Source organism: Variovorax boronicumulans, from assembly GCF_029892485.1.
In the GTDB taxonomy this organism is placed as follows: Bacteria; Pseudomonadota; Gammaproteobacteria; order Burkholderiales; family Burkholderiaceae_C; genus Variovorax; species Variovorax boronicumulans_B.
In genome coordinates this window covers 57672-113893 of sequence record NZ_JARXVG010000001.1, presented here as the reverse complement: position 1 = coordinate 113893, position 56222 = coordinate 57672, and the positions used below count along the sequence as shown (strand labels likewise).

Genomic DNA, 56222 nt, shown 5'->3' with positions numbered 1-56222 from the left:
GTCAACACCAGCCCGCTGGCCGGCCGCGAAGGCAAGTACATCACCAGCCGCCAGATCTGGGACCGCCTGCAAAAGGAGCTGCAGCACAACGTGGCCCTGCGCGTGAAGGAAACCGACGAAGAAGGCATCTTCGAAGTCATGGGCCGCGGCGAACTGCACCTGACCATCCTCCTGGAAAACATGCGTCGCGAAGGCTATGAACTGGCCGTGTCGAAGCCGCGCGTGGTGTTCCGCACGGTTAACGGCGAGAAGCACGAGCCCATCGAACTGGTGACGGCCGACATCGAAGACCAGCACCAGGGCGGCGTGATGCAGGCCCTGGGCGAGCGCAAGGGCGAACTGGTCAACATGGAACCGGACGGCCGCGGCCGCGTGCGCCTGGAATACCGCATTCCGGCGCGGGGCCTCATCGGCTTCACCAACGAATTCCTGAACCTGACGCGCGGCTCCGGCCTCATCAGCAACATCTTCGACAGCTACGAAGCGCACAAGGGCGACATCGGCAGCCGCAAGAATGGCGTGCTGATCTCGATGGACGACGGTGAAATCTTCACCTACGCCCTGGGCAAGCTGGACGACCGCGGCCGCATGTTCGTCAAGGCGAACGACCCGGTGTACGAAGGCATGATCGTCGGCATCCACAGCCGCGACAACGACCTGGTGGTGAACGCCACGCGCACCAAGCAGCTGACCAACTTCCGCGTCTCGGGCAAGGAAGATGCGATCAAGATCACGCCGCCGATCGACCTCACGCTCGAATACGGCGTGGAGTTCATCGAGGACGACGAGCTCGTCGAAATCACGCCCAAGAGCGTGCGCCTTCGCAAGCGCCACCTCAAGGAACACGAGCGCAAGCGCGCCGGCCGCGACACGCAAGCCGCCTGACCCCCTGAGGGTTCCATGCGCCTGACGCACGGCGGGGCAGTGTGGCTGATGGTCGTCGTGACCCTGATGTGGGGCACGGCGGGCGTCGTCACACGCCACCTTGCACAGGCGCACAGTTTCGAGATCACCTTCTGGCGCAGCCTCTTCACGATGCTGGCGCTGCTGGTGATCTTGCCGCTTTGGCGAGGGCGCGCGGTGTTCTCGCAACTGCGCAGTGGCGGCCGCGAACTCTGGATATCGGGCGTCTGCTGGGCCGTGATGTTCACGGCCTTCATGGTGGCGCTCACGATGGCCTCGACGGCGAGCGTGCTGGTCACGATGTCGCTCGGGCCGCTGCTCACCGCGCTCGCCGCGCGCATCTTCATCGGTCACCGCCTGCCTGCGCGCACCTGGGTGGCCATCGTGGTCGCCGGGCTGGGCATCGGCTGGATGTACGGCACGCAGCTGATGCAGGGCGGGGCGGGCGGTTCGCTGCTCGGAACGCTCGTTGCGCTGTGCGTGCCGATTGCCGGGGCCACCAACTGGACCGTCGTGCAGCACGCCCATGCCAAGGGGCATGACATCGACCTCGTGCCCGCCGTGCTCATCGGCGCGGTGCTCACTGCCTTGTTCACCTTGCCGTTCGCGCTGCCATTCCAGGCGAGTGCGCGCGACCTGGGTTTGCTGGCCTTCCTGGGCGTGTTCCAGCTCGCGATTCCGTGCGTGCTGTCGGTGCTTTGCGCCCAGGTGCTGAAAGCGCCCGAGGTCGCCTTGCTGGCGCTGCTCGAAGTGATCTTCGGCATCGCGCTGGCCTGGATCGGGGCGGGCGAGGAGCCCGCCGCCAGCGTGCTGACCGGCGGGGCGCTGGTGATCGGCGCGCTGGTGTTCAACGAACTGCTGGCGCTGCGTGGGCGCCGCACGGCGGTGGCCGACAACGCATTGCCGGGCGCGCACTAGGTACCGAAGACCTACTCGGGCGCCGCAACGGCGTCTGTCACGCCCAGGCCGATCAGCCGGGCTTCCGTCACTGCCCGGGTAAAGCGCTTCGCAAAGTCGTCGCTCATGCGCCAGTTGCCGTTGTCCTGCACGAACGTGAATTCGCCGGTCAGCGGCAGCGACTGCGTGCGGCCGATGGTGGCTAGCAGGCTGTCGTTGTATTCGACGACCAGCGGACAGACGCGGCTCGCGCCGTCTTCATGCACGCGGCAGGGGCCGGTGGGCTCGAAGTCGGCAATCTCGCGCTCGCGGTCGGCGTCGGTGACCACGAGGCCGGTGGTGGACCGCTGGCGCGCGCGTTGACGTTCGAGCTGGCGTTGGAGCATTGCCGCGGCGGGCGAGCTCGACTGCAGGGCGGTCACGCCGTCGCGGAAGGCCTTCTCCGCCGCCGCACGCCCGATGGGCTCGGCGTTGTAGAGCGGCTTGCCTTTGGTATCCAGATTGCCGAAGCGAGCCTCCACGATGACCGGGTCGGCGCCACGCACCGTCATCTCGTCGCCATCGTTGTCGTTCTTGGCGGAGGCCGGGCCGATCGTGTATGCGATCGACCTGGTCTCGTCGCCCCGGGTCATCGTCGCCATGCAGCCGCGAATGCGCTCGTCCTTGCGGTAGCCGACTTCGCGCAGTCCGCTCAGCGTCGGGATGCCGACCTCGCGCAGGCCCTGGGTGCGCGCGTCGATCGATACGCGGAGCATCAGCCCCTGCAACGTCTTGCGCGTGGCGTCGGTGTTGCAGGCCGGCACGCCTGCAGGCGTGAAGAGGTACCAGCCCAGTCCACCGACGATCGCCAGCGTGACCAACCCGGAGGTCCATGCACCCCGGCGGCGCTTGCCTTGGGCGGTGGCCCGCCACGCGCCGACTGCCTTTTCGTCGGCCGCGATCTCTTCTTGCGCCTCGGCCACGATGCGGGCCCGGTCCGCCGCCATGGCAAAGGCCGGCTCGGCCGCGACCTCGGCGCGCGTGGCCTCGAACAATTCTTTATCGAGGGGGCCCTCGATCACCATCCAGGCCAGCGTGGCGGCCGGTGCGGCGGGCACGCTGCCAACCAGCGGCGTTTCCTCGAGCGCCATGTCACGCGTCTCGGCATCGACGAGGCCGTTGTTGAAGAGCGCATTCACCGCCTCGTGCGTGATGCCGCGGTCGCCGAGCTCCACGAATTCCTCGGCGTCGTAGGCGACCTCGGCCGCATCGTCGGCGGTTGCGAGGGGCGGCGAAGCCTCCTCCAGCCTTTCGACAGCAGCGTCGATTTCTTCCTGGGTGACCAGGCCCTTCACGCACATCCAGGCCAGTGCATGTGCGGGGCCGGGAATCGGCGGGAGCGTGGCGGTCTCGGGATGGGCGAGCACCGCGTCGTGCTGTGCGTCGGTGATCAGGCCGCAGGAGAGAAGGGCGAGGAACGCATCCGGATTCGCAGCTGCAGTATTCATGCGGCGATTCTGCCGTGGCGCACGCGCCAACAAAAAAGGCCCCGGCGTGAGCCGGAGCCTTTGCGATCAGGTGACCACCGCGCCGATCAGGGGCGGGCGATCTTCCAGTTGCCGCCCACGCCGTCACCGGTCTTGTCGCCAGCCTTCACGTCCTTGGCCCAGTAGTACAGCGGCCAGCCCTTGTAGGCCCATTGGCGCTTGCCGTCTTCGCGAATGATGATGGTGTAGCCACCGATGGGCTTGGCGGTTTCGGCCACGGGGAGCGGCGGCCAGTTGGTCGCGCACTGGGCGTTGCAGGCGGAGGTGCCGGCGCCGGCCGTGTCCTTGGTGAAGGTATAGAGCGTCATGCCGTTCGGTCCGACCAGCACGCCGTCGGCAGTGCGGGTGGGGGTGTCGGGCGCGCTGGCGGTCTTGTTGGACATGCCGCCGCAGCCGGCGAGCAGGGCCGCCGCGAGGATCGAGGCGCTGAGCAATTTCATGCAGTTTCTCCTTCAGTTGAAAAATCGCGAAAACAGGCAGGTGGTTGCGCGAGCCGGCAGTTTATGCCGGGCTCACGACAAATCGCGGTAGGCAAGGGTCGCGAGTTTCAGCAAAACGTCACGCGGCAGCCCGCCGACGGGCAAAAAAGAACTAGCGGCTGCGGCTCTTCATCGCCCGCTCGACCTCGCGCTTGCCTTCGCGGTCCTTGATGGTGTCGCGCTTGTCGTGCTCGGCCTTGCCCTTGGCCAGCGCAATGTCGCATTTGACCTTGCCGGCCTTCCAGTGCAGGTTGAGCGGCACCAGCGTGTAGCCCTTTTGCTCGACCTTGCCGACCAGCCGGCGGATCTCTTCCTTGTGCAGCAGCAGCTTCTTGGTGCGGATGGAATCGGGGTTGACGTGCGTCGAAGCGCTCTTGAGCGGGTTGATCTGCAGGCCCACGACGTACAGCTCGCCGTCGCGGATCACCACGTAGCCGTCGGTGAGCTGCACCTTGCCTTCGCGCAGCGACTTGACTTCCCAGCCTTCGAGCACCATGCCGGCCTCGAAGCGTTCTTCGAAGAAATAGTTGTACGCGGCCTTCTTGTTGTCGGCGATGCGGGAAGAGGTATCTTGTTTCTTTGTGGCCATGGCTCGGAAAGGTGGGGGCGCATGGCTTCAATACAATCCGTCGCGCACGCTGCACCGATTCTATGAAAACAGTCAACAAGTCCGTCCTCATCTGGTACAGCGCCGAAGAGATGTACGCGCTCGTCACCGATGTGGCGAAGTATCCGCAGTTCCTTCCGTGGTGCGACCAGGCCCGGATCCTCGAAGAGGACGAAGCCGGCATGACTGCCGAAGTCGGCCTCGCTTTCGCCGGTCTGCGCCAGAGCTTTACCACTCGCAACACCCATGTGCCGGGCCGTGAAGTGCAACTGAAACTGGTCGACGGCCCCTTCTCCAACCTCGACGGCAGCTGGAAGTTCGTGCCCGTGGGCGAACAGGGCGAACGCGCCTGCCGCGTCGAGCTGCACATGAGCTACGGCTTCAGCAACTTCGCCTTGCAGGCGCTTGTCGGGCCCGTGTTCGACACCATCGCATCGAGCCTGGTCGAAGCCTTCGTCAAGCGCGCCGAGCAGGTCTACGGCAGCCCTTGATGATCGAGGTCACGCTGAGCTGCTCGCCCGCGGCGCGCGAGGTGTTCGAGCAGGTCTTGCGCGTTGAACCCGAGACCACCGTGCTCGGTGCGGTGCTGGCCAGCGATCTGGCGAAGTCTTTTCCAGACCTGGACTGGCGGCATGCCATGACCCCGGGGATCTGGGGCAGGGCGGTCGAATGGGAGCAGGCGCTGAAGGACGGCGATCGCGTCGAACTCTGTCGCCCACTCACGGTGGACCCGAAGGTGGCGCGCCGCGAGCGTTTCCAGCGCCAGGGCGCGCGGGGCACGGGCCTCTTCGCCAACCGCCGCAAGGGCGGCAAGGCCGGCTACTGACGCCGCTGGTTTACTTGCAGTCGCTGTCGATGACCGACTGAACGCGCTTCTGCTCGGCGGCCCGGGCGGTGTCGTCCATGATCTCGCGCTCGCCCTTTGAATTCACCTTTGCAATGCGGATACCGCTGTCGAACGTGGCCTTGCCTTCGCGGGCGCGGGCGCAGTTGTCGGCCTTGGCCTTGGCGACCTTTGCCTCTTCGGCAGCGCGCTTGGCCTTCTCCTCGGCCTCGGCCTTCTTGGTTTTCTCCTCGAGTTCCTTGTCGACGCCGCTCGGCTTGGGCGCGGCGGCGGTATCGCGCGCCTTGGGCGCTGCCGCTTCGGTGCCGTCGGCTGCGGGAGCGTCCGTCATGCCGGTGGCCGACCGCGGCGGCGGCGTGCCCGAACGGCGCAGGATGTTCTTCTCGGGAACATCGGGCGGCGGCGCCTGGTCGCTGAAGACCTTCTTGCCGTTCTTGTCGATCCATTGCCATTGCGCGTTCGCAGAAAGCGGCAGCGCCACGACACATCCAACCAGCAGCCAGTGCATGAATTTCATCCCCGAAGTTTAGCCTCGCCTTACTTCTTGCAACATCCTCATTCGATGCTTTTGCAACGATCCGCTAAAGCCCGGGCCGGCGAACGGTTCAGGAGCCTCGTTACAATCCGTCTTTTGGAGCTTCACCCATGCGCCTTCTCGGCAAAGCGCTCACCTTCGACGACGTGTTGTTGGTGCCAGCGTTCTCCCAGGTCCTGCCCAAGGACACCTCCCTCGCCACTAAACTTTCCCGCAACATCACGCTGAACCTGCCGCTCGTCTCGGCGGCCATGGACACCGTGACTGAAGCCCGCCTTGCGATCGCCATCGCGCAGGAGGGCGGCATGGGGATCGTGCACAAGAACCTCACCGCGCAACAGCAGGCCGCCGAAGTGGCCCGCGTGAAGCGCTACGAATCGGGCGTGTTGCGCGACCCCGTGGTGATCACGCCGACGCATTCGGTGCGCCAGGTGATGGCGCTCTCCGACCAGCTCGGCATCTCCGGCTTTCCGGTGATCGACGGCGGCAAGGTGGTCGGCATCGTGACGGGGCGCGACCTGCGCTTCGAAACCCGCTACGACGTGCCCGTCAGCGAAATCATGACGCAGCGCGACAAGCTCATCACCGTGCCCGACGGCACCACGCTGGCCGATGCCAAGGCGTTGCTCAACAAGTACAAGCTCGAGCGGCTCCTGGTCATCAACGGCGACTGGGAGCTCAAGGGCCTGATCACCGTCAAGGACATCACCAAGCAGACCAGCTTCCCCAACGCCGCTCGCGACGCCAATGGCCGCCTGCGCGTGGGTGCGGCGGTCGGCGTGGGCGACGGCACCGAAGAGCGTGTCGAAGCCCTGGTGAAGGCCGGCGTCGATGCCATCGTGGTCGACACCGCCCACGGCCACAGCGCCGGCGTGATCGAGCGCGTGCGCTGGGTCAAGCGCAACTATCCGCAGGTCGATGTCATCGGCGGCAACATCGCCACCGGCGATGCGGCGCGTGCGCTGGCCGATGTCGGCGCCGATGCGGTCAAGGTCGGCATCGGTCCGGGCTCCATCTGCACCACCCGCATCGTGGCGGGCGTGGGCGTGCCGCAGATCATGGCGGTCGACAGCGTCGCCACCGCGCTGCAAGGGACGGGCATTCCGCTGATCTCCGATGGCGGCGTGCGCTACTCGGGCGACATCGCCAAGGCCATTGCCGCCGGTGCCAGCACCGTGATGATGGGCAGCATGTTCGCCGGCACCGAAGAAGCACCCGGCGAAATCGTGCTGTACCAGGGCCGCAGCTACAAGAGCTACCGCGGCATGGGCTCCATCGGTGCGATGCAGCAGGGCAGTGCCGACCGGTACTTCCAGGAATCGACCACCGGCAACCCCAACACCGACAAGCTGGTGCCCGAAGGCATCGAGGGCCGCGTGCCCTACAAGGGGTCGATCGTCTCCATCGTCTACCAGATGGCTGGCGGCGTGCGTGCCAGCATGGGCTACTGCGGCTGCGCCACCATCGCGGACATGCAGAACAAGGCCGAGTTCGTCGAGATCACCACGGCCGGCATCCGTGAGAGCCACGTGCACGACGTGCAGATCACGAAGGAAGCCCCGAACTACCGGGCTGAGTAAGGCCAATCTGGCCAGACCTTGAAAGTCAGGCCAGACTGGGTTTAAAATTTGGGCCAGATTCAATTTTTCTGGCCCAAATGCAATCCATCGGCATCGCTGAAGCCAAGAACAACTTCTCGGCCCTGATCGACTCGGTCGAAAAGGGCGAGGAGGTTCGCATCACCCGCCACGGCAAGGAAGTCGTGCGCATGCTGCCGGTGCGCCGCAAGCCCGTCATTACCGACGAGCAGATCCAGCGCGAACTCGGCCAGATCGACGCGCTGCACGCCACCATCCAGCCGGGCCTTTCCCTTCGCGCACTGCTCGACGAAGGACGCCAATCGTGACAGCCTTCGTCATGGACGCCTCCGTCACCGCCGCCTGGCTCCTGCCCGACCAGGCCAGCGACCACACCCGCAAGCTCTACGCCGCCATACGCCGCGACGAGGTCGAGCCGCAGGCGCCCAACGCATGGCAATGGGAGTGCGCCAACATCCTCGCAAACGGCGTGCGCAGCGGGCGCATTCCCACGTCCGCGGTCGAAGGGCTGTGGAGCGTGCTCGATGCCATCCGCCATCGCGTCGAACTGCATGAACTCGCACCCGCGCAGCACAAGGCCGTGCTCGCGGTGGCCATCGACGCCGGCCTCTCGATTTATGACGCGGGCTATCTCTGGCTCGCCAAGTCGCTCAATCTCCCGCTCGCCACTTTCGACGAGCACCTCATCCAGGCAGCGCCCCAGGCGGGCGTGAAGCTGTTCGACATTTCAACGCTCTGAGTCCTCTCGCCATGCAACACGACAAGATCCTCATCCTCGATTTCGGCTCGCAAGTCACGCAGCTCATCGCACGCCGCGTGCGCGAGGCGCATGTGCTGAGCGAAGTGCATCCCTGCGACGTCACCGACGAATGGGTGCGCGAATACGCCGCCGACGGCCACCTGAAGGGCGTGATCCTCTCGGGCAGCCACGCCAGCGTCTACGAAGAAACCACCGACAAGGCCCCGCAGGCCGTGTTCGACCTCGGCGTGCCGGTGCTCGGCATCTGCTACGGCATGCAGACCATGGCGCACCAGTTGGGCGGCAAGGTCGAAGGCGGCCACAAGCGCGAGTTCGGTTTCGCAGCCGTGCGCGCCCATGGCCACACCGCACTGCTCAAGGACATCGCCGACTTCACCACGCCCGAAGGCCACGGCATGCTCAACGTGTGGATGAGCCACGGCGACAAGGTCACCGAGCTGCCACCAGGCTTCAAGCTCATGGCGAGCACCGACAGCTGCCCCATCGCCGGCATGGCCGACGAGGCGCGCCGCTACTACGCGCTGCAGTTCCACCCCGAAGTCACGCACACGGTACAGGGCAAGGCCATCATCGAGCGCTTCGTGCTCGGCATCTGCGAAGCGAAGCCCGATTGGGTCATGCGCGATCACATCGCCGAAGCCGTGCAGAAGATCCGCGAGCAGGTGGGCGATGAAGAAGTCATCCTCGGCCTCTCGGGCGGTGTGGATTCGAGCGTGGCGGCAGCGCTCATCCACCGCGCCATCGGCGACCAGCTGACCTGCGTGTTCGTCGACCACGGCCTCTTGCGCCTGAACGAAGGCGACATGGTCATGGAGATGTTCGAAGGCAAGCTGCACGCGAAGGTGATTCGCGTGGATGCGAGCGATCTGTTCCTCGGCAAGCTCGCCGGCGTGAGCGAACCCGAAGCCAAGCGCAAGATCATCGGTGGCGAGTTCGTCACGGTGTTCAAACAAGAGGCCGCCAAGCTCAAGGCCGGCGACGGCGGCCACAAGGGCGCGACCTTCCTGGCGCAAGGCACGATCTATCCCGACGTCATCGAGTCGGGCGGCGCCAAGAGCAAGAAGGCCGTCACCATCAAGAGCCACCACAACGTCGGCGGCCTGCCCGAGCAACTGGGCCTGAAGCTGCTCGAACCGCTGCGCGATCTCTTCAAGGACGAAGTGCGAGAACTCGGCGTGGCGCTCGGCCTGCCGCCCGAGATGGTGTACCGCCATCCGTTCCCCGGCCCGGGCCTGGGCGTGCGCATCCTGGGCGAAGTGAAGAAGGAATACGCCGACCTGCTGCGCCGCGCCGACGCGATCTTCATCGAGGAACTGCGCAACTTCAAGGACGAGAATGGCAAGACCTGGTACGACCTCACAAGCCAGGCCTTCACCGTGTTCCTGCCCGTCAAGAGCGTGGGCGTGATGGGCGACGGCCGCACCTACGACTACGTCGTCGCGCTGCGCGCCGTGCAGACCAGCGACTTCATGACGGCCGACTGGGCGGAGCTGCCTTATGCGCTGCTCAAGAAGGTGTCGGGGCGGATCATCAATGAAGTGCGCGGCATCAACCGCGTGACCTACGACGTGTCGAGCAAGCCGCCGGCGACGATCGAGTGGGAATGATCCAGGATCGTGTCACAGGGTTGCACTCGGTATCTGAATTGCGAAAAAAATCGAGTTCCGACAAGGGTTTAGTTGTTCCTTGTCGTATCAGGTGATATCTCTAGATTGTGGTGTTGTTGTCGGTGTGGGTGACGGTATAGTTTGGAGCCGAGAAAATCGCGGCTGGCTGTACCGTCAAGCAGGTTGACGGTATCGAACGTCGAATCCAACCTGGAGGCTGCTTTGCCTGGTCTCACCGACAAAACGCTGGGGGCGCTGAAGCCCAAGGACAAGCCCTACAAGGTGAGCGACCGCGACGGCATGTATGCCGCCGTCCTGCCCACTGGGACGATTTCCTTCCGCTACGACTACCGCATTAACGGCAGGCGCGAGACGCTGGCGATCGGTGGCTATGAAAGTTCGCCTGGGCGCAGCAGGCAGACACGCGAGCCCGAGGCGCTGGAATTCGGCATGGACGTCTCGCTGCGCGAGGCACGCACGCTGCTCGATCGCGCCAGGCGTGACGTGGGGCGGGGCGAATCGCCGTCACGCGCAAAGGTGGAGAAACGTACCCAAACGGCCGAGGCGCTGAGTTTTGCGGGCTGGGCAGAGCGCTACTTCCAGCACAAGGCTGACCCGAAGAGCGGAGCCGAGCAACTCGCGGACAGCACGCTGGCGTTTCGCCGCTCCACGTACCGCCGCGTCATCGAGCCGGAGCTGGGCCGCCTCAAGCTGGAGGAAGTGACGCCGCAACGCCTGATGAGGCTGTGCGACGACGCCAAGGCCAAGCGCGGCCCGGCCGTGGCCGTCCACGTCCGCGACGTGGTACTGGCCGTTTTCAGGCACGCGCAGGGAAGGGGGCAGGCGGTCAGCAACCCAGCCGAAGCATTGCGAGCGAGTGCCATCGCCACGTTTAAACCTCGCGACCGGGCCTTGACGCCGACCGAGATTCGCAAATTTCTTGCTGCACTGGAGCAGGTTGCCACCACACCCACGCTGCGCCTGGCGTTGAAGTTCATTTTGTTGACCGGCGTTCGCAAAAGCGAGTTCATCGACGCAACCTGGGGAGAGGTCGATTTCGACACCGAGCGTTGGACGATTCCAGCCGCAAGAATGAAAGTCGCGAACGCGCACGTGGTGCCGTTGAGCGAGCAATCACTGGACATCCTGACGGCATTGCGTTCGTGTTTCGGGTCGAGCCTCTATCTGCACCCGGGCAGATACGACAGCGAGAAGCCGATCTCCGATGCAACATTGAACCGGCGTGATCGATGCTGCCGTGGAGCGAATCAAAAGAGACGACCCCGATTTTCAGAATTTCGGGGTGCACGATCTGCGCCGCACATTTTCGACTGGCCTAAATCGAGCGAAATTCGATGAACGTTGGATTGAAATGTCATTGGCGCACGCACCGCGGAATCGAATTGCAGCTGTGTACAACGTCAATCGGTATCTAACGGAACGAAAAATCATGCTCCAGTGCTGGGCAGACATGGTCGACGCTTGGGTACGCGGGGAATCAGCGCGCGAGCTGATCGCCGACGCCAAACGGCGCGCAGCCGAGGTTCATGAAGACGACCTGGACGATGACTTGTAAAGGCGTGCACATGGCTCGGACACCACAGGCCAGATCACGCACCGACTTTCGCGTTTTGGTTCATCACCTTGAACACTAGACCTGATTTCTCTACGGACTTTTAATCCGTTGGTCACTGGTTCGAATCCAGTACGTCCTACCAACAACTTCGAGGGTTAGCCGGTAAATGCCCGCTAACCCTTTTTCTTTGCCCTACGCCCTTGTCACGATTTATGTCACGATCCGTGGTTGGGTGAGGAATTTGGCCCAACCTTCCATCGCAACCCGCATGCTGGGTTGTTGTCGCACGGCGACGCACCTCTGCTTCAGTACTAGCCGGGTAGGGCATGCGGTCAACTGCCGTCAGGTGACCGCCCAGGGCTTTGTCCCCGGAGAGGATCGAATCTTCTGTTGGCAGGCGCATGAACACTTGGTTTCCCACGCTTGTCTCTGGAAATGCCGACAGAAATTCCGGCGAATGGGGGTGCGGATAAGAACTTGGACTGGTTTTATGCCGCAAGTCCAAGGCTCATCCGGTATTCGATAGGGCTGAGAGCCTAGAGAGATTTTGATCCGCTTCTCGTTGTACCAGCGGATGTTCGAGTCGACCGCGATGAATTGCTCAATGGTGGTGTTCTTCCAGTCTCGAGGATAGAACAGCTCGTTCTTCAGCCGACCGAAGAAGCCTTTGCAATGCGTAGGACTGACCGTCAGACCCGTTCGAACACCGCCGCGATGCCTTGGCCGCCACCGATGCACATGGTCACCAGCGCATAGCGCCCGCCGGTCCGGTGCAGCTCGGCGATGGCCTTTGTCGTGATAATTGCGCCGGTCGCGCCCACTGGATGGCCCAGCGAGATGCCCGATCCGTTTGGATTGACCTTCTCCGGGTCGAGGCCCAGTTCCTGCATCACCGCGCAGGCCTGCGCCGCAAAGGCTTCGTTCGACTCAACGACGTCGAAGCTGGCGGCCTTGAGCCCGGTGCGTTCCATCACCTTGCGCGTCGCCGGCACCGGGCCGATCCCCATGTAGGCTGGCTCTACGCCCGCATGCGCGTAGCCCACCAGGCGTGCGAGCGGCCGCAGACCCAGGGCGCGCACGCGATCGGCGTCGGCCAGCACTACTGCGGCTGCTCCGTCGTTGATGCCCGAGGCGTTACCGGCGGTCACCAGGCCATCCTTCTTGAACGCCGGCTTCATCTTCGCAAGCATCTCGACGGTGGTGTCGGCGCGCACGTGCTCGTCGGTATCGAATGCGGTCGTGCCCTTGCGCGTCTTGATCTCCACCGGAACGATCTGCTCCTTGAACCGGCCCGCGGCGATGGCAGCCGATGCGCGCCGCTGGCTGCTCGCGGCGAGTGCGTCCATGCGCTCGCGGGAGATGTTGTAGCGCACGGCCACGTTCTCAGCCGTGATGCCCATATGGATCTTCTCCCAGGGGTCGTGCAGGATGCCCAGCATGTAGTCGAGCAAACCGCGTCGCCCATGCGCGCGCCGTAGCGCGCCGACGTGTCGAAGTACGGCCCCCGGCTCATCGATTCGGACCCGCCGCCGATGGCAATGCCGCAGTCCCCCATCGTGATCGCCTGCGCCGCCGAAACGATCGCCTGCAAGCCCGAGCCACACAAACGGTTGACGTTAAAGGCCGGCGTCTCGACGCCGCAGCCGGCATCGATGGCAGCCACGCGGCTGAGGTAGGCATCCTTGACGTCCGTGGAAATCACGTTGCCCATCACGACATGGCCGATGGCATCGAACGGCACGCCGCTGCGCTCGATGGCTGCCTTCACGGCGGTGGTGGCGAGCTGCGTATTCGGCACGTCCTTGAGTGCACCGCCGAAGGTGCCAATGGCGGTGCGGGCGGTGCCGACCACAAAGATGTCGCGAGAGGTCATGGGTTCGGGCTTCCTAGGTCGGAAAGGTCAAGAAGAGACAAGGAGCAAAACTCAGCGCCCGGTGAAGGACGGCGTCTTGCGGCTTCGGAAGGCGTCAACACCGATGCGGAAGTCGGAGGTGGCAGCGCAGGCTTGAAAGGCAGCCGACTCGGCGTCGAGCTGACCCGCCAAGTCGCGGTGGTAGGAACTGCGCATCAGCCGGCGCAGGTGGCCCAATGCCTGTGTTGGGCCGCCGGCCAACCGGTGCGCCAGTGCCAATGCCTCGGCCTCCAGCTCAGCGGCTGGCACCACACGGTTGATCAAGCCCATGCGCTCAGCGGCGTCAGCGTCGTGCGTGTCACTGAGCAGCGCGATCTCCAATGCGCGCCTCAGCCCCACCCGGCGCGGCAGAGCCCACGATGCGCCGACGTCGCAACTGGCGCCGATGTTCGCATATGCGAGGTTAAAGCGCGTGCCGACGGCAGCCAGTACGAAGTCGGCTTGCAGCATCAGGCTCAGTCCCGCGCCGGCCGCCACGCCATGGACCTGCGCGAGAAGCGGGGCATCCATGGTCTCCAGCAAACGCACGGCCTCGTGCAGGGGCACGATCAGCTCGGCTGCGCCGCCCTGCGGGTCGGCGCTGAGCACGGCAAGATCCCCGCCGGCCATGAAGCCGTTTCCGCTGCCACGCATGATCACGGCGCGCACGCTCTTGTCGACGACCAACTCGCGCACAACGGAGAGAAACGCGCGCGCCATAGGCGGGTCAATGGCGTTGAGGGCCGACGGCCGGTTGAAGCAGATTGTTGCCACCGCGCCGTCGCGCTCGAGCATCAGGGGAATATCAGTGGTCATGTGCTCTCGGTTCTATGGATGCGCCGAACTCGTGGAAAAACACGTTTAGCAGTACCGTGCGACCAGGCACCCGATTGAATAGCCAAGCCTTGGTTGATGGTTTTCATGCCGCGTCGCGGCGCACCGTCGGCTCAAAAAACGGCGACGCATCTGGGCCGGACAACTCCTGCCGGGCCCGCATGCTGGGCACCACCGTCTTCTCCAGCACGATGGGATTGCGGATGCCAAATCCGTCACCCAAGGCTTGGATGGCGCCAACCTCCTGTGTCAGCTTGTCCACCGTCACCGCCGCATAGTCCTTCACAAGCCCCGCGAGCAGGCCGTGGGCCTGCAAGAGCGTGGCCCATTCCGTGGCACTTCGCGCAGCCAATTTGTTCTCGATGGCGCCTGTCAACGCGGCGCGATTGACAACCTTCAGCGGGCCCGTCAAGAAACGAGGATCTTCAAGCAACTCCGGCGCTTCGATCAAGGCAACGAACTTCTTCCAGTGGGCATCGATATAGGCGGAGATCACGATCACTCCATCAGCGCACCGAAATGAATCCGCCGGTGCGGACAGCGGCGCACTGTTACCGCTTCGTTCAGATTGGATTCCTGTCATCAAGTATTCGACGATCGGACCCGTCTGCAGGTGCAGCGCCACGTCGTACAGGCTGACGCGCACCACCTCACCACGGCCGGTCCGCTCGCGACGCAACAACGCAGCCAGAATCCCATGGCACAGCGCATGCCCGCATGCGGCATCCACCACCGTGAAGCCGACCTTCGTAGCGGGCTGCCCGGCAAATCCTGTAGTCGACATCATGCCGCTCTCTGCTTGCACGATCATGTCGACACCGCCGAGTTTCGCTCCGATGTCGCCGCGACCGAAACCGGAAACGGATGCATAGACGAGCTTCGGATTTCTGGCCAGCAGCGTCTCAGCTGCCAAACCCAGCCGCTCCATGACGCCTGGGCGTGCGGACTCGATAAAAACGTCGGCCTGCTCAATGAGCCGAAGCACCTGCTCGCGGCCAGTTTCGCTTCTAATGTCGAGCTGTGCGATACGCTTGCCGCGGTTGTAGCCGACAAAGACAGGTGATTCGGCCAACGAGACCGCAGCCGCGGAACGCAGTTTTCGGCACATGTCGCCAGAAGGTGGCTCCAGCTTGAGGACATCGGCCCCATAGTCGGCGAGCAACAAGCCTGCGGACGGCCCAGCAATCATCTGTGCAAGCTCCACCACTCGGAATCCCTCGAGTGGCCGTTGCTCGCCCGAATCCTGCCGTCCCGCATGGTTCGCTGACGTTGGAGAAGTTGAATCGCTCATCGCATCGGTCGCCCCGTCGTGTCGATCAAATAGTTTGCGGACCTCAACCAGCGCAGGTCGCAAGTGTTCCGGAAGGTCATTCGATGATGGCTCCGGATTGCTTGAGGATCGGAGCCCATTTATCGATTTCCGCTTTCACAAACCGACGGAAATCGTCAGCATTCAGTTTGTTGGAGACGCCTCCGAGCCTCACGATCTGGGCGATGACACTCGGATCAGCCGACATCTCGAAGACTGTCAAGGACAGCCTCTGGACCACCGCATCAGGCGTCCCTTTCGGTGCCATCAGGCCCTGCCAGGAATAGGCTTCGAAACCGGGAAATCCGAGCTCGGCTACTGTTGGAATGCCAGGAAGCGCCGGCGCGCGTGTTGGGCTCGTCACCGCCAACGCCCTGAGCTTCCCGCCCGCAATATGCGGCAAGGCTGACGGCAAGTTGTCGAAGATTGAATCCACTTGCCCGCCCATGACGTCGGTGATGGCGGGCGCACTACCGGCGTAAGGCACATGCAGCATGTCGACTTTTGCCATCGTCTTGAACAGTTCACCGGCCAAGTGCGTGGAAGAGCCACTACTTGCAGATGCAAAAGTCAAGTTGCCGGGATTCTTGCGAGCGTAGTTCAGATAGTCGTCAAATGTCTTGAACTGAGAAGATGTCGAGACCACCAACACATTCGGAACAATTGAAATTGCGGCAACTGGCACGAAATCTTTCTGGATATCAAACGAAAGATTTCGGTAGGCGGTGACATTCGTCGCATTGGATGCGGTTGCCAGCAGCAATGTGTAGCCATCGGGAGCCGCACGCGCCACTGATGCGGTGGCGATATTGCTGCTGGCTCCAGGGCGGTTTTCAACAACGAATGGTTGTCCCAGGCGAGCAGATAGCTCTTTCGCTGTGAGTCGACCGACCATGTCCGTGGTCCCGCCGGCCGGATATCCCACGACAAGACGCACGGCTCGGTTTGGATAGCCATCTTGCGCAAATGAAGGCAGAACATGCCAGGCAGCGACGCCACCGGTAGCAAAGAGAAGTTTTCTTCTGGCAATCATCAATGTCTCCATCAAGCTCAGATACAGATCGATGAGTATTCCGAAGGACAGCAGCTCTGCACATCTGCTTGTCCACACTGTGATAATTTGTACTGCCTGCTGACCCCCACCCTGGAATGGGCAACGGATTGAGTGCCGAACAGCACGTCCTGATCGTGGGCGTCCGGCCATCCCTTATTCACCGCTGTCGCGCCAGCGGCGCAGATGAAGTCGGTCACGCGGCCGGAGCAGTCACCATCCGCCCCGCATCCGCGCGTTCATCGGGTGCAGGTCAGGTCCGTTCAATGCCCGCAAAGATGCGCAGCACCTCGACCGCATGGGCGGTAGGGTCGTCGGGTGGGTTGCCGATGCCGAGCGAGGCGGGCTCCGTGGTCACGACGTTCCAAAGCCGGTCGTGGTTGCCCGCGGCGAAGTTGAGGAGCGCGTCGCGCACAAAGATATCCCGATTGGCCTGCTCCGTGCTTTGCCCGGGGCGTTGCTTGCCGACGATGCCGTACATCTCTGTGCCGTGTACCGCGTGCGCACCTTCGACAGGACCCACGGTCAGCAGGTAGGCGTTGCCGCCCGCGGCGGCGTGCGCGAGTGCCGCACGTGCAGCCGGCAAGGTGAAGAAGTAGTCGGTGAAAAGCGCCCCGCGCACCTCGACCGGAGTGCGTCCGTTGACGTCGTACGCCGCGACGATGCGCCGGGCACGGCTGCGGGGGATCCGCGACTTCTTGACGAGCTCGTCGACGAGATTGTCGATGCTGCCCGGGTCGAATTTCTCGGTCGCGTTGATGACCCACCAGTCCGCCTCGTTTGTCGCGGTGCTGAAGAGGATGTCGACGTCGCGGAGACGCCCGGCTTCCAGAACGCGCAGCGGGGTGTCGGCGAGAACGGCCCCGGTTTGAGCATGGTCGTTCACGATGCCGATCGTCGTGTTATCGATGCCGTGTCTATCGCCGATATCGCGCGGGCTGACCTTGATGAGTGTCTCGGCCAGGAGCTTCGCATCCAGAGTGAGCAGTTGTTCGGGGTCGTCCGCGATGCCGAGTTCGGTGAGGAACGTGATCGCGAGTTCTTCGGCCCACCAAGCTGGAACGATCCGGGATGCGCCGCCGGAGAAAGCAGCGAGGCGGTGGTAAAGGCCGTCCGCGGCCGGTGCGGCGAGGAGCCCGATCGTCGAGTACGCGCCGGCGCTGTGACCGGTGACGGTGACGTTCCGAGGGTCGCCGCCGAACCGGGCGATGTTCTCTCGCACCCATTTGAGTGCGGTAATGATGTCCTGCAGGCCCAGGTTGGTGGCATCGGCGAACACGCCGCCGTACTGGGAGAGCGACAACCACCCGAACGGGCCGAGCCGATAGTTCAGCGATACCCCGATGGCACGACCCGTCGCGGCGAGGCCAGAGGCATTCGAGGTGGTCTGGGTGTTGGCGCCAATCTCGAAGCCGCCACCGAAAATGTAGACGATCACGGGGAGCGGTTCATCCCCAGCGTCCTCGGGTGCCCAAACGTTGAGATTCAGGCAGTCCTCGCTCAGGCCGTTGTCGGCCTCGAGCCAGCTCGTGTCGCCGGCTTGCATCGGCGCAGGTCCCTTCTGGTCATAGGGCAGGTCCGGGTTGAACGGCAGCAGGGTTGGTCGGCGGAAGCGCTCTGCGGTGGCGTAAGGGATGCCCAGCCAGGAGCGGATCGATTGTGTAGTGGTATCGCTATGAGTCATCTTCGGCCGCCGCAGTCTCTGTGCACGCCAACGCGGTGATCTTCGAGCGCAAAAGCGTCGCCAAGACCACGTCGAACTGCAAGAAGCGCTTTCATTTTCTTGGTTGAATGTAAGAAGGGGTGCAATCAAAATGGCGGTGCGTCGCCGAGCCGGAATTCCCGCGTGATCGTGTCCAGCTCTTGCAAGACTTGGTTGTCGAGCTTTGTGTCGACCGCCCGTAGCACTTCGGGCAACTGCGAAGCGCGGCTCGCCCCGAGGACCGTGCAGGTGACGCCAGGTTGCGCAAGTACCCATGCCCCCGCGAGTCGCTCGGGCGCCAGGCCAGCAAGCAAAGCCACATCCATGATGCGGTTCACTGCCTGCAGCTCCCTGTCGTGCCAGTACCGCTGCTTGTACGCGGCTGCGGTGCTACCGGCGCCGAAGCGGGTCGACGCGTCGGGCTGTGCCTTGTCGCGATACTTGCCCGTCAGCAAGCCACCGGCCAGCGGGTTGTAGCAGAGCGTGGCGAGGTTCTCGGCCATGCACATGGGGAACAGGTCCCGCTCGAACTGTCGGAACAGAAGGTTGTACCGAGGCTGGACGGTGACGGCCTTCACCAGCCGCAGTGCCTCGCTTCGCCCGAGTGCGAGCGCGATGCGCCATGCGCCCCAGTTCGAGACGCCCACATAGCGCGCACGACCGCTGCGCACAATGGTATCTAGTGCTTCGAGCGTCTCGTCGAGCGGGGTCGTGGGATCGTCCCGATGCAGCTGGAAGAGGTCGACGTAGTCGGTGCCGAGCCGCTCCAGCGATGCGTCAACGGCACTCAGGAGGTGTTTGCGCGACGTGCCGGCATCCCATGGCATCGGCCCCATCGGGCCCCCCGCCTTCGTCGTGAGGATGAAACGTTCGCGGCGGCCCTTCAGCCATTTACCGATGATTCGCTCGGTGGTCCCCTTGCGCTCGTCCGACGCGTCGCTCGGGTATCGATTCGCCGTGTCGATGAAATTGACGCCCGCATCAGTGGCGGCATCCAGGATCGACACAGACTCGGTTTCGTTGGCACTGGATCCGAAGGTCATCGTGCCAAGGCACAGGCGCGAGACCTGCAGCCCCGTGTTGCCGAGACGGATCAGGTGGCTGTTGCTCATGTGTTCTCCATTGCTGAACGCTGATCCTGGAGCGCGCGGGCGAGCTCGTAGTCGCGAACCAGCCGCGTGAAATCGACCGCTTCCCAAGTCATGCACGTACCTCGGTGTTTGATAGAAGGCTCGGCTAGATCGACGTCCCTGGCTTCTCGCGCTGCAGGTGCGGCGACAGTCGGACCACGACCTCGCGTTCAGCCGCGAACGCGTAGCAGCTGTCCACACGAAATCGGCGCTGCCCATCCTCTTCAGGATCGCCATTTGAGACGATGCGTAGCGGCGCGATGCCTTGCAGCACGGTCGTGGCCATGGGCCCCAACAGTTCCACGATGTGCGTGCAGGACGCCACGCCCCCAAGCAGTTCGCGTACGCGCTTGTTCCAGCCCGCCCCGATGCTGAGACCCACCAGCGCCTGGAGCGCAGCGGCTGCCCCCGGGCAGATGTTGAAAGGCGTCGCCGACATCCTTGCGTCTGCAGCGTGAACCAGGAGGTCAGCGTCAAGAACGAGGCGAACTGTGATGTCGTGCAGGTGGTGCCCTGGCGGACATCCTCTTCTGCCAGCAAGCGCCGAAACGGGTGCGTCTTGGTGTCGATCAGGTGGCCTTCGACTTCGAACAGGCCGTCACTGCGACGGTAGAAGCGTAGATCTACGTCGCGGTGGTGCATCTCCTCGCGCGTCACTGAATCTGTGTCCATGAAAGTCTCCGACCTTGTCACTGCTTCAGCCCACCGCAGCACGAAAGATGCGCATGTAGTTGCCACCTGCGATCTTCCCCGCCTCTTCGGAACTGAAGCCGCCGCGCAGCATCGCCGCAATCAGGTGGACCCACTGCGCATAGTCTTGCAGCGCACCAGGGGCAACCTGTTGATCGGTCCCCACGCAGACATGGTCCACGCCGACGATATCGGCCATTTCCTTCAGCCCCTCGACGTATTTATCGAGGTCAGGAAAGATGGCCCAGATCCCGATGACGCCGCCGGTCTCCGCAATCACCCTCGCATGGTCCGGGCTCACGCAACGGGCGGCCAACCGGGTCGATGCCATTGCCCGGGAACCGGCAAGCGCTGTATGTGACAGCAGCAGCGGTTTGGTAGACACCTTCGCCGCAGCCTTGACCGTCTGTTCGGTGGCGTGTGCGACATCGATGATCATGCCCAAGCGATGGCAGCCACGGATCACCTCGGCGCCCAATGCGGTCAACCCGTCGTGCTTCACCACGCCCATCTGGAAGTCACCGATATCGTTTGGGGTGTAGTGGACAAGCTGAGCGGAGCGGATGCCGCGTTGGTGGGCTTCCTCCAATCGCTCCAGCTTTCCCTCCATGAAGTCCAAGCCCTCGACGCCCCCGATCACCGACGGCTGGCCTGCGGCGTGGGCCGATGCCAGATCGGCTGCCGTCAGTGCGCGCTGCAAGCCATGGTGAGCCACCATCTCGTCAGCCCAGGCGAGTCGCTCGAGGTGGTGGCTGTAAAGCTCACCCGGCATCGGCCACCGGGTGATGCCGGTGACCCCTGCTGCATTCCTGCCAAGAAGGGGTTCGTCCGGGATTTCCGACAAGCACACTGCAGCAAGCGACCCGGCCCGCATACCGGCGGCCAGCATGCCGTTAGGCGGTGCAGGAGAGTAGATGCCCTGCGGTCCGCCGTGCGTGTGGACGTCTACGGAGATGGACTTGCGCAGAACCTCCAGTGCCTTCGCGCCGACCTCGGCAACCTGGGCGGCTTCTGTCGAACCCTGTGGTCCGGCATCGCCGCCGAGCATGGCCTGGACCGACGCCATCGGCGTGTTCCAGATCGAATGGCGGCAGGAGGTGCCGATCGCGTGGAAGTGACCGCAGCACATATCTTGTCAGACGATGATCGTCACGCCAGTCCCTGAATCACGGGTGCCGGAGCAGACCGAACGCCGTGGGCTACGGTGCACAAGACCGTCGTGCATATGCATCCTTACTCCGGAACGATCCCCAGCGTCGCGAACGTGTTCTTCCACCCGTTCGCTTCCTCCGCGTACTCCTTGGCGAACTGTGCCGGCGACGACTGGAGCAAGGTGCCTGAGAGGCGAGCCTCCAACGACTTGCGGTACGCTTCATCCGCATACAAGGTGCTGAAGGCGCGCGCGATGGCGTTGACCGCATCCGCAGGCATGCCCTTGGGCACGAAGATCCCGCCCCACGATACGGGCAGGAAGCCCTTGTAGCCCACGGCTTCTTCGAGCGTAGGTACATCCGGCAGGGCGGCGAGCCGATGGCTGTCGATCACCGCGAGCGCATGCAACTCCTTCGACTCAAGTTGGCCCTTCACCGAGATATGCCCGCTGATGGCCAGTTGCGTGTCGTCGCGCATGAGTGCCATGGTCAGTGGGCCCATGCCTGTGAAGTCGACCGCCGTGTAGCGCAGTCCCATCGGTTTCGCCACAACCGCCATCGCAAGGTTGAAGAACGACGCGCGTCCGGCGCCGGCAAAAAATATTCCTTGCGGCGAGGACTTGCTCAACGCCACCAACTCGGCCATCGTCTTCGCGCGCTGCGCCGTTTTCGCATTGGTGATGAACACAACCGGTGTGTTGAAGACACGGTAGACCGGGATCAGGGCCGTCAGAGGGTCGAAGCGGAGGCTGCGGGTCGTGTACTTCGCCAAGAGCATGCTCGGGCTGGCCATCAGAAGCGTGTGGCCATCATTTGCGGCCAGCGTGTACTCGGTGCCGATGATGCCGCCCGCGCCTGCCTTGTTTTCCACGATGACGGGCTGCTTCCAGATCGCTTCCAGTCTCGGCGCGAGAAGGCGCGTGATCGTGTCGGTCCCGGAGCCGGGGCCGGTGCCCACCACGATCTTCACCGCTCGGGTAGGCCAAGCCTGCGCCTGGGCGAAGGAGGAATGGGGCGAAAGGGAAACGGCTGCAGCGCCCAGGAGAAAGTTGCGGCGGCTCGAAAAAGTGTTCTGGAATTTCATTTGTCTCACTTTCGTTGTTGTATCCGGGACCATCGTCGAATGACGTGGAGTGGCGCTCAGGTCACGGCAGTTAGCCCGAAACCGAGTTGGCGAATCGTAATTTCGGCGGCACTATTTGAAAGTGGAGTGTCCATAATGTGGCTGTTTTCAAAGGGAATCGGCGGCTCTCTCGACGACAACAGATGCCAATACCAAGCAGCGAACTCTCTCTATAGGCAGGCCATGTCGCTAGAACACGAGACAACCCCTCGACGTCAGTGCCGTCGAGCACTTTCATCTCCTTCCACCTATCCATACGAGCCTCGATGCAAGAAGATCACCTTCATGATCAGCATCGAAACCGTGCTTGTCGGCATCGCGCCCTGCGATCAGGCGTCCACAATGTGGCGGTCGACCCTACGTCTTCAGCAGCTGTTTTGCGATCATGTTTCGCTGGATTTCGTTCGCGCCCTCGAAGATCCCCATGACCCTCAGCTCGCGGCAGACCCGCTCGACCACCATGCCCTTGATATAGCCCGCACCGCCGAAAATCTGCAGGGCTTTGCAACCTCAGTGCAGAACACTTTGGCGTAAGAGGACTTCAGGCGCACGTCAACGCCGCTTTCCAGGCCCCATGCCGCTTCCAGCAGCAGCATCCGCGCGGCATTGAAGTCCACAACTTTCCTTGGTGCGTTCGTTGAACGGGTTGACGACCTAGACAGGCGGACGGCTCAGATCCATCGGGTGAAACTCTCGACCGCCTCGCGCGGCGTCCTATAGGTGTTCACGGGCGCGGACTCATCGGCATAGCCGAGTGCCATGCCGCACACCAGCATCTCGTTGGCCTCCGCGCCGATGTATGGCAGGACGATCTTTGCGCAGTTGTTCCACGCCGCCTGGGGGCAGGTGTGCAGGCCGAGTGCGCGCGCCGCCAGCATCAGCGTCTGCAGAAACATGCCGTAGTCGATCAGCGAGCCGCGGCCCATGACGCGGTCGATGGTGAACATGAGGCCGACCGGCGCGTCGAAAAAGCGGTAGTTGCGTTGTCCTTGCGCATGCATCCTGTCCTTGTCACCTTTTCCGATGCCGAGGTGACCGTACAAGGTCCAGCCGTTGTGACGTCGCCGGTCGATGTAAGGCGAGACCCACTCTGAAGGGTAGTAGCCATCTACCTCGCCGTACTCGGCGGTCAGGGAGGAATCGGCACGGGTCGCATCGTGCGCAGCACAGACCTGTGCCACGAGCGCGTCCCGACGTTCGCCCTGCAGCACATACACCTTCCAAGGTTGGGTGTTCGTGCTGGACGCCGCGCAACTCGCGGTCCTCAGAATGTCCTCGACCTGCTGGCGCGAGACCGGCCTGTCGGGCGAGAACGCGCGGCATGAGAAGCGGCTTTCGATGGCCGCTACCACGCTCGCCGGATCCTGAACGACTGCGTCGACCTGGGAGATGGTCATGGGGGTCTCCATGGCGTTCGGCACCTCAGACTGTGCCCGCCTGGCGCAGCTCCGCAATCTGCCCGGCCGACAGCCCTGCCAGTTCGCGCAGGATCGCGTCGGTGTCCGCGCCCAGTGCGGGCGCTGGCCTGATCTGCGGGGACGGTGTCCCGCTGAACCGCGGTTGCACTGCAGGCATCTTCAACTCGCCGATCTGCGGGTGCTCGACGCTGGCGATGGTGCCTCGGGCCTCGTAGTGCGGGTCTGCAACGATGTCCTTGATCGAGTAGATCAACGAATAGGCGAGGCCCTTCTCTTCGAGGGTCCGGCAGACCTCCAGCACCGGCAGCGACTTGATCCAAGCGGCGACGATGACGTTGAGCTCTTCGACGCACGCCGTGCGTTTCGCGTGGGTCGAATAGCGCTCTTCATCGCCCAGGGCCGGGATCACTTCGCACAAGCGACCGAACATGCGGTCATTGGACACGGTCAGGACGATGTAGCGTCCATCGCAGGTTTCGAAATGGTCGCCCGGGGCCGCCGCGAAGTGGAGGTTGCCAGTGCGCTCGCGCGGCAGTCCCATCTTGTCGAACGCCGTGACCATCACGTCGGTGAAGCGGAACACCGTTTCGTACAACGACAGATCGATCTGCTGGCCTTCGCCGCCGTGCATATCCCGGTGATAGAGCGCCACCATGATTCCGTACGCGCCAAATAAGGCGGTCGAGTAGTCGGCCATCGCAGTGCCCAGCTTGACCGGCGCGCGGTCCGGGTAGCCCGTGGCATTCAGCGTGCCGCCCATCGCCAGCGCGATGCGGTCGTAGCCCGCGCGGTTCGCGTACGGGCCGGTCTGGCCATAGCCGGACACACTCAACATCACGAGTCTTGGGTTCACCTTCTTCAGGTGTTCCCAGGACAGGTTCCATTTCGCCAGGATGCCAGGGCGGAAGTTCTCCACCAGCACGTCGGCGTGCTTCAGCATCTCCTTCAGGATCCGCTGGCCTTCAGGATGGTGCAGATCGAGCGTCACGGACTTCTTGTTGCGCCCTTCGACGTTCCACCAAAGGCTCTCGCCTTCCACCGCCGGCCCGATGTGACGCAGGGAGTCACCGCGGCCCGGCTGTTCGATCTTGATCACGTCCGCACCGAGGTCTGCCATCAGCGTTGCAGCGACGGGGCCCGCAACCATCGTACCGATGTCGATCACGCGGATGCCGGCCAGGGGGCCTTTGTCTTTCGCTTCCATACTTTGCCTCTTTTGTTTGCGATGGCTGGGACTACTTGCCGGTGAACCGGGGAGCGCGCTTTTCCTTGAAGGCCGCCAGCCCTTCGACCCGGTCGGCCGAGAAGTGGTGCAAGTTGCTCAGTGCGCGCTCGTAGCGCAGCCCGATCGACGCCGGTTGATCCAGCGCGTCGTTCAGCGCCTGCTTCATGCGGGCAAGCACCAGCGGGCTCTTCGCCGCCAGCTTCTTGGCCAAAGCGGTCACGGCGTCGATGAAGCTGTCATCGGCGACCACTTGGTTGACGAGGCCCAGCGCCTTCCATTCGCTGGCCGGATGCATGTCGCCGGTGAACATCAGGAGCTTCGCATTGTTCAGACCCACCTTCCTCGGCAAGCGCACGGTGGCACCTGCCCCTGGAAACAGGGCGTAGTTCGAGTGGGCATCGCCGATCCGGGCGGACTCGGCGGCGATGACGATGTCGCAGGCGAGCACCAGCTCCAAGCCACCGGCGACCGTGATGCCGTTGAGCGCGGCGATGACGGGTTTGGCGGACGCTTCGATCAGCTCGGTGAGGCCACCGATCGCCTTCACGAACTCGGCGCCGCTTTCGGGGCGGCTGCGGGCCGGGTCCTTGAGATCGGCGCCCGCGCAGAAGGCCCGGCCTTCGCCTGTCAGAACGATGACGCGGACCTCCGGGTCATCCTGGGCGTCTGCGATCGCCTGCGTCAGGGCGTTCACGAGCGACAGCGTCAGCGAGTTCAACGCCTGTGGCCGGTTTAGCTTCAACCACAGCACCGCGTCGCGCCGTTGTTGATCGAGTTCTTCAGTGTTCAGTGCGGTTTCCATGTGCAGCCTTAGAGGGTAGGGTGGTGAGAGTTGGGCCGTACCTGCTCAACGCAGTCCAAGGGACTTGGCGACGATGCCGCGCAGCACTTCCTTTGTGCCGCCGCGAATCGTGCAGGACGGCGCGTGCAGGATCACGTTGGCCAGCGCGGCGCTGTACCCGTCGGCGCCGGCATCAGGCTCGGTCGGCAGAGCCAGTCGAAGGGTTTCAGGAATCTCCTGCTCGAAACAGGAGCCGAGGTCCTTGACCAGGGCCGCATGCAGCGGGGCATCCTGCTCGTCGGCGAGCATCGTGGCGATCGAACGCGACATTCGCCGAAGCGTCGAGAGGTGGGCGACCAGGCGCCCTATCGTCCGCGCGCCTTCGGCCGACGGCTGCTGCTTGAGCGCGGCAACGAATTCCTCGACCGCACCCATGTGGGACATGAACCGGTCAGGACCGCTGCGCTCGAACGTCAGCTCGCTCGTGACCTGTTGCCAGCCCTGGCCTTCGACGCCGATAAGAGCATCGTCAGAGAGGAACACGTCCTGGAAGTGGACCTCGTTGAAGTCGGCGTCTCCAGCGATGTTGACGATCGGCCGGCAGGTGATGCCAGGCGTCTTCATGTCGACCAGGAACTGGCTCAAACCGGCCTGCCGCACCTCACCTGCGGGCGCCGTGCGGCACAGCAGGATCATGTAGTGCGCGCGGTGCGCGCTCGAGGTCCAGATCTTGGCGCCATTGACCCGCCAGCCACCGTCCACCTTGGTGGCACGCGTGCGCACAGATGCGAGGTCCGACCCGGAGTCCGGCTCGCTCAGGCCGATGCAGAAGTAGCACGTGCCAGCAGCAATCCGTGGAATGACCTCCTTGCGCTGGCGCTCGCTGCCGAAGCGCAGCAGCAGCGGACCGCTCTGGCGCTCGGCCACCGCATGCGCAAAGATCGGTGCGCGCACGGCGAGCAGTTCCTCCAGAACGACCAGGCGCTCCATCAAGCCGTAGCCGCCGCCGCCATAGTGCTTTGGAAAGCCCATGCCGATCCAGCCGCGGCGGCCAAGCGCCTCGCTGAACTCGGGATCGAAGCCGCCGAAGGAAGCGGCTCCGTGACGGTTGCCGTGCCAGCCGTCGACGAACTCTCGAACTTCGGCACGCAGTGCCTCACCGATGTCGGAATGCCTCGGGCGCGGAAAGGAAAGCTTGTTCATCGTGCGGCTCCTGCCTGTGCTGCTGCGCCACCCGCAGCCGCCGCCATGGGCACCATGGCGCGCCACAGCGACTGCTCCGCGTCACCGGACAGGATGCGCTCGCCCAGTGCGCGAGACCAGAACGCCTCGTTGCCGTATTCGTCTCTCCAGGACCAGAGCCGCTTGGTGAAATGATGCAGTTCGTGCTCCTCAGTGAAGCCGATGGCACCGAAGGTCTGGTGCGCGATCGCACAGGCATGGCCTGCTGCCTCACCGGTCCGGATCTTTGCGCTGACAGCCGCAATGCTGTGCGTCAGGGGCTCGCCCACCCCACCGAGCCATTCATCGATGGCTTCGCTGCCGGCTTCGGCGGCTGCACGCGCGGCTGCCGCCTGCGTCGCGAGCAGTGCGATGTTCTGCTGCACCGCCTGGAACTTGCCGATCGGTCGGCCGAACTGCACGCGCAGGTTGGCGTACTCGACGGCAAGCGCAAGGGATCGCTCGATCGCTCCGGCCATGAGCGCACTGCGCAAGATGGCTGACAGGGAGAGCAGCTCACGCGCATCAAGAGGTGCGGCGACCACAGCCTTCGGCACAACGCTCTCAAGCACCAGCGTATCGCGCGGCTCGCCGGCGAGATTGCGGCCTGAAGTCAAGGAGATGCCGGCTGCATCCCGCGCCAGGACGATCAGTTGAGCCGCTGTGCCGGAGCCCACGACGAACGCGACATGCGTGCAAGCGCTGCCCCATGGCACACGAGGGAGCGTGCCATCGACGCGCCAGCCCTCGCGGGTGCGAACCAGCCTGATCTGCTCGGAATTCGCCGACGACGCAATGGTCGGCAAGGATGCGTCGTTGACGCCGGCATGGTCCAAAAGCCAGTGGCCAACCATCGCCTCTGCCAGCAGTGCGTCCGAGGCGTGCTCACCGGCGAGCATCAGAAGCCCGCATGCATCCGCCCAGCTCACGCCCGCGCCGCCCTTGCTCTCGGGCAGTAAGGTCTTGTCGAATCCGGACTCCTGCAGAACTGCCCATAGGTCGTCGGGCTTATCCGCGAATATCCGGAGGGCTGCTTCATGCAGCATGTCACGCGTCTCTTCACTCATCGCTTACTCCTGGTGGTTGGCTCTGTCGCCTTAGACGGGATCCCAAGTAAAGACGTCGCGCGATTTGTCCAGCGGAAAGAACGAGGGCTTCATCATGGGCAGCGCCACTTCCAGGCAGGTATCGACAGTCCAGCCCTCGCTGCGGTGTGCGGTGCGGATCGGCCTCGGCTGGGAGAACAGGTAGATCTCGTTGCTGCGAACGCCGAAGATCTGGCCGGTCACGCCACTGGCTTCGTCGGTCAGCAGCGCGCAGGTGAACGGCGCGATCTTGGCCACCTCCATGCGCTGGTTGACCAACGTGCGGGCCATGCCCTCGGGGGTGTCGGTCGGGATCGAGCTGACCATGCGCGTGAACGCGAAGGGGGCAATACAGTTGGACCGCACCTTGAAACGCTCCATGTCCAGCGCAATCGATTTCGACAGGCCGACGACACCCATCTTTGCAGCGGCGTAGTTGGCCTGCGCGACGTTACCGATCAGGCCTGAGGTCGACGTCATGTGCACGATGGCGCCCGACTCCTGGCTCTTGAAGTGCGGCGCCACGGCGCGGGCCATGTTGAAACAGCCCTTCAGGTGCACCTTCACCACCGCGTCGAAGTCCTCCTCCGACATCTTGTGGAAGATCCCATCGCGCAGGTTGCCCGCGTTGTTCACCAGCCCGTCGACGCGTCCGTACAGGTCGAGCGCGTGCTTAACGATCTGTTGCGCCGAATTCCACTCGGCCACGCTGTCGGTGTTGGCGCTGGCCTCGCCACCTGCGGCGCGAATCTGTTCGACCGTCTGCTGGGCCGGTCCTGCACTGCCACCTGCGCCGTCCATGGTCACACCCAGGTCGTTGACTACCACGCGTGCGCCCTGGCGCGCCGCCTCGAGTGCGATCTCCTTGCCCACACCGGCGCCCGCGCCGGTCACCACAATCACTTTGCCTTGGAGTCGTTGCGTCATGACAGCCTCCTTCAAGCCGTGAGGATGGAGACAACCGCCACAGCGGACTCGTGACCGACCTGGCCACCCGAGTTTTGCGCCAGGGCAACCTTGGCGGACTTGCGCTGCCGCTCCCCAGCTTCGCCGCGCAGCTGCTGGACGAGCTCGGCGATCTGAGCCGCGCCGGTTGCGCCGATCGGATGGCCCCGGCTGAGCAGACCGCCGCTCGGGTTGACGGAGATCCGGCCGCCGATGTCCGTAGCACCGCTTCGCAGCAGCTCGACGCCCTGTCCCTCGGGACAGAATTGCACGACCTCGTAGTTGATGAGTTCGCCGGGAGCCGATGCGTCGTGCACCTCGGCGACATGGACCTCGTCCGGCCCGATGGACGCTTCCTTGTAGGCGGCCTTCGCGGCGCTGACCGAAGCGCTCGGCTTGGTGGGGTCCGCCATCCCGGACAGCAGGACGGAGCTTGCAACCCACACCGGCCGGCACCCCGTCAGCTGTGCCGCGACACGGCTCGAGACGAGAACGATCGCGGCGGCGCCGTCCCCGATCGACGAGCACATGGGCAGCGTCAGCGGCTCGCTGATCATGCGGGCGGCCAGGACCTCCTCGACCGTCGTTTCCTTGCGGAACTGTGCGTACGGGTTCAGAGCGCCAGCACGCCGGCTCTTGACGGTGATCCGGGCGAAGTCCTCCGGCGTCGTTCCGGTCGCCTTCATGTAGCGCCGCGTGCGTTCCGCGTAGATGTCCATGAAGATGGATCCGCTGCCGGAACCGATGTGCGCCGGCATGACATCTTCCTTGTCCACCGCGCCGCCGAACGCGCCGAACGACACGGCCTTGTCGGGGTGGCTCAGCTTTTCCGCACCGACGGCCATGGCCACATCCGACTGGCCGCTGGCCACGGAGTGCCAGGCGAGGTGGAAAGCCGTGCTGCCGGTGGCGCAGGCGTTCTCGACGCTGACCATCGGTTTGCCGAGCAGGCCGGTGTGCCGCAGGGCGGCTTGGGCTCGCACCATCTCCTGGCCCGTGATGAGGCCAGCTGCCGCGTTCCCGAAAAAGACGCGGTCGACGCGCTCGGCGCCGATGCCGGCATCAGCCAGGGCGTTTCGAACCGCCTCTTCCGCAGAAGTCCTGACCGAACGGTCCATGAACTTTCCGAACGAGGTCATGCCAATGCCGACGATTGCGACGCGGGTGGTCATAGTCTTTCCAATCCAGGTGATGAAGATGTCAAAAAAAGGGGCCGACGACTGCGGCGGCTGTCGAAGCGGGCTCGATCAGATGGCGCTGGGGTTTTCGTTCTTGCGGCGGGCAGGGCCGTCGTACTCGACCTGGTCCAGAGTGATCTGGCGCCAGCCGGGCTCGCGTACGGACTCTTCGAACGCGTGGGCGAACAAGCCGGCAGTGCGGGGAACGACGATGAAGGCGCGAGCCAACCGCCAGTCGAAGCCCATGTCCGAAATGATGGCGCCCACGGCCGCGTCGATGTTGGCCAGCAGCGGGCGGTTCTTCTTCTTGATGAGCGCCTTTTCCAGCTCGCGCGTCATGCGGACGTGGTCGCCTGCGATCCCGTACTCTTCGGCCAGCGCGAACAGCACCTTGCCGCGCGGGTCGCCTTCGGGATGCTGCGGATGGCCGAAGCCATCCAGGCGCTTATGGTTGGCCACGTACTCGGTCGCCACGTCCTCGTAGTTGCGTCCGCTGGACGCTGCATCGGACACCAACTCCTGGATGTAGCGTGCGAACTCTTCGCCAGCGCCGCCGTGTACATCGCCAAACATCATGGCGCCGGCAGCCACCGAGCACTGGATTGGCACGCCGGCCGCTTGTACAAAGCGGGTGACTGTCGACGACGGCGAGATGCCATGATCGGCCACCGAGATGAACATCGCATTGATGATCTTGGACTCGTTGCCCTTGGGCAGTTCGCCCTTGTAGAGCAGGTACACCATGGCGCCGAAGTCGATCTTGCCCACCAGATCCGTGAGGACGTCGTAACCTCTGACTACAGTGCCTTCATGGGGGGTGGGGTCAGCGATGGCGGTGCGCCAGTATTTGCGATCAGCGGTCGTAGCCGTGGTGGTCATGCATTGCTCCATTGCAGGGGGGAGGGCGATCGAGATGGATCTCGAACTTGTGAGGGTGAATCGTAGGTTCGACGGCGCAGACGTTAAACCTTGGCGTCCACCATATGGATGTTTTCGGCCCGAAATTCACCAGCTAAATGATCTGCAGTGGCCCGTTTCAATGCCCCGCGCCGTCCACGTTATGATCGAATCATGAGCAGTTCTGAAGCACGCGGGACCCAGAGCATCGATCGCACATTTGGTGTTTTGAAGCAGGTGGTTGCACACGGATCGCACGGTTTGACGGTGGCCGAACTCGTGACGATCTGCGAGCTTGAGCGTCCGACGGTGCACCGCATCGTCCAGGCCTTGGAACGACAGGGCATGTTGAAGCGACCCACTGGCTCGAAGCGATATGTGCTGGGCGACTACTGCCGTCAGATGGCAGCCGCCTTCGCTGACCGGGCGGACCTGAGGACAGTCTGTGAACCAGTCCTGAGGGCTGTTTCGGAGGAGACGGGAAACAGCGCGTTCCTCATTGGTCGCGTGGGGTATGAATCGATCTGCCTGGCGCGGGTGGTTGGTTCATACCCGGTGCAGGTGTTGACGGTCAACGTCGGCACCAGGAACCCTTTGGGCGTTGGCGCAGGCGGTCTTGCCATCCTGTCGACTTTGCCGCTGGCCGAGCAAGGCGAGTGCATCCGCGCGAATGCGAAGCGGTTATCAGGGTATGGTTCGCTGACCGAGTCGACGCTGCGCGCGCTCATTCGTGCAACCCAACGCCGCGGACATTCCGTCATCGGTCACTACAGCGCGCCGGGCGTCGTCGGGATCGGGATGGCGATGCGCAACGCCAGCGGCGACGTCTTAGGCGCGATCACCACGTCTTCAATCGACAGTCGGATGTCCAGGGACGATCAAGCATTTGCCGCCATGTCGATGACGAAGCACATCGTGCAAGTGCAGTCCTCGCTAGACGTCCTTTGAGCATCGACACTGCCCGGAGACTAGTAGACCAGTCAGTCCCGAGTCGGATTCGCATTTGAGTGTCGCCGAGGCCATGGAATCCCAATCGATACTCATTGCCGATGATGACCGTAACGGCTGCTTGGCCTTCTCCGTTGCGTAAGATCGCACCCACATAGATGCGCGGGAGCATACAAGCATGAAGATTGCGGCCCATTGACGCAATCGTTGCCTTCGAAGCAAGGTAACTAGTCTCCTTGCAAGGTGCACCTACTTTCTTACCGGGGGCGCGTTGAGCACGTGTGGCATTGACGCCGGTTAGGTGAACTGCGTACGCCCCCAGTGCCGCAGGCAAGCTCGTCCCTTCTAGCGCAGCCAAAGCGTCGGCAACGACGGGTGACCGACTTCCTATGGGCTCCTTCCCCCTGTCAGGCGCCACCGCCCGCAATCCTCTGTTCCATATTCAGTCCACGTCGGAGTACGGGGGGTGTTGAATGCTTTGTCATGCATACCAGGCTAGACCTTTTGGCGCGCTGGAGAACCCGATAGCGCGGATCGCCGCGCAAAGTGGGCTCTTGTAAGTCGATTGGTTGTCCACTCGCTCCAAGGTGAAAGCCGCATGCCTTTCCCTTTTCAATGCAGTTGCCAGTGAGGTGAGGCCTGCGGCAAGCGGCCTGGCCATGGCGACGGCTTCCGCATCGCCATAACTGAGCAAGTGACGTCCCCCTTGCGCGAGATAGAACATCAGGCGTCCGTCGACCAGGACGACGAAGGCCCCAGTGCGTCGCACCGGGCGCGTGCTCGATGGATGGGACGGCCAAGGTAGAAGCGTTCCAAAGGGATTGGCGGGGTCTGCGGCGGACAGCGACACCGCGACGGGCTCGGCCGACGGCGCTCCGGCAAGTTCGCGCAGTCGGTCTACGGTCACGCGCTCGGCGAACTGGGCCGCACCCAGGCCTTCGACAAAGCGCCCGCGCAGAATCCGGCCTGCGTCCTCCATGCCGCGGAACACCGGCCGCAAGGCCGGAAAGCCGCCGGGGATGTCCTCGGTCACCGCCGCGCTTCGGGTGACTACGCCGTAGCGGTCAACAAGACATTCGACCCGTGCAAATGCCCGGGCGGTGTCGTTTCCCGGCTCAGGGTGCAGCAGCGACCAGCGGCCTGCGAGGGTCGGATCACTGAGTGGAGAGAGAGAAGCGGGGGATGCCCCAGCCGCAGACATGCGCTCGCCGTAGGGCGATCCGTGAAGCCCTCTGCGTCGCTGGGAGTTCAGGGCGGGGCGCGAGCGCCGCGCGGGGCGTCCGCCATAGTAGGCCCGCAAGGGCGACCAGGTGTCGGCGGTGACATGACCGCCCCAGGCAAGACCCCAGAGCGCGGCATGGATGTCCGAGGACGTCGAGGCGGGTTCTCCGGCCTGCAGGGGGGGCGACGCCAGCGCTGTGAGCTGGCGCACGAAATACGCGCCGCCGTTCGCTAGGCTGCCGAGGATCTTCTGTTGCAGGGGCGACAGGTAAGCCGCCGGATCGGCATCTGGCGGTGGCGGAAGCGTCTCTGCGGCGAATTCCTGGAGGTGAAGGGCCACCAGTCCGTCATCCTCACCGAGCCGTCCATGGCCGGACCAGAGCGCGGCGCCCGTGGCGATCAGCTCATCGAGCATGCCCGGGGCGTAGTCCCGCACGCGGGCGGGAAACACCTGGCTTTCCCATAGGGACGCCGGTAGCGCGACGCCGGCGAGTTGTTCGATGACACGGGCCACCCCGTCGATTCCCTCTAGCGCACCAACACTCGCAGATCGGCCGGAAACGGCGAGATTCCCCGCGGCCTCTGGCACCAAGCCCTGCCTCTCCAGCAACAGGCGCGCATAGGCCTGCTGCGGCACCGGCCGGGTTGCCTGACTGGCGGCCTGGAGGGAGCGCAGCCGCAGGCGCTTGAACACCTCATCGCCCACCCACTCGTGGCGTGCCAGCGGATGGATGCCAGCGTCGGCCATCTGCGTTTCGAGGCGACGCTCGACGCCGAAGTTGCCCTTCAGGAGCTTGCGTTGGTTCGACAACTGCTCCAGCGCCTCGTCCGCCACGGCGACCCCAAGGCCGAACCGGCTCGCGGCTTCGCCGGTGCTGAAGGGCGCACGAGTGCGCGAGTATCGCGCGAGCAGATCGCGTAGCGGCGCCTGCGTCGATCCGAGGAAGACCCCTGGCAGGCCGGCTGGCAGGGTGACCCCCAGCGCATCACGCAGCCGGGCGGCATCTTCGACAGCGGCCCAGAGGCTGCTGCCTGCGATCGACACCCGAATGACCCGCCCCTCTCGCTCCAAGTCGGTGAGGTAGGTTTGGGCCTGCTCGCCGTCGCCGAGGCGCCGCGCCACTTCCTTCACGGTCATTGGCCCAAGTTGACGCAGAAGATCGGCCACGCCTTCCATGCCCTTGGCCTGATGACTGGGGGCCAGCCGTTGCAGTTCACTATCGACGCGATCGACGACCACCGGATCGAGCAGTTCCCCCAGGTCGACCTGACCGAGCAGATCGCTGAGCAAGCCGCTGTCCAGCGCAAGGACCGACGTGCGCCGCTCGGCCAGCGGTGCATCGGTCTCGTACATGAACTCCGCAACGTACCCGAACAACAGGCTCACCGCGAAGGGAGACGGCACTTCGGTGGTGACCTCTACGATCTGCACCGCACCGTCCTGCAGGCGCTGCATCAGTGCATCGAGTGCCGGCAGATCGTAGACGTCCTGTAGGCACTCGCGCGCGGTTTCGATCAGGATCGGAAAGTCTGGATAACCTTGAGCGATCTGCAGCAACTGGCCGGCGCGCAGCCGTTGCTGCCACAGCGCAGAACGGCGCCCCGGCATGCGGCGTGGCAGCAACAGTGCCCGCGCGGCGCATTCGCGGAAACGCGCGGCAAACAACGCAGAGCCGGCCACGGCGTCGGTGACGGTCTTGCGCAGGGTCTGAGGATCGCAGAGAAACAGTTCGGCACCGGGCACGCGGCCGTCGATGTCGGGGATGCGGGCGATGATGCCGTCATCGCTGGCGACGACCGACGGATCGATCTTCCAGCGCTGGCGGATGCGCTCGGCGATGACCAGCGCCCAAGGGTCGTGGACGCGTCTGCCGTAAGGGGAATGCAAGATGGCACGCCAGTCTCCGGTCCCGTCGCGGCAGCGCTCCAGCACTACGGTGCGGTCGGTGGGCAACACCCCCGTTGCCTCGCGCTGCTCGCCGGCCAGCTTGAGCAGGTTGTTCATCGCGTTGCGGTCGAGGCCGGCCGCTTCAAGGCGTGCCTTCAGTGCAGCGGTAATGTCCAAACTGCCATCACGTCCGGCAGCGCCCTCCAGCAGCGCGAGGAAGGCACCGATGGCCTCGCCCAGCTCGGCCGGCCGGCCCAGCCCGTCGCCGCGCCAGAACGGCAGCCGGGCCGAGCGCCCCGGCGCCGGCGTCACCACCACCTGGTCGTTGGTGATTTGCTGGATGCGCCAGGAAGATGTTCCCAGCGTGATGATGTCGTTCACCCGGGACTCGTAGACCATCTCCTCGTCGAGTTCACCGACCCGGCGTGAGCCGGCCTGTTCCTCGCCTTCGGGCAGGACGACGCTGAACATGCCCCGGTCCGGAATGGTGCCGCCGCTGGTAACGGCCAGCTGCTGGGCGCCCGGACGCGCGGTCAACTGGCCCGTGTCACGGTGCCACACCAGGCGCGGGCGGAACTCAGCGAAGTCGTCGGAGGGATAGCGTCCAGACAGCATGTCGAGCACCGCGTCGAACACGCTCCGCGGCAAGGTATGGAACGGCGCCGCGCGGCGCACCGTGGCATACCAGTCTTCGACGTCGACTGCCTCCACGGCGACCGCGGCCACCGTTTGTTGCGCCAGGACGTCGAGCGGATTCCGGGGTGGCTCGATGGCCTCGATGCGCCCGGCCAACATGGAGTCGACGGTGACGGCTGCGTCGACCAAGTCGCGTCGGGTGCGCGGATAGATCAGCCCGGCCGAGGTGCCCCCCACTTGATGCCCGGCGCGGCCGACCCGCTGCAGGGCACTCGCCACCGACGGGGGGGCAGCGACCTGGATCACCAGCTCGACCATACCCATGTCGATACCAAGTTCCAGGCTGGAGGTCGCAACGACACAGCGCAGCTCGCCCGACTTGAGCGCCTGCTCTATCTCGCCGCGCTGCTCCTTGGAGACCGAGCCGTGGTGGGAGCGTGCAATCAGGGGCGCGGCTCCCTCGGAGCGGGCATTGGTGCCACCGGCGGACGAAGGGTAGTGAATGGCCGGATCACCTGGCGCTGCCGATGTGGTGGGTTCCTCCACGGCCAAGCGCTCGGCGTAGAGTTCGTTCAGCCGCGCGGTCAGTCTCTCGGCCAGGCCGCGCGAGTTGGTAAACACGATCGTCGAATGCCGGCGCAGGACCTGGTCAAGGATGCTGGCTTCGATATGGGGCCAGATCGATCCCTGTCTGTCCGGGGACGCATCGCCAGCAGCGACGCTATTGCGGGGCGGGATATCGGCCATGTCCTCGACTGGAACGACGATCCGCAGGTCGAAGTGGCGGCTGGAGTTCGGGTTCACCACCGTCACCGGCCGCGATCCGCCCAGGAATTGCGCGACCCGTTCTACCGGGCGCACCGTCGCCGACAGACCGACGCGCTGCACCGGCGTCGCCAGCAAGGCATCGAGGCGCTCCAGACTCAGCGCCAGATGCGAGCCACGCTTTCCGCCCGCGACCGCGTGAACCTCGTCCACGATCACGGTTTGGACGCCGCGCAGGGTCTCCCGTGCCTTGGAGGTGAGCATCAGGTAAAGCGACTCGGGCGTGGTGATGAGGATGTCGGGCGGACGGCGCAGCAGGCTCGCGCGCTCGGCCTGCGGCGTGTCGCCGGTGCGCATGCCGACCTTGATCTCGACGGCAGGATCACCGCGGCACTTGCGTTGCGCAGTGATGCCCTGGAGCGGGATGCTTAGGTTGCGCTGCACGTCCGTACCCAGCGCCTTGATCGGCGAGATATACAGAATGCGTGTCGAGGTCTTTGGGGAGTTTGTGCCGCTCGCAGCCTGCGCCTCGCGTTCCCGGAAGAGCTGGTCGATGGACTGCATGAACGCGGCCAGCGTCTTGCCCGAGCCGGTCGGTGCGATCACCAGCGCGCTTTCACCTGCGCCGATGGCTGCCCACGCGGCCGCTTGCACGGCCGTGGGCGACGGGAACGCCGAGCCGAACCACGCGCGTGTGGCTGGCGCGAAATGCTCGAGCGGATCGGCCGTCGCTGTGTCCGGGAGCAGCATTGCCTGGATCAGTCCTTCGCGCTCTTGACCGCCGCGTGATAAGCCCGCTCGGCCCACTGCTGCAGTTGTTCGCGATCCTCGACCACGTCGGCGGGCACTTCCCAGTAGGACTTCAGCGCGTGCTCTTCGCCTTCGCTCACGTAGCCCAAGGCATGGGAGCCGGCGGCCTCGTAGTCCTTGCGCGAGCCATCATCCACCTTGAAGTACAGGCCGCCTTGCCAAACCATGGCAAAGACGTGATCGTGCCGGTACAACGCAACGGCACCGAACATCTGTCGGGTGGTGGCCTTCGCCCAGGGCGAGAGCTGGTCGACGTAGTGATCTGCCAATGCTTGGGTCTTGCGGGATTGCTCAGTCATTGCTTGGATCCTTTCCTTGAGATGGTCATACAGGCCTGTGGCCGGGAGTGGGTTGTCTTCGATGAGCCCGCGGCGTCGCGAAGGTGGCGGCCAGTGATCACTTTGTTCATGATCATGTCCCGCCTTCCTTCGATTGACCCTCCTTGGGCCGATCGCGTGTCGACATCCTCTCGACGACCGATCTGTAGGAAGTCTTGATCAGTTCAGTGACCAACTGCCGGGTGATGCCTCGGCCCGCGCCGACGGAGATCCAGTGGCCCTTGTCGAGGTAGCGTCCGGCAGTCACCGTATCGAAGCGGTCGCGCAGCGATTGCGCCTGTTCTGGATCGGCTTTCAGGGTGATGATCTGCTCGTTGGGGTCGTCGGTGACGATCATGAAGACCTTGTCGCCGACCTTGTAGACGTCTAGCTTCTCCACGAAGGGATGGCCGTGACTCACGTCTGGCAGCGACAGTGCCACCTTGCGGGCGAGCGGCTGGAACTGCCGCTGCGAAAGGTTTCTCTTACCGGGTCCTTGGCCCCCCGAGATGCTTGCGTTCAGCGGAAGTCCCTTCTGCACCAGCCGGTAGGATTCGCGTACTTCGTCATCGACCAGCGCCCGGGTGATGGTCTTGCCGGGCGCGATGGATATCCAGTGGCGCTTGCTCAGCCGATGCCCGCCCGCAGTGATGTCCGGATACTGCAGGCGCAGGACTTCCGAACGGATCGGGTCAACCTTGACGATCACCCGCACATCATTCCCCCGCGCCGTATTCGCCAGCATGAAGACTCGGCCACCCACCTTGTAGGCGCGCCAGTCCGCGCCGAACGAGTCATCAACGAGGACCCCAAGGGATTGCCGGGCGGCTGTGTCGGCCCAATCAAGTAGTGCGCCCGAATCCATGCAGTCTCTTCCTGTCGGTTGGCTCTCACCGTCCAGCGCGAACGGAAGCGGGCCAGGTGTTCACGATGCCGAGGCTGTCGTCATGGACTGCGTGATCGCCCAATTCGAATGCACGATGCGCACGCGCCTGCAATGTTGCGGTAGACCTCCGTCGTGTTCCAGGCACGCTGCAGCGTTTCGCCGCCGTTGTCGTTTGCGACGTACGTGCGCAGGTTGTAGCTCAGCACGGCCAAGTCGCCGGCCTCGCTGGCGACGACGTGAGGGTTGAGGTACTCGCTGCGCACGATATGCGGATTCCGGTAGATCTTCTGGATGTGTTTGACGACAGCATCACGCCCCACGAGCAGCTTTTCCACAAGGGGATCGAAGTAGCTAATGTCCTCGTGGTAGTTGTCGAGGTAGCCGTGACTGTCGCCAGCGCTCCAGCGCTCATTAAGCGACCGCTCCAGATCAAGTACTTCCTGACTGATGGTTTGAATGTCTTTGCTCATTACGAATTTAAGTCTTGACCTAAAAATGACATTTTCTAGCAGATGGTCTACTTTTTAAAGGCAAAATAAGTCCTATTCTGATACTTTTCGGACACGCTTCGAAATCGAGGGGAGGCGCTGCCGAGTTGGTGAAATGATGGAAAGATCCGGACGCCACGTACATGAAATCCGCTACGAACCCGAAGGTTCGTACCCCTACGACCTGGAGGTCTTCCGGGTCTCGGAGCTGCGGCGAAGAACCAGCAAGGAGGGGATGCGCCGAACGTATGGCTACACGTTCTACATGCTGATTCTGGTGACGGAGGGGCGGTGCATCCAGTTGCTGGACTTCGAACCTTGCCCGGGGCAACCCGGGAGCCTGATCGTGGTTCGCCCAGGACAGGCCCATAACTTTGGGGAGAGCGAGGATTGGGACGGCTGGATACTGCTGGTGCGCCCGGAGTTCCTCTGGTCTGCCTCGTCGCGCGAAAGCCGTCCATCGGAGTTTGACATCGAGCGCCTACCGGCGTGCCTTCACCTCGATGCCGAGGGCTTGGAGCGCGCAACATCCGGCATCCAGTGGATGCGGGAGGATGCGGCGCGTCGTGATCCGGGCGGTCTGAGTCAACTGCGGGGAAATCCTGGCTATCCGGCTGAATGGGTCAAGGACATGCAGGCGCATTTGCGCCATGCGTTCTATGCGCTGCTCTCCTGGGTCGTCTTGCCCTACGGTCGCAGGCAACCTGATGACCTGCGCAATCAGCCGACGCTCAGGCGCTTCCATCTGTTCAAGGACCTGGTGGAGCAACATTTCACCGAGTGGAAAGGCATCAGCACTTACGCCGCCGAGATGGGCTGTACGGAGAGAAGCTTGACGAGAGCCGTGCTGGATGCCGAAGGCATCAGTGCCAAGGAATTCGTTTCAAAGCGAGTTGGTCTTGAGGCCAAGCGTCTGCTGATACATACCGATTTGCCCGTCGGGATCATCGCCGACAAGCTCGGGTTCAAGGAGGCCACGCATTTCAGCAAGTTCTTCCGGCGCATGGCCGGATGCACGCCTCAACACTTCCGAATCGCCAACGGGCACCGTAATGTTAAACATTTGCCCGCTTGACAGGAGGCGGACACATGAACACATATGAGGTCGATCTGATGGGGGGCGCCGCCGTCGGCGGCACACGGCGGAGTTCAAGATGGCGGTCATCTTCCAGGCGCATCGAAGCAGCAGGGCCTAGGCGTGGGGGGCCTCTGGCCAACCGGGCTGCAGCATCTCAGGCGTCGTCGCCCTTGAACCGTTTCAGGCCCTTGAAGATCAGCGGAGCGACCAGCGCGAACAACGCCAGCGCCAACAGCGTGGCAGAGCCCGTCCAGGTGTTCGCGAATCTTGACGCGAAGTTGAAGAAAGCTCTGTGGGAAGGCGGACGCAAGGCATCAATCAGTGGGAGCAGGGCGCGTGCGGCCGGACTGCCTCGATCCTCGGAGAGTATTTCCCGTCGCCTAAGTGAAGGTAGGCTGCTCCCCATAGCAGTACTCTTCGTGGTGGGCGCGGTCACTGATCCGGCGAATGCGTATCCTGTCCGGGGGGCGCAAGGAAAGGCTTCATGGACCTGATGATTCTGGTGATGAAGGGGCGGAGCCCGATATTGCAGCCGTTGCGTGCGGCCGGCTTCTCGCGCGTCCGAAAAGGATTTGCTGATACGGATAAATCAGATGAGCAAGACTTTGGCTGTCTGGTTCTACTTCCCTCGGCGTTCGGATTTACACCTCTGGAGATTGATCATGATCAAACGTTCCGAAATCTTTGACTACGCCAAAAAGAAGTACAACGCCAAGCCCGATTACCCCTTCGAAAAGTACCGCAGCTATGCCGTCCTCCGCCATTCGGATGATGACAAATGGTTCGGGCTTGTGATGAACGTCTCGAGAGACAAGTTGGGCTTGAAAGGCGAAGGCGAGGTCGATGTCCTTGACATCAAATGCCACCCGGCGAATGTCGATGACCTCAAGACCAGACCCGGCTTTCGGCCGGCCTATCACATGAACAAGGAACACTGGCTCACCGTCGTTCTCGACGGCTCGGTATCGAAGGAAGAGATCTTTTCCCTTCTCGATGAGAGCTATGACCTCACGAAATAGTTCGCTGACGCAGGGCCACCCGGGCAGCGTCGCCCTTTGGAGGGGCCGGCACGTCGGTCCACGTCCCATCTAGCCAGGAACTCATCATGAAAACGATGCGAGCAATCGTCCTGTCCAAAGCCGGGCCAATCGAAAACCTCATTCTGGAGGAGCGTCCCGTCCCGGAAATCAAACCCGGCTGGGTGCGGATCCGGATCCGGGCCTTCGGGGTCAATGAATCCGAAGTCACCACCCGCAAAGGTCTGTCCTCCCCCGATGTGACCTTGCCGCGCATTCCCGGAATCGAGTGCGTCGGCGAGGTTGATGAAGCGCCCGCTGACAGCGATCTGAAGCCGAGACAAAAGGTCGCCACCATGATGGGCGGCATGGGGCGTTTGTTTGATGGCTCCTATGCCGAGTATGTCGTGGTGCCGGTCGGCCAAGTCATTCCGTTCGAGACGGCTCTGCCATGGGATGTCGTCGGCGCCTTGCCGGAAATGTTCCAGACTGCCTATGGATCGCTGACCACAGGGCTTGATCTGAAGGCGGGCCAAACGCTGCTGATCCGGGGCGGCACCTCCACGGTGGGATTGTCGGCCGCGACCATTGCTGAGGCCATGGGCGCCACCGTGATTGCCACGACACGCAATTCTGAACGGGCCGAAATGCTACGCAAGGTCGGCGTCCGCCATGTGGTCGTCGATGGCGGGAACATCGCCGAGGCCGTGCGCAAGATCTTTCCCGAGGGCGTCGATGCCGCACTGGAGCTGGTCGGCTGTGGCGTTCTGGCCGACACACTGAAGGCGGTCCGCGTTCATGGAACCACCTGCTTTACCGGGGCTGTGGGCGACCAATGGACGATCCCCGAGTTCGACCCTTTCTCCATCATTCCGTTCGGCGTCCGGCTGACGTGCTATGGCGGCGATGCGACGGATCTTCCTGCCGACGTGTTCAACAGCCAGCTTGAAGCCATCGCTGCGGGACGGATGAAAGTCAGCGTCGCCAAAGTCTACCGAGGGCTGGAAGGCGTGCGCGATGCGCAATCCGATCTGGAGGCCGGTCACACGCCCGGCAAGCATGTCGTCGTGCTCGACTGACGACCGCGAATCAGTTCATCTTTCCATTACCCCCTCCTGTGACAGGGAAGGGGTGACCATCCCATTGCTCCCATCTGGGATCAGGGATAGGTGGAATCCAACACATTGGAGGCAACTCATTCGCGGACGTTGAGTGCCGGGACCTTTGCAAAGGCATCGGCGATGAAATCCATGAACACGATGGCCCGCTTCGGAAGAAGTCTGTTCGCCACATAAACGATCTGTATGGGCACGGGCGGGTTGGCATATTCCGTCAACAGCAATTGCAGATTGCCGTTCTTCAGCCCTTCCTCGAACAGCCATTCCGGCCCGTACCCGACGCCCAGCCCCGCGTTGACAGATTCGCGCGCAGCCTCGGGGGAGCTGACCCGAAGCCTGCCGGTGACCGGAACCTCGGTATCCCGGAAACGCCAGGTAGCACCGGACGACAGCAGGGTGTAGATCACGCAATCGTGCCCGCGCAGGTCATCGGGCGTGCTGGGCACTCCGCGCTGAGCCAGATATTTCTTGCTGGCAACGCACACGCGCTCGAACAAACCGATGCGGCGCGCGCGCAGTGCGCTGTCTGCCAGGTGTCCGATCCGGATCGCGAGTTCAGCCCCTTCGTCGATCAGATTGACATATCGGTCGTTGGTCTGGAGGTCCAGCGTCAATCCTGGGTAGCGCTCCAGAAAGGCGGGCACATGCGGCAACACAAATGCATAGCTCAGCGCGGTCGGACAGGCAACGCGCAGCAATCCGGACGGGTCCACGTTTTTCTTGAACGACGACTCCGACTCGTGCACGGCGTCAAGGATTCGCCGCACCTCCGCGTAGTAGCGCTCTCCCTCCGGCGTGAGGGCGAGCTTGCGCGTTGATCGATGCAGCAGCCGCGTTTGCAAATGGTCTTCCAGTGCCGCCACGTACCGGCTGACGTTCGGTTGTCCCAAGCCCAGGTCGCGCCCCGCGGCGGAAAAGCTGCCCGTCTCCACGGCGCGAGCGAAGCAATTCATCAACAGAAATCGGTCCACGGTGACATTCCAATTCATGCATTAACGGAATGAATTTTATGCAAAAACAGGAACTTATTTAAATTCAGGCATGAGTGCATAGTTCATCCCACGGCAGGTCAGCCAATGTTGGTTGGCCACGAACACCTAAGGAAAACTTCATGTCCCGCTTGCAAGGCAAACGTACTCTCATCACCGGCGGCACCAGCGGCATCGGCCTCGAAACGGCCAAGCAATTCCTCGCCGAAGGCGCGCGTGTGATCGTCACCGGCGTCAATCCCGATTCCCTCGCCAAGGCGCAGGCGGAATTGGGCAGCGAAGTGCTGGTGCTGCGCGCCGATTCAGCCAGCGTGGCCGCGCAGAAGGAGCTGGCGCAAGCCGTCCAGGCTCATTACGGCCAACTCGACATCGCCTTCCTCAACGCCGGCGTATCCGTCTGGATGCCGATCGAAGCGTGGACGGAAGAAGCGTTCGATCGCTCGTTCGACATCAACGTCAAGGGGCCGTACTTCCTGATCCAGGCTTTGCTGCCTGTGTTCGCGAGCCCTGCATCGGTGGTGCTCAATACGTCCATCAACGCGCACGTCGGCGCGGAGCGTTCGTCGGTCTATGCCGCAACCAAGGCCGCATTTCTGAACATGTCGAAGACGCTTTCGAGCGAACTGCTTCGGCGCAGCATTCGCTTCAACGCTGTCAGCCCCGGCCCGGTCGAGACGCCGCTGTACGACAAGCTCGGCATTCCCGATGCCTATCGCGCGCAGGCCAACAAGGACATCGCCGCAACCATTCCGTTCGGACGCTTCGGCACGCCGGAAGAGGTTGCCAAGGCGGTGCTGTACCTGGCTTCGGACGAGTCCCGATGGACGGTCGGCTCCGAAATCATCGTCGACGGCGGCCGCACGCTCAACGGCTGACTGCAATCCACACTCAAAAAGAACTCTTTCATGAACACGCTTTCCACATCCGCGCAGACCATCGAATCCCGCAAAAGTGCGCTGATCCTCATCGAATATCAGAACGACTGGGTGGCATCCACCGGCAGCATCAATCCTCAATTCCAGGATCGCAAGCAGTTCGACGATGCGGTCGTGAATTCCAGGAAAGTGCTCGCCGAGGCCCGGCGTCGCAACCTGGAGGTGATCCACGTCGCCATGGTGCTGGAGCCGGGCTACAAGGCAATGGGCCAGGGCAAGTATGGTCTTCGCAGCATGATCCCCGCCTACAAATCCTTCCTCGGCGAGCAGACGGAATTCTTCGCAGGCTTCGAGCCAGTTGCCGGTGAGCATGTGATCACCGAGCGCACCGGCGGCAGCAGTGCCTTTGCAGCCACCACGCTGGACAGCTACTTGCGCAACAACAGGATCGAAGACATCTACCTGATGGGCTTTGCCTTGCGCCAGTGCGTGGAATCGACGCTGCGCAACGCGCACGACCTTGGCTACCACACCAACGTCATCTACGACGCGTCTGCGGCCTTCACGCAGGAGCAGCAGGCCTCGTTCCTGACGGACATCTTGCCTTTCTACGGCAATGCGGTCTCGACCCAAGAGTTCTTGAAGTCGTAAAACCAAACGACTCCGCCACGCGACCGCCCCCATCCGTGGGGGCCTTGTTTTTACTGGGGTTCTTCCAATGTCACAAACACAGTTGACACTCATCAGTCATCCCCTCTGCCCCTTCGTCCAGCGTGTCGCCATCGTGTTGCACGAAAAAGGGATCGCCTTCGAGCGGGTCAATGTCGATCTTCACGACAAGCCAGACTGGTTTCTCGCCATTTCTCCAACGGGCAAGGTTCCTTTGCTCAAGGTTTTGCACGCCGACGGGCGCGAGTCCGTTCTGTTCGAAAGCGTCGCTATCTGCGAATACTTCGAGGATCTGCAACCCAGTCCGGCATTGCATCCGCAGGATGCGCTGCTTCGTGCACAACATCGTGCGTGGATCGAATTCGCTTCTGCTGCGTTGTCGGATGCATGGGGCCTTCTGAACGCCACCGACCATGAGACAGCCAGTGCCAAAGCTGCTGCCTTCAGGAAGAAACTGGAACGGTTCGAGGGCGAGATGTTGGACGGCCCTTACTTCGCCGGAAAAAGCTTCAGCGTGGTGGATGCCGTCATGGCCCCGGTCTTTCGCTACTTCGACATCCTCGACTTCGACTTCGAGCCCACCCATCATGTGTTTGATGGGCTGAAACGGGTAGCAAACTGGCGTCACGCCTTGGCTCGGCGTCCGAGCATCCAGGCCGCCGTCGCGCAAGACTATGCAGGCCGGCTTCGCGAGCACTTGAAGGAAAAGGAAGCGCTTCTGGCGGCTGTATAGAGGGGGCGCCGATTGTTTCAAGGACGACGCACTGTTTGCGTCGGACTTCGCAAAGCTGTCGTACATGGAACATGATGCGTGACAACGCTTCAAGCGCCTGCCTTGCAGGCCCGTATGGGCCGATGCCTTGGCGGTACATCGTGTCCAGGCTGGTGGACACGTTGATGATCCGACCCTAACCACGGCGCACCATGTCTGGAGCAAAGAGACTGCTCAGCAGTTGGGCGTCAAAAATATTCACGCGCATCACGTCCAGCCGGAGGTCGTCTTGCGTGGTCCAGAGCCTAGGTTTCGCGACCAGCAAAACGGTCAATGTCTCCGGCTTCTAGCGCAATGGTCAGCGCCAGGATGTCGCCGATGCTGGTCGTGCTGATGGTGGCGTGACCCAGGTTGTCGCGGACCACTTTCAGGTCGACTTTTCGCTCAGATGGCTTCGTGCGATATGGCGAATCCAGTGCGTCGACGCCTGCTCTAGATGGGCTGCTGCAGCTTCGAAATCCGGACCGCGCAACCGCAGCGCGGCCGCTGCCGCATGCATCACCCCCTTGACGACTTCGTGGATGCCGCTTCGCGCCATTGACCTGTTCGGCGCGATCAGCGTCCTTACCGGCGGCGTGTCTTCGCCGTCCAGCGGGGGCGGACTCAAAGCATGGGCTTTGCTAGAACGCAAACGCCACCCGCCGACATACTCGCCGTGAATGCTGGAGGTTGTTGGGCCTTGGTGGCTGCATCCCAAGCACTCTCGGAATCAACTGGCTGACTACTCGATCTTGATGTCACGCTCCTTGACGAGCTTGGACCACTTGGCAGTCTCGCTGTCGATGAACTCTGCAAACTCCTTGGAAGAACCTCCGCCCAACTCATTGCTCTGCGCCACGATGCGGCCTTTGACATCCGGATGGTCAATCGCCTTGATAAAGGCAGCGTGCAGCTTGGCCACAATCGCCGGAGGCGTTCCCTTCGGCGCAACGTAGCCCATCCAGTTCGACACCAGCACCTGTGGGTAGCCGGCCTCGGCAAAGGTAGGCACGTCGGGCATCGTCGAAAGCCGCTTCGCGGAGGTGACTGCGATGGGGCGGATCTTGCCGGCCTGGATCGACGGAATCGCAGCGCCGGTCTGCTCGAACATCAGATCGACCTGCCCGGCCAACAACGCCGTAGAAGCGGGACCGCCGCCTTTGAACGGTACACCGACCATGTCGATGCCGGCAGCGCTTTCGAAGAGCTCGGCTGAAAGGTGGTGCGCGCCGCCAGGCCCGGCATTCGCGATGTTCAGTCCGCCCGGCTTGGCCTTTGCGGCGGCCACCACGTCCTTGACGGTCTTGTAGGGCTTGTCCACGGGTGCGGTCAGAACCAGCGGACTCTTCTCCAGCAACACGATCGGCACAAAGCTTTTCGGGTCGTAGTTCACCTTCGGATAGATCGACGGGTTGACCGCCAGCGGGCCGAAGCTGCCCATGCCGATGGTGTAGCCGTCTGGTGCCGCGCGCGAGACCATCTCGATGCCGATGTTGCCGCTCGCGCCCGGCCGGTTGTCGATGATCACGGGCTTGCCAAGAATAGCGGCCATCTGCAGCGCGACCAAGCGCGTCTTGACGTCGGTGTTCCCGCCCGCGGCGAAGGGCACGATGATGGTGATGGCCTTGGTCGGATAGTCGCCGGCCGCAGCCTGCGCATACGCGCCGGAGTGCAGGCTGGCGCCCAGCGTGAGCGATGCCACCGTGCCGGCGAAGATTCTGTTGAATGGGAATTGCATTTTTGTCTCCTTGTGAATGAACTTCGAAATCGTTCGAGCGACCGTCGCGCTCAGCTGCTGACCGTCTCCGCCGCAGCGTCCTCGGTCCGGCTGGCATAGGACAGCCGCATGAAAATCGTCATGAGGAACGCGACGACGAGCAGCGCGCTCAGGAAGATCAGGCCCGTCGTGGCGCTGCGGCCCGTGCCCTTGATGAGCCCGATGGCATAGGGCCCGACGAAGCCGCCGAGGTTGCCGATCGAGTTGATGACCGCGATCGAGATCGCCGCCGTCGAGCGGCTCAGAAACAGCGTGGGCAGTGCCCAGAACGGCGACTTGAACGCATACAGTCCGGCCAGTGCCACGCTGATGAGCGCCACGGCGGCAAACGGACTGCCGACCAAGCCCGCGCCGGTGAGCGCGACAGCTGCCACAGCCAGCGGAATGGCCGAGTGCAGCTTGCGTTCGTCGCGGCGGTCGGAGCTGCGCGACCACGCCACCATGGCGATGGTGGCAATGATGTAAGGCACCATCGCGATGAAGCCGATCTGCGTGTGGCTCAGCTTGTCGGAGAAGCCCTTGATGATCTGCGGCATCCAGTAGCCCACGCCCAGACTGCCGCACTGATAGACGAAATAGATGAACGACAGGTAGAGCACCTTGCCATTGCCGATCGCCTGCATCACCGACAGGTGCTTGACGTTCTTCTTCGACTGGCGGTCGCGCTCCAGTTCTACCAGCAGCCATTCCTTCTCTTCGGACGTGAGCCACTTTGCCTGGTCGGGCCGATCGGTCAGGCGCAGGAAGCACACCACGCCGAAGATCACCGCCGGAATGCCTTCGAGGAACAGCATCCAGCGCCAGCCGCTCCAGCCGAACCACTGGATGTGGTCCATGATCAGCGTGCTGAGCGGCGCGCCGATGATGTACGACACTGGAATGGCTGCGGTGAACAGCGCCACCGTGGTCGCGAGCTCCTTGGAGCGGAACCAGTACGTCAGGTACACGATGATCCCGGGGAAGAAGCCGGCCTCTGCCACGCCCAGCAGGAAGCGCAGGATGTAGAGCTGGGTGGCGTTCTGCACGAAGGCCGAGAGCGCCGCCAGCAGGCCCCAGCTGATCAGGATGCGCGCGATCCACACGCGCGCGCCGTACTTGTTCAGCATCACGTTGCTCGGCACCTCGAAGAGGAAGTAGCCGATGAAGAAAATGCCCGAGACGAAGCCGAAGGCCTCGCTGCTCAAGGCCAGTTCGGCATTCATCTGCAGCGCCGCATAGCCGATGTTCGCGCGGTCGAGGTACGAGATGATGTAGAGCAGGAAGACAAAAGGAATGATGCGCAGCGTGATCTTGCGCACCGTCGCTTTTTCCTGCGCCGGCGTGAACGGGACTGGCGTTGCGGCGCTCATGACGAGAACACCATGCAGACCGGGCTTCCCGTGCGCACCGAGGCGCCTGTGGGTGCCAGTGTTCCGGCAACCGGATCCACGGCCAGCGTGACGATGGAGTCGCTGTCTTCGTTGAGCGCGAACATGAAGCGCCCGTCGGGTGTCGCCGTCATGAAGCGCGGTGTCTTGCCCTGCGTCGGTGGCGCGCCGATGAACTTCAGCGCACCGGTGGCCGGGTCGACGCTGAACACGGCAATGCTGTCGTAGCCGCGGTTCGACGCATACACGAAGCGCCCGGGCGCATCGATCTGGATTTCCGAAGCACGGCTGTTGCCCGTGAAGCTCTCGGGCAGCGACGACACGATCTGGAAGGGTTGCAGTGCGCCGGTGGCAGGCGTCACGCGGTAGGCGGTAACGGTCGAGTCCAGTTCGTTCACGACATAGGCCAATGGGGCGGCGGGATGGAACGCGATGTGGCGCGGACCGGCGGTCTCGCGTGTGCTCACGAACGGCACGGCGGCCGGCACCAGCTTGCCCTGGTCGAAGCGGAAGCTGAAGACGCGGTCGAGGCCCTTGTCGGGAACGATCACGAAGCGGCCGCTCGGGTCGAAGGGATTGAAGTGCGGCTTGGCCTGCTTCTGCTCGATGCGGTGCGGACCGATGGGCCCTTCGAGCTTCACCAGCTGCGTGAGCTCACCGAGCGAGCCGTCCTCGCGCACGGGCAGCACCGCCAGGCTCGCGCCGATGTGGTTGGAGACGACCATGAAGCGCCCGCTCGGGTCGAGCGCAAGGTGCACCGGGTTCTTGCCCTGCGTGCTCTGCCGGTTCAGGAATTCGACGAGGCCGGTGCGACGGTCGACCTTGAACGCGCTGACCTCGCTCTCATCGCCATGCACCGTGTAGAGGAATTCGCCGTCGCGGCTGAGCGCGAGAAATGAAGGGTTGACGAGATTGCCGACAAGGTCGATGGGCGCGAGCGTGCCGCGTTCGGTGTCGACCTTGAAGATGCTGATGCCGTCGCCGCGCGCATTGCGCTCGCGGGTGGTCCGGCTTCCGACGTAGGCGTACATGGATTTTCCTGGGGTGTTGGCGGAGGTTCCGGCGATGCCGGGACGGGTGCTGACGCACCCGGCGAGCGGGCCGAGCAGGGCCGCGCCGCCGAGGGCTGCGCCGTACCCGAGCAAGTGCCGGCGGTGGGCATCTGCGGGAAAGGCGCGGGGGAACGAGTTGCTTTCGAGGGGCACGGGAGCTTTCGGGCGGGTCTGAGGGTTTGCACTTAATTGCATTTTATGAATGACAAATGCAAAATCAAACCTATGGAAAACACCAATACGACCGTGATCCGGCGGATCAGCGTCGGAAGTCGCTCGCTGTGTGCGGTCGATCTACCGGCCATCTGCGGCGCGCGATTGCACCAAATGCCCGTGGTCTTGCGGCTGCTGACGGAAAACGTCGCGCGCAACATGGAAGGCGCGGAAAGAGAAGCGGCGCTCGCTGCGTTGCTGGCCTGGGCAGACACCGGTACGAGCGACGCCGAGATCGCCTATCAACCAGGCCGCGTGCTGATGCACGACACCACCAGCACGCCGGCGCTGGTCGACCTGGCCGCCATGCGCGACACGCTCGCCGAGGCTGGCGTGGACCCGGCGGTGCTGAACTCCAGCCTGCCGGTGGATGTGTCGGTGGACCACTCGCTGGCGGTAGAGGCCTTCGCGCGCGGCGATGCGCCCGCGCTGAACATGGCGCTTGAAATCCGCCGCAATGCCGAGCGCTATTCGTTCCTGCGCTGGGCCTCGAAGGTGCTGCGCGGCGTGCGCATCAACCCGCCGGGCACGGGGATCATGCACACCATCAACCTGGAGCAGCTCGCCACGGTGGTGACGACCGAGGAGCGGGAGGGCACCACCTGGGTCGTGCCGGACATGATGATCGGCACCGACAGCCACACGCCGATGGTGAACGGCATCGGCGTGCTGGGCTGGGGCGTGGGCGGGCTCGAAGCGCAGACCGTGATGTTCGGCATGCCGACGATGCTGCGCGTTCCGGACGTGATCGGCGTGCGGCTCACGGGCGCGCTGCGCGCTGGAGTGACGGCCACCGACCTCGCGCTGACCGTGACGCAGCGCCTGCGTGCCATCGGTGTGTCGGGTGAGTTCGTGGAGTTCTACGGGCCCGGCGTCTCGACGCTCGGCGCGGGCGAGCGCAGCGTGGTTGCCAACATGGCGCCCGAATACGGTGCGACGACCGGGTTCTTTCCTGTGGACCAGCACACCGTGGACTACCTGCTTTCCACCGGCAGATCCGCGGCGCACGCGGCCATGGTCGCAGGCTACACGCAGGCAACCGGCCTGTGGTTCGACCCGTCGGCGCAGCCGCGCTACACGCGCAGCATCGACATCGACCTGGATGTGATCGGCATGCACATCGCGGGGCCACGCCGGCCGCAGGACTTGCTGGCGTTCGGTGAAGCCGCCTCGACGCTGGCGGCGCTGAACTTTCGGCCGAAGGCGGCGCACGCGACGATGCCGCGCCATCCCGTCGCGGTGGCGGCCATCACGAGCTGCACCAACACCTCCGACCCGCGCCTGCTGGTGGCAGCAGGCCTGGTGGCCCGCAAGGCACGCGCCTTCGGGCTGAAGGCGCCCCCCTGGGTGAAGACCTCGACCGCGCCCGGCTCGCCGGCCGCCGCCGCCTACCTGGACCGCGCCGGCCTTGCCGCAGACCTGTCGGCCGTCGGCTTCGACATCGTCGGTTTCGGCTGCACGACATGCATCGGCAATTCCGGCCCGCTGCTGCCATCGATTCAGGAAGCGCTGGCTGCGGGCGCGATCCATCCCGTCGCCGTGCTGTCTGGCAACCGCAACTTTCCAGGCCGCGTGCATCCCGACCTGGACCTTGGTTTCCTCATGTCGCCGCCGCTGGTCATTGTGTTCGGCCTGGCCGGCGATGCCGAGCGGAACTTCAGCGTCGATCCAGTGCAGATCGCCGCCGACGGCACGCCGGTCTATCTCATGGATCTGTGGCCCTCGCGTGATGAAGTCGACCAGGCGCTGCGGCAATCGCAGGACCCGGCCGACTACCGAAGCGCCTTCGCCCTGGCCAGCGCAAACCCGCTGTGGCACGACCTGGAATCTCCCGCATCGGCGCTGTACCCGTGGGACCCGAAATCGACCGCGCTGCGCCGCCCGCCCTTCGCTGCAGCCACTGAAGGCAGCCTGCTCGGCGCGTACGCCGCCCACCCGCTGCTGGTGGTCGGCGACGACATCACGACCGACCACATCTCGCCAGCCAGCGCGATTCCCAAGGACAGCCTCGTGGCCGACTTCCTGGTGGCGCGGGGCGACGACCGCAACGACCTGAACGTCTTCGCCTCGCGCCGCGGCAACTGGGAAGTGATGGTGCGCGCAGCCTTCCACAGCAAGACGCTGAAGAATCTGCTGGCTCCCGGTGCGCCAGTCGCACACACGGTGCACGTGCCAAGCGGCGACGTCGTGCCCCTGGTGGAGGCGGCGCGGCGCTACAGGGATGCTGGCGAATCGGTGGTGCTCGTCGCCGGCGAACGCTACGGCACGGGTTCGTCGCGCGACTGGGCCGCCAAGGGCCAGCGCCTGCTGGGCATCCGCGCCGTGCTGGCCAACAGCTTCGAGCGCATCCACCGCTCGAACCTCGTCGGTATGGGCGTGCTGCCGTTGCGCATGCCGGCGGGCATGACACCGTTCACGCTGGACCTCCAGCCCGGCGACGTCATCGAGGTCGACGCCAGGCCGGAGCACATCGCGCCGCGCGGCCCTGTTCGCGTCTCGATCCGCCGCCGCGACGGCCGCAACGGCCGCGTCGATACCTTCGAGGCCACCGCTGCCGTCGAGACGCAACTGGAGGTCTCGCTGCTGCGCGCCGGCGGCGTGATCCCCTCGACGCTGAACAAGATGATCGCCACGCACGCACCCCATCGTTTGGTGACCGGGGCAAAGTGATGAAAATCGTGGTCATGCGGCCCGAACAATCCATCACCACCCAGATCCTTGGCTTGATTGAATCCGACGACATGAAGGCCGGGGCCCACATGCGTGCCCAGCCGCTGGCTGATAGGCTGCGCGTGTCGCGCTCGCCCGTGAACGACGCGCTGTCGTTCCTTGCAGAGAAGGGCGTGCTGGTGCGCCAGCCCAACCGCGGCTACTTTCTTGTCGAGCCCTTGAGCGAGTCGGTCGAAGCCACGGCACGCCGGCTGGGGCTGGAAGACTCCGACACCGTCACCGAGGTTTACTTCCGCATTGCGGACGATCGGCTGAGTGGGGCATTGCCCGGGGAGTTCACCGAGGTGATGCTCAAGCAGCGCTACGGCCTCACGCCCGCTCAGCTCAACGCGGTGCTGGCGCGCATCGCCAGTGAAGGGTGGGCCGAGAGGAAACCGGGCTACGGCTGGGAGTTCTCGTCGATGTTGACCACGGCGGACAGCCTGCTGCAGTCGTACCGCCTGCGCCTTGCGCTGGAGCCGGCCGCGCTGCTTGAGCCGGGCTACCACCTCGCACCCGGCGTCATCGCACGCTGCCGCGCCGCGGAACTGCACCTGCTCAACGGCGGCATCGAAACCGACACCGCCGACCAGATGCACGACCGCGGCGTGCGTTTTCATGAATCGGTCGTCGAAGGCTGCGGCAATGCCTTCTTCATCGACACCATCCGGCGCGTCAACCGCGTGCGGCGTCTGCTGTCCTACCGGTCGATGAAGGACCGCAGCCGCTACAAGGAACACTGCCAGCAGCACCTGCACCTTCTGGATCTGATCGAGCGGGGCCACAACGACGATGCGTCCAAAGCCATGCAGGACCACTTGTCGAGCACGCTGCGAAATCTCAAGAAGATCACCGGCATCTTGAAGAGCTGAGAACACCCATGTCCCCTGAAATCGTCAAAGCCCTTGCACCCTCCGGCGTCCTGCGCGCATCGATCAACCTGGGCAATCCAATCCTGGCGAACCGGGATGCCGCCACTGGCGAGCCCGTTGGCGTGTCGGTCGATTTGGCGCGTGCGTTGGGCGAACGGCTGGGGGTTCCGGTCGAACTCGTCATGTTCGACGCGGCAGGCAAATCGGTGGAAGCGGTCGTTGCAGAGCGCACGGACATCGGCTTCTTCGCGATCGACCCCGTCCGCGGGGCGGACGTTGCATTCACTGCGGCCTATGTGCTGATCGAAGGCAGCTACCTCGTGCGCGAAGCCTCGCCGCTGGCGCGCAACGAAGAGGTGGATCGACTGGGCATATCCGTGGCCGTTGGCAAAGGCAGCGCCTACGACCTCTACCTGACACGCGAGCTGCAACACGCGCAGATCGTTCGCGCGGCCACATCGCCCACCGTGGTCGATACCTTCATGGTGCAGCAGCTGGATGTCGCTGCCGGCGTGAAGCAGCAACTCGAAGCAGACCAGAAGAAGCATGCCGGCCTTCGACTCCTGCCTGGGCGTTTCATGGTGATCCAGCAGGCGATGGGAACTCCCAAGTCGCGTGGCGCCGATGCCGCGAAGGCGCTGACTGCGTTCGTCGAAGAAATGAAGGCCAGTGGCATCGTGGCCGACGCGTTGCTTCGACACGGAATACAAGGGGCGTCGGTGGCCCCCGGCATCAACTAGCAGACTCGATCCAATTCAACATGGCGGCAGGTCTGGAAGCGCGGCCAACGACCGCTAACAGTCTATTGTGTTGAAAAACTCGTCCACGGTATTTCAGGCACGTCTTCGGGGCGCTCGTGTAGATGGGCTACTGCACCGGCGTCGATCTCGAGTTGTTGCTCGCTGCATCAAAGCGCCTGCCGAGGTTGATTGGTCACGACATTCCGAGCCAGGTTGTCAAGGTCGGGCGTCGGCTCGACCTGCATCCAGTAGCTGCCGATTTCGCCCATACGTGAGCGCGCGATGGCACGGGGCGCCTGAGATTTTTCAACAAGACGAGAGGGCGCTTCCTGAGTCGAGGAAGGCCATGGTTGTCGATCGTGGGCGTGTACGGGCCGACCTTCAATGCGATACCAATCAGAAACGCGGTCAACAAGGGCCTCACGCTGCGCATAAACCAGGCGAGCGAGAAGCGCGATTTACCGCGGCCCATCGAACACATCTAGGCGGAGCGCACCCGGCCGAGCCAAATCATCGCGCATCGCATCGACCTGTGCGACGTCACGATGCCTGTTCTCCAGCAAGCTGGACAACTTGCATCAAGACGGTGCTCGTGCCGCCTTCGGCGCCGTCCGGCTGACGCGCGACGACCATCTTGCATGGCAAGCAAGTGCGACGAACCTTTGCTTCGCCCCGCTCGTGGGCAAGGCGGGCCTTCGCAGCCACGATGCACCGCGGAGTTTTTTGCGCACCAGGCAGGAGTTGATACCGCGCGTTGTGGAAGCAAGACTTGGCTTTCAATTCTTATCAGGTCTTGCCATGTCCCTCTTCGTTTTTCGAACGCATGCCGCTCGTCTGCTATGTCTTTTCGGGGCGCTCGCCTGTATGGGTATCGCCTGCGCGCAGTCGTCAGGCGCGAATCGCTCCGGTCCCGGTCCTGCGGGTGCTACCAACGCCCATCCGGCGGGCCTGAAGTGGCCGACGCGACCGCTGAGGCTGGTCGTCGGCTTCGGTGGCGGCTCGTCGCCAGATTTCGTGGCGCGCGTCTTGGCCGCTCCCATGGCGAAGGCGCTGGGCCAGCCAGTGATCGTCGAGAACCATCCAGGCGCCAGCGGCAATATCGCGGCGGACATCGTCGCGAAGTCCACCGACAGGCACACGGTCGGCATCCTGATCAACGGCAACATGACGATCGCCAAGATCCTCAATCCGGCGACCTCCTTCGACCCGCAGAAGGACTTGGTCCCGCTGAGCATCATCTGCACGGCGCCGCTGGTCCTCGCCTCGACGTCGGCGGTCTCGACGGCCGATCCCCGCGGCTTCCTCGAGGCGGCGCGCGCGGCCGGAAGCAAGTGGAGCTATGGCACGCCCGGCATCGGCACGATCGGCCACCTCGGCATGGAGCTTCTGAAGGCCCGCACAGGCATCGGCGCCGTGCATGTGCCCTACCAGGGAAATCCGCAGGTCATCACGGGTCTGGTCGGAGGGCAACTGCAGCTGGCGCTCCTTCCACCGGGCCTCGCCCAGGAGCAGGTCAAGGCCGGAAAGCTGCGCGCAATCGGCGCGACCTCGGCGCGCCGCTCCGAACTCGTGCCGGACTACCCGACCCTGCAGGAAGCGGGCCTCAAGGATTTCGAACTCGAGATCTGGACCGCCGCCGCGGCGCCCGCCAGTCTGCCTGCTCCCATCGTGCAGCGCCTGACCGAGGTTCTCTCGGAGGTCATCCGCCTGCCAGAGGTGCGGCAGAAACTCTTCCAGCACGGCTACGAGGCTGCTGGCATCTCGGGGGAGGCGCTGATGCGCCGGGTGAAGGCCGACACGGCCTCGCTTACCGAGATCATCGCGAGCCAGGGCATCAAGCTCGAATAAGGAGATACCCATGAATTCAGAACAAGGGCGCCCGAGCGGGCGCCAGGAAACGGCGGCCGCGGTCCATGACACAACCCCAGCTGATGCCGGCAGCCACGAGGACGCCCAACGGATCCTGCAGTCGCTGCGCGACGAACTAGATGGATTGGACAGAACGCTGCTCGAGACCGTCAGGCGCAGGCTCGATTGCTGTTGCCGGATCGGACTGCACAAGCGCGACCATGCG

Annotated in this window: 52 protein-coding genes and 4 pseudogenes (2 of these 56 cut by a window edge); 24 read left to right on the top strand and 32 right to left on the bottom strand. The window is 63.7% G+C overall.

Features of this window, described 5'->3' with window-relative positions; genetic code table 11:
• Both typA and M2282_RS00500 read left to right on the top strand, forming a co-directional pair.
• A protein-coding gene (gene typA, locus M2282_RS00505) for a translational GTPase TypA (RefSeq protein ID WP_280806856.1) crosses the window boundary here: on the top strand, positions 1 to 885 show its 3' portion. 954 nt of this gene lie to the left of the window's left edge; 885 of the gene's 1839 nt are visible here — the last part of the coding sequence; the start codon falls outside the window, past its left edge; the stop codon is at positions 883 to 885.
• A gap of 15 nt (positions 886 to 900) precedes the next feature.
• Positions 901 to 1821, top strand: a complete 921-nt coding sequence (locus M2282_RS00500) for a DMT family transporter (RefSeq protein WP_280806855.1) — start codon at positions 901 to 903, stop codon at positions 1819 to 1821.
• A gap of 11 nt (positions 1822 to 1832) precedes the next feature.
• Here M2282_RS00500 and M2282_RS00495 read toward each other — a convergent pair whose 3' ends face one another.
• The 3 genes from M2282_RS00495 to smpB all read right to left on the bottom strand — a co-directional run bounded on the left by M2282_RS00495 (position 1833) and on the right by smpB (position 4394).
• Positions 1833 to 3287 (bottom strand): hypothetical protein, encoded by a 1455-nt coding sequence (locus tag M2282_RS00495; protein ID WP_280806854.1) that lies wholly within the window; start codon positions 3285 to 3287, stop codon positions 1833 to 1835.
• An 86-nt stretch (positions 3288 to 3373) separates the two neighbouring features.
• Positions 3374 to 3766 (bottom strand): COG4315 family predicted lipoprotein, encoded by a 393-nt coding sequence (locus tag M2282_RS00490; protein ID WP_280806853.1) that lies wholly within the window; start codon positions 3764 to 3766, stop codon positions 3374 to 3376.
• A 151-nt stretch (positions 3767 to 3917) separates the two neighbouring features.
• Positions 3918 to 4394, bottom strand: a complete 477-nt coding sequence (gene smpB / locus M2282_RS00485) for an SsrA-binding protein SmpB (RefSeq protein ID WP_042576821.1) — start codon at positions 4392 to 4394, stop codon at positions 3918 to 3920.
• A gap of 62 nt (positions 4395 to 4456) precedes the next feature.
• Here smpB and M2282_RS00480 point away from each other — a divergent pair, with 62 nt between their 5' ends.
• Together M2282_RS00480 and M2282_RS00475 are read left to right on the top strand one after the other, a co-directional pair.
• On the top strand, positions 4457 to 4903 hold the full coding sequence (locus tag M2282_RS00480; protein ID WP_280806852.1) for a type II toxin-antitoxin system RatA family toxin: 447 nt from the start codon (positions 4457 to 4459) through the stop codon (positions 4901 to 4903).
• Positions 4903 to 5238, top strand: a complete 336-nt coding sequence (locus M2282_RS00475; RefSeq protein ID WP_280806851.1) for an RnfH family protein — start codon at positions 4903 to 4905, stop codon at positions 5236 to 5238. The genes M2282_RS00480 and M2282_RS00475 overlap by 1 nt, the downstream gene beginning before the upstream one ends.
• Before the next feature lie 10 nt (positions 5239 to 5248).
• On the opposite strand, the gene M2282_RS00470 is transcribed toward M2282_RS00475, so the two are convergent.
• Positions 5249 to 5773, bottom strand: coding sequence for a DUF4124 domain-containing protein (locus M2282_RS00470; protein ID WP_280806850.1), 525 nt, complete (start codon positions 5771 to 5773; stop codon positions 5249 to 5251).
• A gap of 128 nt (positions 5774 to 5901) precedes the next feature.
• On the opposite strand from M2282_RS00470, the gene guaB reads away from it, so the two are divergent.
• The 5 genes from guaB to M2282_RS00445 all read left to right on the top strand — a co-directional run bounded on the left by guaB (position 5902) and on the right by M2282_RS00445 (position 11115).
• Positions 5902 to 7371, top strand: coding sequence for an IMP dehydrogenase (gene guaB / locus M2282_RS00465; protein WP_280806849.1), 1470 nt, complete (start codon positions 5902 to 5904; stop codon positions 7369 to 7371).
• Between the two features lie 77 nt (positions 7372 to 7448).
• Positions 7449 to 7697 carry a type II toxin-antitoxin system Phd/YefM family antitoxin gene (locus tag M2282_RS00460; protein ID WP_280806848.1) on the top strand — a complete coding sequence of 83 codons (249 nt, stop codon included), beginning with the start codon at positions 7449 to 7451 and terminating at the stop codon, positions 7695 to 7697.
• An 11-nt stretch (positions 7698 to 7708) separates the two neighbouring features.
• The gene (locus tag M2282_RS00455; RefSeq protein WP_280807695.1) at positions 7709 to 8128 is read left to right on the top strand and encodes a type II toxin-antitoxin system VapC family toxin; all 420 of its coding nucleotides are present in this window, start codon (positions 7709 to 7711) and stop codon (positions 8126 to 8128) included.
• A gap of 11 nt (positions 8129 to 8139) precedes the next feature.
• Positions 8140 to 9756 (top strand): glutamine-hydrolyzing GMP synthase, encoded by a 1617-nt coding sequence (gene guaA / locus M2282_RS00450; RefSeq protein WP_280806847.1) that lies wholly within the window; start codon positions 8140 to 8142, stop codon positions 9754 to 9756.
• A gap of 183 nt (positions 9757 to 9939) precedes the next feature.
• Positions 9940 to 11115 (top strand): tyrosine-type recombinase/integrase, encoded by a 1176-nt coding sequence (locus M2282_RS00445; protein WP_280806846.1) that lies wholly within the window; start codon positions 9940 to 9942, stop codon positions 11113 to 11115.
• Positions 11116 to 11820: 705 nt separating this feature from the next.
• Here the strand turns inward: M2282_RS00445 and M2282_RS00440 are convergent.
• The 10 genes and pseudogenes from M2282_RS00440 to M2282_RS00395 all read right to left on the bottom strand — a co-directional run.
• Positions 11821 to 12004, bottom strand: a pseudogene (locus M2282_RS00440) (IS3 family transposase); the annotation flags it as partial.
• A 17-nt stretch (positions 12005 to 12021) separates the two neighbouring features.
• Positions 12022 to 13205: pseudogene (locus tag M2282_RS00435) on the bottom strand (acetyl-CoA C-acyltransferase family protein).
• Positions 13206 to 13256: 51 nt separating this feature from the next.
• Complete coding sequence (locus M2282_RS00430) at positions 13257 to 14039, bottom strand: enoyl-CoA hydratase/isomerase family protein (RefSeq protein WP_280806845.1); 783 nt, start codon at positions 14037 to 14039, stop codon at positions 13257 to 13259.
• 103 nt (positions 14040 to 14142) lie between these two features.
• Positions 14143 to 15348, bottom strand: coding sequence for a CaiB/BaiF CoA transferase family protein (locus M2282_RS00425; RefSeq protein ID WP_280806844.1), 1206 nt, complete (start codon positions 15346 to 15348; stop codon positions 14143 to 14145).
• A 76-nt stretch (positions 15349 to 15424) separates the two neighbouring features.
• A complete protein-coding gene (locus M2282_RS00420; RefSeq protein ID WP_280806843.1) occupies positions 15425 to 16399 on the bottom strand; it encodes a Bug family tripartite tricarboxylate transporter substrate binding protein in 975 nt (324 codons plus the stop codon).
• A gap of 271 nt (positions 16400 to 16670) precedes the next feature.
• Positions 16671 to 18101, bottom strand: a complete 1431-nt coding sequence (locus M2282_RS00415) for a carboxylesterase/lipase family protein (RefSeq protein WP_280806842.1) — start codon at positions 18099 to 18101, stop codon at positions 16671 to 16673.
• A 125-nt stretch (positions 18102 to 18226) separates the two neighbouring features.
• Positions 18227 to 19231: an aldo/keto reductase gene (locus M2282_RS00410; protein WP_280806841.1), complete on the bottom strand. Its 1005-nt coding sequence runs from the start codon at positions 19229 to 19231 to the stop codon at positions 18227 to 18229.
• A gap of 124 nt (positions 19232 to 19355) precedes the next feature.
• Positions 19356 to 19769: pseudogene (locus tag M2282_RS00405) on the bottom strand (DUF2889 domain-containing protein); the annotation flags it as partial.
• Between the two features lie 177 nt (positions 19770 to 19946).
• Complete coding sequence (locus tag M2282_RS00400) at positions 19947 to 21005, bottom strand: dipeptidase (protein ID WP_280806840.1); 1059 nt, start codon at positions 21003 to 21005, stop codon at positions 19947 to 19949.
• A 167-nt stretch (positions 21006 to 21172) separates the two neighbouring features.
• Positions 21173 to 22174 carry a Bug family tripartite tricarboxylate transporter substrate binding protein gene (locus M2282_RS00395; RefSeq protein WP_280806839.1) on the bottom strand — a complete coding sequence of 334 codons (1002 nt, stop codon included), beginning with the start codon at positions 22172 to 22174 and terminating at the stop codon, positions 21173 to 21175.
• Positions 22175 to 22498: 324 nt separating this feature from the next.
• On the opposite strand from M2282_RS00395, the gene M2282_RS00390 reads away from it, so the two are divergent.
• Positions 22499 to 22747 (top strand): hypothetical protein, encoded by a 249-nt coding sequence (locus M2282_RS00390; protein WP_280806838.1) that lies wholly within the window; start codon positions 22499 to 22501, stop codon positions 22745 to 22747.
• Between the two features lie 137 nt (positions 22748 to 22884).
• On the opposite strand, the gene M2282_RS00385 is transcribed toward M2282_RS00390, so the two are convergent.
• The 8 genes from M2282_RS00385 to M2282_RS00350 all read right to left on the bottom strand — a co-directional run bounded on the left by M2282_RS00385 (position 22885) and on the right by M2282_RS00350 (position 30945).
• Entirely contained in the window at positions 22885 to 23610 is a 726-nt protein-coding gene (locus M2282_RS00385) for a nitroreductase (protein WP_280806837.1), read from the bottom strand.
• A gap of 25 nt (positions 23611 to 23635) precedes the next feature.
• Entirely contained in the window at positions 23636 to 24835 is a 1200-nt protein-coding gene (locus M2282_RS00380) for a CaiB/BaiF CoA transferase family protein (RefSeq protein ID WP_280806836.1), read from the bottom strand.
• Positions 24836 to 24866: 31 nt separating this feature from the next.
• Positions 24867 to 25658: an enoyl-CoA hydratase/isomerase family protein gene (locus M2282_RS00375; protein ID WP_280806835.1), complete on the bottom strand. Its 792-nt coding sequence runs from the start codon at positions 25656 to 25658 to the stop codon at positions 24867 to 24869.
• A gap of 45 nt (positions 25659 to 25703) precedes the next feature.
• The gene (locus M2282_RS00370) at positions 25704 to 26840 is read right to left on the bottom strand and encodes an acyl-CoA dehydrogenase family protein (RefSeq protein WP_280806834.1); all 1137 of its coding nucleotides are present in this window, start codon (positions 26838 to 26840) and stop codon (positions 25704 to 25706) included.
• Positions 26837 to 27925 carry an acyl-CoA dehydrogenase family protein gene (locus M2282_RS00365; RefSeq protein WP_280806833.1) on the bottom strand — a complete coding sequence of 363 codons (1089 nt, stop codon included), beginning with the start codon at positions 27923 to 27925 and terminating at the stop codon, positions 26837 to 26839. Before M2282_RS00365 ends, M2282_RS00370 begins: the two co-directional genes overlap by 4 nt.
• Before the next feature lie 30 nt (positions 27926 to 27955).
• A complete protein-coding gene (locus M2282_RS00360) occupies positions 27956 to 28870 on the bottom strand; it encodes an SDR family NAD(P)-dependent oxidoreductase (protein ID WP_280806832.1) in 915 nt (304 codons plus the stop codon).
• A gap of 11 nt (positions 28871 to 28881) precedes the next feature.
• Entirely contained in the window at positions 28882 to 30060 is a 1179-nt protein-coding gene (locus M2282_RS00355; RefSeq protein WP_280806831.1) for a thiolase family protein, read from the bottom strand.
• Positions 30061 to 30135: 75 nt separating this feature from the next.
• Positions 30136 to 30945: a citryl-CoA lyase gene (locus M2282_RS00350; protein ID WP_280806830.1), complete on the bottom strand. Its 810-nt coding sequence runs from the start codon at positions 30943 to 30945 to the stop codon at positions 30136 to 30138.
• A 192-nt stretch (positions 30946 to 31137) separates the two neighbouring features.
• On the opposite strand from M2282_RS00350, the gene M2282_RS00345 reads away from it, so the two are divergent.
• Entirely contained in the window at positions 31138 to 31911 is a 774-nt protein-coding gene (locus M2282_RS00345; protein ID WP_280806829.1) for an IclR family transcriptional regulator, read from the top strand.
• Positions 31912 to 32392: 481 nt separating this feature from the next.
• Here the strand turns inward: M2282_RS00345 and M2282_RS00340 are convergent, their stop codons facing one another.
• From M2282_RS00340 to M2282_RS00325, 4 genes are all read right to left on the bottom strand, one after another.
• The gene (locus M2282_RS00340) at positions 32393 to 37171 is read right to left on the bottom strand and encodes an ATP-dependent helicase (protein WP_280806828.1); all 4779 of its coding nucleotides are present in this window, start codon (positions 37169 to 37171) and stop codon (positions 32393 to 32395) included.
• Positions 37172 to 37179: 8 nt separating this feature from the next.
• The gene (locus M2282_RS00335; protein ID WP_280806827.1) at positions 37180 to 37530 is read right to left on the bottom strand and encodes a TfoX/Sxy family protein; all 351 of its coding nucleotides are present in this window, start codon (positions 37528 to 37530) and stop codon (positions 37180 to 37182) included.
• A 112-nt stretch (positions 37531 to 37642) separates the two neighbouring features.
• Complete coding sequence (locus tag M2282_RS00330) at positions 37643 to 38413, bottom strand: MmcQ/YjbR family DNA-binding protein (RefSeq protein ID WP_280806826.1); 771 nt, start codon at positions 38411 to 38413, stop codon at positions 37643 to 37645.
• Positions 38414 to 38493: 80 nt separating this feature from the next.
• Entirely contained in the window at positions 38494 to 38904 is a 411-nt protein-coding gene (locus tag M2282_RS00325) for a YybH family protein (protein WP_280806825.1), read from the bottom strand.
• 133 nt (positions 38905 to 39037) lie between these two features.
• Between M2282_RS00325 and M2282_RS00320 the strand changes: the two genes are divergently transcribed.
• Complete coding sequence (locus M2282_RS00320) at positions 39038 to 39997, top strand: AraC family transcriptional regulator (RefSeq protein WP_280806824.1); 960 nt, start codon at positions 39038 to 39040, stop codon at positions 39995 to 39997.
• Positions 39998 to 40154: 157 nt separating this feature from the next.
• On the opposite strand, the gene M2282_RS00315 is transcribed toward M2282_RS00320, so the two are convergent.
• Positions 40155 to 40310, bottom strand: coding sequence for a hypothetical protein (locus M2282_RS00315; RefSeq protein ID WP_280806823.1), 156 nt, complete (start codon positions 40308 to 40310; stop codon positions 40155 to 40157).
• Between the two features lie 174 nt (positions 40311 to 40484).
• Between M2282_RS00315 and M2282_RS00310 the strand changes: the two genes are divergently transcribed.
• From M2282_RS00310 to M2282_RS00300, 3 genes are all read left to right on the top strand, one after another.
• A complete protein-coding gene (locus M2282_RS00310; RefSeq protein ID WP_280806822.1) occupies positions 40485 to 40688 on the top strand; it encodes a hypothetical protein in 204 nt (67 codons plus the stop codon).
• Positions 40663 to 41019, top strand: coding sequence for an MmcQ/YjbR family DNA-binding protein (locus M2282_RS00305; protein ID WP_280806821.1), 357 nt, complete (start codon positions 40663 to 40665; stop codon positions 41017 to 41019). Before M2282_RS00310 ends, M2282_RS00305 begins: the two co-directional genes overlap by 26 nt.
• 86 nt (positions 41020 to 41105) lie before the next feature.
• The gene (locus tag M2282_RS00300; protein WP_280806820.1) at positions 41106 to 42095 is read left to right on the top strand and encodes a zinc-binding dehydrogenase; all 990 of its coding nucleotides are present in this window, start codon (positions 41106 to 41108) and stop codon (positions 42093 to 42095) included.
• 116 nt (positions 42096 to 42211) lie between these two features.
• Here M2282_RS00300 and M2282_RS00295 read toward each other — a convergent pair whose 3' ends face one another.
• Positions 42212 to 43123 (bottom strand): LysR family transcriptional regulator, encoded by a 912-nt coding sequence (locus tag M2282_RS00295; protein WP_280806819.1) that lies wholly within the window; start codon positions 43121 to 43123, stop codon positions 42212 to 42214.
• A gap of 122 nt (positions 43124 to 43245) precedes the next feature.
• On the opposite strand from M2282_RS00295, the gene M2282_RS00290 reads away from it, so the two are divergent.
• The 3 genes from M2282_RS00290 to M2282_RS00280 all read left to right on the top strand — a co-directional run bounded on the left by M2282_RS00290 (position 43246) and on the right by M2282_RS00280 (position 45400).
• Complete coding sequence (locus M2282_RS00290; RefSeq protein ID WP_280806818.1) at positions 43246 to 43998, top strand: SDR family oxidoreductase; 753 nt, start codon at positions 43246 to 43248, stop codon at positions 43996 to 43998.
• Between the two features lie 30 nt (positions 43999 to 44028).
• Positions 44029 to 44649: an isochorismatase family cysteine hydrolase gene (locus tag M2282_RS00285; RefSeq protein WP_280806817.1), complete on the top strand. Its 621-nt coding sequence runs from the start codon at positions 44029 to 44031 to the stop codon at positions 44647 to 44649.
• Positions 44650 to 44716: 67 nt separating this feature from the next.
• Positions 44717 to 45400: a glutathione S-transferase family protein gene (locus M2282_RS00280; protein ID WP_280806816.1), complete on the top strand. Its 684-nt coding sequence runs from the start codon at positions 44717 to 44719 to the stop codon at positions 45398 to 45400.
• A 406-nt stretch (positions 45401 to 45806) separates the two neighbouring features.
• On the opposite strand, the gene M2282_RS00275 is transcribed toward M2282_RS00280, so the two are convergent.
• The 4 genes from M2282_RS00275 to M2282_RS00260 form a co-directional block, all read right to left on the bottom strand.
• The gene (locus M2282_RS00275; protein WP_280806815.1) at positions 45807 to 46046 is read right to left on the bottom strand and encodes a hypothetical protein; all 240 of its coding nucleotides are present in this window, start codon (positions 46044 to 46046) and stop codon (positions 45807 to 45809) included.
• Between the two features lie 114 nt (positions 46047 to 46160).
• Positions 46161 to 47156: a Bug family tripartite tricarboxylate transporter substrate binding protein gene (locus M2282_RS00270; protein ID WP_280806814.1), complete on the bottom strand. Its 996-nt coding sequence runs from the start codon at positions 47154 to 47156 to the stop codon at positions 46161 to 46163.
• A gap of 50 nt (positions 47157 to 47206) precedes the next feature.
• On the bottom strand, positions 47207 to 48544 hold the full coding sequence (locus M2282_RS00265; protein WP_280806813.1) for an MFS transporter: 1338 nt from the start codon (positions 48542 to 48544) through the stop codon (positions 47207 to 47209).
• The gene (locus M2282_RS00260; RefSeq protein WP_280806812.1) at positions 48541 to 49593 is read right to left on the bottom strand and encodes a lactonase family protein; all 1053 of its coding nucleotides are present in this window, start codon (positions 49591 to 49593) and stop codon (positions 48541 to 48543) included. Before M2282_RS00260 ends, M2282_RS00265 begins: the two co-directional genes overlap by 4 nt.
• Before the next feature lie 246 nt (positions 49594 to 49839).
• On the opposite strand from M2282_RS00260, the gene acnA reads away from it, so the two are divergent.
• The 6 genes and pseudogenes from acnA to M2282_RS00230 all read left to right on the top strand — a co-directional run.
• The gene (gene acnA, locus M2282_RS00255; RefSeq protein WP_280806811.1) at positions 49840 to 52497 is read left to right on the top strand and encodes an aconitate hydratase AcnA; all 2658 of its coding nucleotides are present in this window, start codon (positions 49840 to 49842) and stop codon (positions 52495 to 52497) included.
• A 14-nt stretch (positions 52498 to 52511) separates the two neighbouring features.
• Positions 52512 to 53408 (top strand): GntR family transcriptional regulator, encoded by an 897-nt coding sequence (locus tag M2282_RS00250; RefSeq protein WP_280806810.1) that lies wholly within the window; start codon positions 52512 to 52514, stop codon positions 53406 to 53408.
• An 8-nt stretch (positions 53409 to 53416) separates the two neighbouring features.
• Positions 53417 to 54148: an ABC transporter substrate-binding protein gene (locus M2282_RS00245; protein WP_280806809.1), complete on the top strand. Its 732-nt coding sequence runs from the start codon at positions 53417 to 53419 to the stop codon at positions 54146 to 54148.
• 122 nt (positions 54149 to 54270) lie between these two features.
• Positions 54271 to 54448, top strand: a pseudogene (locus M2282_RS00240) (hydroxymethylglutaryl-CoA lyase); the annotation flags it as partial.
• 498 nt (positions 54449 to 54946) lie between these two features.
• On the top strand, positions 54947 to 55996 hold the full coding sequence (locus M2282_RS00235) for a Bug family tripartite tricarboxylate transporter substrate binding protein (protein ID WP_280806808.1): 1050 nt from the start codon (positions 54947 to 54949) through the stop codon (positions 55994 to 55996).
• 10 nt (positions 55997 to 56006) lie between these two features.
• Positions 56007 to 56222, top strand: partial view of a chorismate mutase family protein gene (locus tag M2282_RS00230; protein WP_280806807.1) — the 5' portion only. 171 nt of this gene lie beyond the right edge of the window; the window shows 216 of its 387 coding nt (coding positions 1–216); its start codon is at positions 56007 to 56009; its stop codon lies beyond the right edge, outside the window.

Coding starts and splice junctions, on each gene's coding strand:
- M2282_RS00250 (WP_280806810.1), top strand. CDS start 52,512: ATGCGGCCCGAACAATCCATCACCACCCAGATCCTTGGCTTGATTGAA.
- M2282_RS00370 (WP_280806834.1), bottom strand. CDS start 26,840: ATGAACAAGCTTTCCTTTCCGCGCCCGAGGCATTCCGACATCGGTGAG.
- M2282_RS00355 (WP_280806831.1), bottom strand. CDS start 30,060: ATGACCACCCGCGTCGCAATCGTCGGCATTGGCATGACCTCGTTCGGA.
- M2282_RS00470 (WP_280806850.1), bottom strand. CDS start 5,773: ATGAAATTCATGCACTGGCTGCTGGTTGGATGTGTCGTGGCGCTGCCG.
- M2282_RS00285 (WP_280806817.1), top strand. CDS start 44,029: ATGAACACGCTTTCCACATCCGCGCAGACCATCGAATCCCGCAAAAGT.
- M2282_RS00340 (WP_280806828.1), bottom strand. CDS start 37,171: ATGCTGCTCCCGGACACAGCGACGGCCGATCCGCTCGAGCATTTCGCG.
- M2282_RS00390 (WP_280806838.1), top strand. CDS start 22,499: ATGATCAGCATCGAAACCGTGCTTGTCGGCATCGCGCCCTGCGATCAG.
- M2282_RS00260 (WP_280806812.1), bottom strand. CDS start 49,593: ATGTACGCCTACGTCGGAAGCCGGACCACCCGCGAGCGCAATGCGCGC.
- M2282_RS00245 (WP_280806809.1), top strand. CDS start 53,417: ATGTCCCCTGAAATCGTCAAAGCCCTTGCACCCTCCGGCGTCCTGCGC.
- M2282_RS00330 (WP_280806826.1), bottom strand. CDS start 38,413: ATGGATTCGGGCGCACTACTTGATTGGGCCGACACAGCCGCCCGGCAA.
- M2282_RS00325 (WP_280806825.1), bottom strand. CDS start 38,904: ATGAGCAAAGACATTCAAACCATCAGTCAGGAAGTACTTGATCTGGAG.
- guaA (WP_280806847.1), top strand. CDS start 8,140: ATGCAACACGACAAGATCCTCATCCTCGATTTCGGCTCGCAAGTCACG.
- M2282_RS00350 (WP_280806830.1), bottom strand. CDS start 30,945: ATGACCACCACGGCTACGACCGCTGATCGCAAATACTGGCGCACCGCC.
- M2282_RS00335 (WP_280806827.1), bottom strand. CDS start 37,530: ATGACTGAGCAATCCCGCAAGACCCAAGCATTGGCAGATCACTACGTC.
- M2282_RS00375 (WP_280806835.1), bottom strand. CDS start 25,658: ATGGAAACCGCACTGAACACTGAAGAACTCGATCAACAACGGCGCGAC.
- M2282_RS00395 (WP_280806839.1), bottom strand. CDS start 22,174: ATGAAATTCCAGAACACTTTTTCGAGCCGCCGCAACTTTCTCCTGGGC.
- M2282_RS00480 (WP_280806852.1), top strand. CDS start 4,457: ATGAAAACAGTCAACAAGTCCGTCCTCATCTGGTACAGCGCCGAAGAG.
- M2282_RS00385 (WP_280806837.1), bottom strand. CDS start 23,610: ATGACCATCTCCCAGGTCGACGCAGTCGTTCAGGATCCGGCGAGCGTG.
- smpB (WP_042576821.1), bottom strand. CDS start 4,394: ATGGCCACAAAGAAACAAGATACCTCTTCCCGCATCGCCGACAACAAG.
- M2282_RS00365 (WP_280806833.1), bottom strand. CDS start 27,925: ATGAGTGAAGAGACGCGTGACATGCTGCATGAAGCAGCCCTCCGGATA.
- M2282_RS00425 (WP_280806844.1), bottom strand. CDS start 15,348: ATGAGCGATTCAACTTCTCCAACGTCAGCGAACCATGCGGGACGGCAG.
- M2282_RS00295 (WP_280806819.1), bottom strand. CDS start 43,123: ATGAATTGGAATGTCACCGTGGACCGATTTCTGTTGATGAATTGCTTC.
- M2282_RS00495 (WP_280806854.1), bottom strand. CDS start 3,287: ATGAATACTGCAGCTGCGAATCCGGATGCGTTCCTCGCCCTTCTCTCC.
- M2282_RS00360 (WP_280806832.1), bottom strand. CDS start 28,870: ATGACGCAACGACTCCAAGGCAAAGTGATTGTGGTGACCGGCGCGGGC.
- M2282_RS00235 (WP_280806808.1), top strand. CDS start 54,947: ATGTCCCTCTTCGTTTTTCGAACGCATGCCGCTCGTCTGCTATGTCTT.
- M2282_RS00320 (WP_280806824.1), top strand. CDS start 39,038: ATGATGGAAAGATCCGGACGCCACGTACATGAAATCCGCTACGAACCC.
- M2282_RS00270 (WP_280806814.1), bottom strand. CDS start 47,156: ATGCAATTCCCATTCAACAGAATCTTCGCCGGCACGGTGGCATCGCTC.
- M2282_RS00290 (WP_280806818.1), top strand. CDS start 43,246: ATGTCCCGCTTGCAAGGCAAACGTACTCTCATCACCGGCGGCACCAGC.
- M2282_RS00345 (WP_280806829.1), top strand. CDS start 31,138: ATGAGCAGTTCTGAAGCACGCGGGACCCAGAGCATCGATCGCACATTT.
- M2282_RS00455 (WP_280807695.1), top strand. CDS start 7,709: ATGGACGCCTCCGTCACCGCCGCCTGGCTCCTGCCCGACCAGGCCAGC.
- M2282_RS00490 (WP_280806853.1), bottom strand. CDS start 3,766: ATGAAATTGCTCAGCGCCTCGATCCTCGCGGCGGCCCTGCTCGCCGGC.
- M2282_RS00265 (WP_280806813.1), bottom strand. CDS start 48,544: ATGAGCGCCGCAACGCCAGTCCCGTTCACGCCGGCGCAGGAAAAAGCG.
- M2282_RS00500 (WP_280806855.1), top strand. CDS start 901: ATGCGCCTGACGCACGGCGGGGCAGTGTGGCTGATGGTCGTCGTGACC.
- acnA (WP_280806811.1), top strand. CDS start 49,840: ATGGAAAACACCAATACGACCGTGATCCGGCGGATCAGCGTCGGAAGT.
- M2282_RS00310 (WP_280806822.1), top strand. CDS start 40,485: ATGGACCTGATGATTCTGGTGATGAAGGGGCGGAGCCCGATATTGCAG.
- guaB (WP_280806849.1), top strand. CDS start 5,902: ATGCGCCTTCTCGGCAAAGCGCTCACCTTCGACGACGTGTTGTTGGTG.
- M2282_RS00420 (WP_280806843.1), bottom strand. CDS start 16,399: ATGATTGCCAGAAGAAAACTTCTCTTTGCTACCGGTGGCGTCGCTGCC.
- M2282_RS00410 (WP_280806841.1), bottom strand. CDS start 19,231: ATGAGCAACAGCCACCTGATCCGTCTCGGCAACACGGGGCTGCAGGTC.
- M2282_RS00400 (WP_280806840.1), bottom strand. CDS start 21,005: ATGGCGTCGGTCCAGGCCATGCTCGGCGGCGATGCCGGACCACAGGGT.
- M2282_RS00430 (WP_280806845.1), bottom strand. CDS start 14,039: ATGACCACTGATATTCCCCTGATGCTCGAGCGCGACGGCGCGGTGGCA.
- M2282_RS00280 (WP_280806816.1), top strand. CDS start 44,717: ATGTCACAAACACAGTTGACACTCATCAGTCATCCCCTCTGCCCCTTC.
- M2282_RS00305 (WP_280806821.1), top strand. CDS start 40,663: ATGATCAAACGTTCCGAAATCTTTGACTACGCCAAAAAGAAGTACAAC.
- M2282_RS00460 (WP_280806848.1), top strand. CDS start 7,449: ATGCAATCCATCGGCATCGCTGAAGCCAAGAACAACTTCTCGGCCCTG.
- M2282_RS00415 (WP_280806842.1), bottom strand. CDS start 18,101: ATGACTCATAGCGATACCACTACACAATCGATCCGCTCCTGGCTGGGC.
- M2282_RS00380 (WP_280806836.1), bottom strand. CDS start 24,835: ATGGAAGCGAAAGACAAAGGCCCCCTGGCCGGCATCCGCGTGATCGAC.
- M2282_RS00475 (WP_280806851.1), top strand. CDS start 4,903: ATGATCGAGGTCACGCTGAGCTGCTCGCCCGCGGCGCGCGAGGTGTTC.
- M2282_RS00300 (WP_280806820.1), top strand. CDS start 41,106: ATGAAAACGATGCGAGCAATCGTCCTGTCCAAAGCCGGGCCAATCGAA.